This is a genomic window from Undibacterium umbellatum (assembly GCF_014284125.1).
Lineage (GTDB): Bacteria > Pseudomonadota > Gammaproteobacteria > Burkholderiales > Burkholderiaceae_D > Undibacterium > Undibacterium umbellatum.
Window position 1 is genome coordinate 1 of the sequence record NZ_JACOFX010000024.1, and the last position, 57,671, is coordinate 57,671.

Sequence of the window (57,671 nt, forward strand, 5' to 3'; positions counted from 1 at the left end):
TTGGGCGAAATCCAGCTTTATGTTTCGCTAGATCCACATGGGTGACTGGTGCGATTCACGCAACCACACGTTGAAGCAAAAGGCACGACGGCATTTTGAAACAAACATGTGGTGGCGCAGTAAATATTATCGCGGTGTGTTGCGAGTATCTTGTTCGACTACTTGACTACCGGGGGCTAATGGGTGACCCCGGCTTTCCAAGCTTTTCGGCAATCAACACAAGGTTGGAAAGTTGCTCAAATGCGCCGTCCTATCAGGCAGGATCGGCAAAGCATTTATTAGGCTTTTAAGTCTTTCTTCCATCTCTGATGTTTTCCTAGAGTTGACGTGGTGGCAAATCCCAACGTGCCAACTCGGCGGTATCGAGCGCTCGAACGAGCTGATTCAATTCATTCTGAACATTCGAATTAATATGTTCAGAAACATCCATGTCAAATGTCAACTCCGCCCACAATTCCATCACACCAGACGCTTTGTAGAATGCGGCATCTGCGTTCTCTATTGACCGCGAAGGCTGCGCATATAAGCGTTCCAACACAGTGCGCGTCGTGTCGGTGATCTGCCGGAGTGTCTTAGTTAGAATGTGCGGGTGGGGCATTTTTTCCTTCTTTTAACAATTTTGGCTTCCGGCCAGTGCGGGGCGCGAGCGCCAGTTTGCATCATGTTTTCCTATGTGAACAGGCGAACAATTTTTATTGTTCGCCTGATTAAAAAATAATCGGTTTAGTGTTCAACTGAACCAAAACCTCCGCCGATTTTTGCAAAAATTGCTGAGCTGGCGGAGGGATTTGGTTTAACTGAACACTGAACAGGGCACGGAGATGCTGGCAAGCTTTGCACGGCCTCGGGGTGAGACCGTGCAAGTTGACTGAAATTGTCTGGCTGGCGTCGTGCATCAAACATCTACAAGCACGGCGGTCGGGTCAGAAATGTCGTAATGTAAGACTTGACCCCGGCTTTGGGGAAGGGGGAACAAAAAGTGTAGGCTCGCAAATTTGCTTTCCACTACGGCTGCTTGATCGACTCACCCATCACTGTCATATAATCGAGACTGGGAATGACAGTTACCGATTTAAAAACAGTTCAACCCAAATAACAGTAAAGGAAAAAAAGACCAAACTAGCCTCAACCTAACCCTTAAAAGACATTAAAACGAGTGGGTCAGAATTTGATGCAAATGCCGGGTCATAATCCAGCGCAAACTAACAACCCCGGCTTTTCTTACCCCGGCTTTTCAAGGGATTTGGTTTAACTGAACACTGAACAGGGCACCTACCAGATTCTTTCTTTACAAATATCTAGTTGAAATCAGCTTGAACTGATTTAATTTCAGCAAGCGCTGTTTTTAATAATTGCTGTCTATCTTCGATTTTTTCTCGAATGTCAAAACTCTTCAAAGCCGGGCATTTTGCAAGAAGATGAATTCCAACATCCGTTATGGACGCATCCACAATGTAAATTTTTTCCGTATGTAAGAGCATTCCTAAGTCACACATTTTTCCGACAAATAGGTCATCAATATCTTCACCAACAAGCCAAATTTCTTCCGCACACTTCAGAGTAAAAAATTCTGATAAATCACGAACTGGAAACATCGGTGATTTACTAGCGATAATACTAAATGCATCGAAAAATCCTCGCCGACTACCAACTCCGCTCAGACGTCCATCATGTAAAAACTTCAAATAACCGTTAAAAGAATTACTCGTCGTGATGGTGCAGCAATTAATAACCCCTTCCCCATACCATTCATATATTTCGCAATAACCCGCCGAATGCTGTTCGTAACGCAACAAAACTCCATCGTTACTCCACAATGTATCTGAAATGACCTCTCCATCAATCAACAAAGCCTCACGCTCACAGTAATTCCCATCGAACGAGTAAGCAACTCCGCTGAAAGGTTTCTCGTCATAGCAAGGCATTTCATAATCCGACATACTAACTGTTAAATCAACATGAAGAAGGTCGCTTCGATCATCGAAATAGCGAGAGAGGTAGGGCATTTCTACCCTGCCATCTTGGACTATCCATGCGCAAATAGTGTCATCGTCATGTTTTTCATAAATCACGCCGGAGAATAGTTCTTCATCATGGTAAAACAAACCATTCTTATTAGTCATTGCATTTATAAGCATTCGTCTCATTGAAATAATTTCCTACCAGTAACAACATTAATTTTTGGCGGCAGAATTCCCCCGCAATTACTACACGCAAGAAATGGACCTCCTTGCATACCACTCCCGCTCGATTTCCCTAGTTTGTAAGTTACGACACTTATATCCCCATTCATCAAGGCGCCAGCCGGGTTCACTAGCTTGTTGTATAAATCATTTGCAGCTTGTACTTCTGCGTGTAGGCCCGGGACACCAGCTTGCTGTGCAAATACCTTTTCGCTGGACACATAATCTCGGATTTGTTGAGCAGTAAGACCATTTAGCTTTTGACCACTCCGTGCATAAGCATCACTCACACCGCTTATAAAGGCATCTGTATCCGAGATTGTATACTTTCCGTTCACACCAGCAACTCGCTGCACACCGGGGAATTCGCCCATAGCACTAGGAATATTTTGAAATCCTTCGCTCATGATACCTGCAGGTGCCGAACCAGCACGAGCATACGCAATCCCGCCTTTCCCGCCATTGGCTATAATGACACCCGCTTCACGAGAGACTTGCGACTCCATCCGAGCGACAAACACATTTGCCTGGCTAGCTTCCAAACCACCAATTCTCGGACCTATCTTCAGATCTGCACTTAACCCAGCCCTAATGGTGGCATCAAGCTCTGAACGCAATAAAGTAGTTTCACTATAAAGCGCTGTTTTAGCTGCAGTCCATGCTGGTGCAACAACACGCACACCAGCCCTTACTACCAAGCCACCAAATTCATTAACTATGCCATCTTGCAAACTTAATGCTTGTCGATAGTGCCAAGCCTCCGCATGAACGGGACTAAGAATTCCGCTTTTAGCAATTGGCGCCTGCCTCGCCCAAGCTTGGGGACCATTCGCAATAGCCACTCTTTGCTGCTCAAGGGCAATTAATTTTCTTTTCTCATTTATCCTTCGAGATGTCTCTTTGAAACTCCAATTCGGCATACTCATTTGCCAACTAACGTCGGTCGCATGCTCTTCATCCAGTGCTCTTATTTCATCAGGAGTCAATTTCTTGTGACTGATTTCAACAGTTTGCATTCCAGTTTGATACAACGTCGTCGTATCGCTACTTTTTATAAATGTGCCATTTACCTCTTTTGAAGTAGGCATGCCACTTTGTCCCGCTGCAGCGGGACCATCTACTATATATCTGAGCCATCGTTTTGAATTACCAAGATCAGAAGCCCACACTGCGCTCGCACTTCCTGTCGCACTTTGCACAGCAGGATTCAAAATATCATCTATAGATGGAACATTAACCTTTTCAAGCTCCCCAGGTTTAAAGAATGTTGTAGAAGGTTCTTTTATACGCGCCGCATAGATGCTGGTATTCTCATCCCGCAAGCTCTCCACAAGCGCATTGCCAAACGCATCCGTCAACACCCTCCCCGCATGCATCTTACCGCCGCTTACCAGGGTGGCCGTGATTCCTGTCGCAAAGCCTATTACTGTACGTTGGGTAATTTCTCGCCAGTCTTTGCTCATATTACCAAAGTCAGCAGTTTTGAACTCTTCTCCAACCCTCGCTCCAACGGCACTGCCAGCACCAGCAGCAGCCAGGCTAGTCCAGCTAAAGTCTTGTTGCAGGTTAATGGCAATTGCAACACCTTGGGTAATGACATTGCGCATCATGCCATTGAGTGCGGCATCAACGTAGGGATTCTTAACAAAGCTGATGTCGCCGGGCATGATGCCTGCGGTGATGGTACTTAAGGCGACGCTCTTCCAGTTGACTTTGTCTTGTTCGCCAGCGGCGACAGCCGCATATTGTCCGGCAGTGGCGGAGGCAGCAGCAATCGCCACCTTAAGATAAGGTGAAGTATATCCTTTTGTTGCTATTGCTAAAATAATCGCAACCGCAACAGTCACAATCGAGCCAACCATGCCACAACCATCCGGCCCCGCCGGCATCGGCATATTCGGCGTGGTATTACCAATGATCTCACCCGGGTTGTACGGCTTGAGGGTGTCGTTCCTGTTACCGCCTGCTACTTCGCGGGCGGGGATGAGGATTCTGCTGCCTTCCTGGAACTGGTCTGCAATGATGCCGTTGGCGTCAGCAATCAGGTACCACAGGGTAGCGTCACCCCAGACTGCTTTGGCGACGCTTTGCAGGGTGTCGCCCAGATGGGTGATGTAAATGCTGGGGCCGCTGCTGGAGAGGGCACTTTGATTGACATAGCTTTGGTTGATGGTGTCGCTGGCATAGTCTTTGCTGCTGGTGCCGATGATTTCACCATTGACCAGAAGGCTGTAGGTGTTGTTGCCTTTCAGCTCTTTGCGCAGGATGCGGCCTTCTGTGTCAACCAGCATGTTGCGGGCATTGACACCTGCTTTGGTTTCATCGTCACTGTCGGCGACACGGATGAGGTGGCCGTTGGCATCATATTTGTTGAAGGTGGACGCGTCTCCGCCTCCGCGGTTACCGGTGATGCTGCTGACCTGGTATTGGTCAAACTGGTCTTTGTTTTTGTAGTCGTATGTGACTGTGGTCGTGTTGTCCTGGGTGTATCTTTCAAGTCTGCCCGCAGCGTCATAATGGAAGGCGGTGCCGCTGTATCCCAGCCCGCCATCGGTGGTATGTACTTGCTGGAACTCGACCTGGTTGAGTTTGTCTTCGCGGTATTTGTAGATGGTGAAGTCGTCATTGACGCCTGCCTCCTGGAAGGCTTTTTTGAGGTTGTCGTCACCACGAATCTGGCCAATCAGGCTGTCACTGATGCCTGAACGGATGAGCTGGCTGTTGGCGTTGTAGTAGCGTTTGTCGATTTCAACGCCATCCCGTTTGACGGTATCAAGGCGACCTATGGCGTCGTAGCTATAAGTTTCGACCACATCGCCCATGGTAACGCCGGACATGACGACGGGGATGCCAAAGACGTTGGCTTTGGTACTGGTGATTTTTTTACCATAGCTGGTATCGCTGATACGACGGCCTTCAGCGTCGTAGCGGAACTCGTGACCCTGGCGGCCCAGGCCGCTGTCGGTACTGATGACCCCACCGACGTTGACACCATCAGCAACCAGTTGACGGTTCATGGCATCGTAGCTGTTCCAGGTGATTTTTTGGTGCTCTTCGCTCTTGACCACTTTGCCATCTGTTCCAATGATGTCGGTGACGTAGTAGCTGTCCACCATGGTGCGGTTGCCGTTGTTGTCATAGAGATATTTGAGTCCATAGCGGCCTGTCTCTACTTTGCTGAGCCTGCCCAGCTTGTCGTAGGACAGGTGGTTGTCTTGTAAGACTTCAAGATGCGTGTTGCGGATCTGGATGACGCTTTCTGTCAGGCGGTTGCCTGCAGCATCGTATTGATAGTAGGTGTTGGTGGTAGTGCCCACATCTTGTATGGTCAGTACCTGGCCTAACTGGTTGTAGCTGGTCCAGATGTCTTTTTTGTAGGCGCCTTCTCCGTATTCGTGCACTACCTGGTTGTAGTAGTTATAGGCATACAGGGTTTTGTGGCCACCCAGGTCTGTCCTGTCGACGAGACGGCCTGTGGCGATGTCGTAGAACCAGGTCTTTTGGCCGCCGATGGCATCGGTTTCGTTGACTTTGTGGTTGAGGGCATCGAAACGGCTGGTGGTCTGGGTGCCATTGCTGCTGGCGGTATGTGACTCGTTGTCGGCTTTGATGACGTTGCCGCGCAGGTCGTACCAGGTGCGCAGGATGCCGCCTGCTGCGTCTGTTGTCTGGATGCGACGGCCCAGTTCATCGTATTGATAGCTGATGCTGAGTTGTTGTGGAACAACGCTCTCTGGATTGAACACACCACCGTCTTTTGTCAAATCGGTAGATTGATAAACCTTGACTGCACCAGTCTGTGTCTGCGAGCTGACACGGCCCATGGCATCATATTTAAACGTGGTCTGGTAGCCAGTGGCATCGGTATAGGATGTTCTCTCACCAAAACCATTGTAGTCCTGGCGGGCGACATGGCCATCTGCGCGGTGCTCTTCGAGCACGTGGCCGCTGGCATCGAGGACATTGTAGCTGATGTAGCCGTTGGCATCCATGCCACCAATTCTTTGGCCGAGGCTGTTATAGGCTTCAGTAATTTTTGCGCCATCGACGCGGGTGGTTTCTATCAGGCGGTTGTCGCTGTCATAGTGGTAGCTGGTCTGCAGTTTGGGATCGCGTACATCGGTGGCGCTGAGGACATTGCCCCAGCGATCACTGGTCTGGATGATGCTGTTGTGACCAACTGGCGCGACTGGCGTGCCGTTACTGCCATTGTTGATGTTGAGGGTAGGCACCCAGCTGATATCGGCGGCTTTCTGTATTAACGTTTTTCGGCCAATATCGCCCATGGCCTGGAGTGCGGCCAGGTCAGCTTCGATCGCCAGGCCCGCTGCGACAGAAGCGGCGCTGCGCAGTTCATTGAGGATTTGTTGGTCTGCCGATCCTGTGCTTGCCAGTTTATTTTGCTCAAGCACAGCCAGGTGGTTCAAAGCCAGGGAGGTTTTTTCGGCAAAAGCTTTTTGATTGAGCCTGAATTGCAGCTGGGTAGCAGCATCGATACTGCTGCTGCCAGCACTGTTTTGTACATCATACAGAATGGCGGTAATTACTTCTGCTCTTGATTGTGTATCAAGCTGCTTCACCCAGTGCGCCAAACCTGCTGCGTCGGGCAATTGGCCAAATGCATTGCTGTAAATATATTTGACGAAGTCTCTATTGTCGACAAGCTTGTAGGGTTCAAGCCTGTGTTCAGTATCGCCACTGATGATGTTTTGTACAAACGCAACACGCTCAGCCAGTGGTGCAGTGACGGCTGGTACACGTTCAGACCAGTAATCAAATCCTTTGAGGTCAGCTTCGATACCAAACATCATGATGAACAGGCTGGCCACCTGGCTACGTGCATAAACAGCCGGGGACGTGCTGAGAGCAGCGTGAATGCCTGCTGCCGCGTTGTCGGCTGTGACTTGAGCAAAGAGTGTACGGGCAACGTCTGCCGAGTCGCCTTTCATGGTTAATGCATAGGTCAGGCCGACGGCAGTTTTGTTGGCAAGCAGGGTCTGGCGATTGGCTACCGCCAGGTCGCTGGAGGTGGCAGACAAGGTCTCGGAAAGAATTTCGACCGCGACCTGACCACGGGTTTTAAACTGCAAGTCATTTATATGGCCCTGAAGGCGAACATTATCGACACTACCGAGGTTGCGATAAAGGGTGTTGACGAAGCCTGCATTGTCAAGACCGGGTGGCATGTCGAGGGGAGCTGCGCCGAGCAACATCTGCTGCGCCATACGGTTCAGGTCGTTACTTGTTGCGTGACTACTCCAATATTCCAGTCCGGATGCTTCTGGTGCACGGTTAAACATCAAGGCAAACAACTGCGCGATGTTCTTTTGCAAGCCGCTTGCAGCCACGGTCGGTGCTGTACCCATGCCAAATACATAGCTTGCATTTTTCTGGGCGGCAGTCGCAGCACTGTTGGCCAACTCAAATGCCTTTTGTGCATCGGCCAGACTCAGGCCGACAGGTCCAACGACATGACTACGGATGTAGTCGATATTGACCTGGTCGACGATCTGGAAGCTGTTGATGAGTCCTATCAATTTTTGATCAAACACTCTGCGGCTGGCAAAGGCGACCGGTACAGTGCTGGTTGCCCCTACCAGGCCAGCAATAACCTGACGCAAGACATTTCCCTGTCCGGCTACGTTCCCGCTCTGTCTGGCGACGTCGAGCTGAGCAGCCCACATGGCTTCGCCTCCATACGGATCAGGCGAGCTACGTTCCAAAGCATTGCGATAGATGTTTTGCATCAGGGTCAGGCTGCTACTGGAATCAAGCCCAAGTGTTGCATCGTGATACATCTCACCAGCAATGCCGTCTAAAGTGATCTGACTTTTGTTGAGTTTGTCGCCCCAGGCGCATATTTTGAACACAATATCAGGCGAAGCATACTGGCTGTTTGTCAACAGCAAGTAGACCCTCAACACTTCAGCCAGGTTGTTGGCAGACAGGGTTGGTGTCGCGACATTACCCGTCCCCGCAGGACCGGCTTTTTCTACTAAATCCTTATAGACTTGCAATGCGATGCGAGCGTCCTCTGCAGTTTTGGGTACGGCGGCCAATGCTTTGTTGTATCGTTCCTGCACATTGCTCACCGCACGCGCCACACCCTGACTGACCTTGCCATTGAAGTTATCGCGCGTCGCCAGGAACAAGGCATCTGGTGCAGGATTGTTGAGCACACTGAACAGTAATGCGTTGAAGGCCATGCCTTGTGATTGCGCTGGCCACTTTGCCAGCTCATTAACCCAGAACTGAACGCCTGCCGTATCGTTGTCACTGCGATTAAGACTGTTGGTATAGATATTACTAAACAATACGCTTGGATTGAGTTTATCCAGACCACCATTTGAATAATATACATTGGAGTCGTGATACATGCTGGTAGCGATGTCAGTCAAAGACATGTTTTCTTCCAAACGCTTGATCCAGTAAGCAAGACCAGCCGAATCAGGATCGGTACGGTTGAACATCAACACATACAATTGCAGGATGCTGTTCAAATGTGCCGGGTTAGCGTTTCTAATTGTCGCCAGGTCTCTGGTCGCATCGGACAGGAGCGGCTCAGCCTGATCTGCCAGCCCTTTCTTGATGGAATAGTCTGTCCACGCATTGCCAAGATCGTTAATCACGTTGCCTGAAACTGGTGTGCTGTTTCCAGTTGGCTTCAGACTATTGAGATAGTCCTGGTTTTGCTGCACCAGACCCGTCGCCTTCGTATATGTTTTAACGGCAGTGTCGTAGGCTTCTTTCACTCCCGTTTTTGCTCGTGCGGCTGCTTCGTATTTATTAACCGCATCCTCATAGTCAGAGTTGGCTTGTGTTGCCTTTGGTGTATTGTTCAGCGTATAGGTTGCACTTTCCAAATTCGAGCGCGCTGTGACCAGGCTGGCGTTGGCCAGCCCCAACGCCGCAGTAGCCTTGCGCACATCGCTCAGTCTGTCTGCAAGGTACATCGTGCTGGCATACATGACTTCATTGACGTTGCTCTGCAAATAACCTAAACCTGAATACGGATTGTTACCTGATTCACCCATCAAGCCGACATAAAAAGCATAAATCTGGTCTGACTTGTCACGATCAGACGATGCCTTGCTGACTGCATCGGACCAGTAAGCGACGCTTTTCGCGCCAATACTCTCCGCGTCATACGTAGGATAAGACAGAGACCGCTGATAGATTCTTTCAAAAAAATTCTTGGGCGTATCCGCATAGGGACGGTATGTGGGATCGTAGTACATCGCATGAATGACATCCTTGACGGAACGCCCACGCAATTCAAGTTCTTCCTGCCAAAATTTTACGCGAGCCAAATCAGGTGAAGTGATCCCAAAGATGAGATTGAATAACTGGAAAATGACGACCCGATTGCTATTGATGGGTGCGTTGACCCTATCCAGGGCAGCGCTTGCATTAATTTGTGCTGTTTCGGCGAGCCCCGCCGCAGTTGATGCGTCATCACGGTCCTTGACTTTGGCATAGTAGTCGTTAGCCGCTGCCGTATAACTGGCATTGGCAACTCTTGCGATTTCATACAGTCTCGCACTTTCACCTTCCAGGCGATTGATGTTGTCGACTGCATCTTGTAAGTCTTTGCCTTTGCGTTCCTTATCCGATTGCGCTATGCCTGCAGCGATGGTGGCCTCGGTGAGCATTTGCTCCGCCTTGACAATCAGCGCCTGGTTTGCAATGGAATTATCGATTTTTACAGCGGCAATCGCAAACTCCATGGCGCTTTTTGCTGATTGAAGTTGCACCTGTGCCTGACTGAGCGTTATCTCGGCAGTCGTTACGCCTTCACTGAATGCTTTCAGGTCGGCTTTGGCTTTTTCCAGATCAGCATTGACTTTGCTGGAATCGGCCATGCTTGATTGTGCCTGAGCCCGGGCATAGGCAAGGCCTGCAGCACTTGCCTCTAGTGCGACGGTGGCCGCCGCCAATTGGGTGTTCGCAGCTGCTAGTTTCGCCGCCAGCATTACAGCATCACTGGCAGCAGCTCCAGCCTTTGCCTGATTCAATGCCAGGCTGGCACTCATGGATTTCAGGTCTTTTTCAACGGCAGACAATGCAAGTGCGGCTTCCTTCTCTTCACCACCACCCAATACGACAAAGTTCATGCCGGTAGCCGTCTTGAGGGTAAACACTTGTCTTGCATACGCACTGAAACTGGCAGAACCGGATGGATTGACCAGGTCATTGATCATGAGTTCCAGTACTTCACCTCGGCCCGCAGCGCCAGCCTGTCCCACTGCATTCAGTTTTTTTACCCATTCATTGCTGTCAGTGACTGAGGCAGCATCGCCACCAAGGGTCTCGACGTAGATTTTTCTGACCAGCTCCAGGTTGCTGACTGTAGAAAATTTATCAGTCCAGATTGCATTGGCAATGACACTAAAACTGATATTGCTATCAAGATTGCTTTGCTGCAGCCAGTATTTATAACCTTTGGGGTCTGGTGCGCGGTTGAACAGCATGACGTATAAACGTGTCAGGTTCAGTTGTTTGTTTTGCGTCGCATCGAGTTTGGCAAATACTGCATTGATCGCCGTCAACGTGTCTGTTGCCGTGACCAGGGCATTGATCGTGGCAGCCTCCTTGTCATCTGTGAGGCTAAAGGAGTTGGCATACAGCATGCCGACATTGACACGGTTGTTGAATAACTGCTGTGCCTGGCGCCAGCCGAAATCGCTTTTTGTATTGCCAACAATGTCATCGATAAGCTCAAGGATAGCTGTTGCTTTTTGTGCTGAAGTCGTTGCAGCATTCAATTTATCCAGGAAGCCTGATTTTGCGGATGACTCTTTCCAGTTCAAAACCGTGTCAAAGATCGTATCGGCAATGTCCTTATTTGACTTTCCGGCCAGGGGACTTTGATCCAGAATATTCGCAGCAGCTGCATTGATGTTATACAACTTGCCCATCAATCCGTCGGCGTAATATTTAAAACCACCATATTCTGGACTGCGGTTTTGCAGCAAGACGTATAGACGTGTCAATTGCAAGCGAGCCTGGGCATCGGTAACAAGCGTGCCCACGCTGGCAGAAGCCAGGGCTGCGGTCGTATCAGTTGCGGAAACCTGTGTCAGGATAGCAGCCGCTACAGCAATGTCGCGGCCTTTCAACTCGCCGCCATAGGTTAATGCTACCGACACCTTATTATTAAATAGCTTGGTTGACGTGACTATCTCTGCCACGTCACCTGCATAGGCTACCGTACCACGGATAATATCGGCCACGACACTGCCATGGGCATTGGTAGCTCCACTATTCCATTGCGCTAACCAGTAAGCCTTGCCAGCATCATCAATTTCACGCTTAAGCGCGTCTTTGTAGATGAGATTGAGTACCGCTTCGCCAGACAGTGTACTCAATTCAGGACGGCCCAATATGTATTGCGCCATCTGGTCTAGCGTGTTGTTGGCGAGCGATTTAGTTAAATCAACCAGTTCACTGTCAGTTGGTGCACGGCCCAGCAATGCAACATACAACTGGGCTATTTTGATACGTTCAGAGCCATATCCAACGGTCATGTTGCCGCTGCTATGAGAAACCACTACGCCATTTTGGTAGTAGTCAACTTCATATTCGTAGATACCTTCTGCGAGGGCAGTGGTGTTGCCAGGTATTGGGCCAACATTGGCATCCTTACCATCCAATGGATTGAAAATGTAATTGCTGCCGAAGTTGGTCACCTTACCAATAGACCAGTTGGCATTGCCACTCACGCGGTAACGGAAAACCGGCTTTGTATTGAGGTCTATCGGCGCAGCGATATTGATGACAGCATTGATGGAATTACTTTGCGTGGCACCGAGCTTGTTGACCTGGACCCAATGACCTGTCGCATCTTTTTTGCTGATAACAATTTCAGTGACATACTTTTGTGTAGGAATACCCCAGTCTTTGGCATTATTCCAGAAAAAATCTACTTCGCCCTTGGCTTGCAGCGCTTCGTAGACTTTCTCAACAGTACCCATGGTTGGCGGTACACCATTCACACCTAATTTGGTCTGGAACTTAACACTGATTTTGACATCGCCATATCCCCAGCTGGACATATCCGGCATGGTGATGCGCAAACTATTGTAGCCAGTAAATGTACTGCCAGTCGGTGAACTGCCACTCACGTTGCCAGTACCATTTTTGAGCTCGTTAGGATCATGTCTACCGTCGTTACCACTGCTGCCACTGGCACTACCGTTATCTATCGTTCCATTGACAAAAAAGCTGAGCGGAGAACTTTGTGCGCTGACTTCCAGTTTGTTGCTGTTACCGACATTGGGGAGCTGTTTTTCAATGACATGACCTAAATGGTCGTAACGTGTGACAGAAGAGGTGAAATTCCCGTCTGTTTGTATGTGACTTGCCACAGCTTTGGCATCAGCCAGACTTCTCAGATCAATAGTGCCACTGGTGACTTGTACTGTATTGCGTCCTTCCTGGTCGACCAGCATGACTTTGGTGATACCACCACTGGTAGTGCGCCACAAGTGACCTTCATTGTCGTATTCATTGAGCAATGTGGTGGCACCGTTGACGGTTTGTTTTTGCAACTCACCAAAGGCATTGTATTCATAGCGGGTTTCTGTGGTGTCACTGCTACCAGCAACACCAAGCTCTACGGTGCGTATCAATTTACCGGCAGCATCGTATTCCATGCTGAGCATGGCGCTACTGTCAGAATTGCCGACCACCTGGCCATTGATGTCAGTCACTTTGCGTTGCTGGGCGACCAGATTGCCACTGGCATCGTAAGACTGGTGGCTGCGCTTGTTTGCGGCATCGACACTGTCAGTCACTTTGCCAAAGGCATTGTATTGCGCATAGCTCTTGCGCTCGTCTTTGTCTGACGCGCCTGCAGTGACGACAGTCGCGGTTTGCCATACTATTTGCTGGCTGGCATTACTGAGAACCAAATTGCCGTCATCCTGCAAGCGCAGCACCACGCCACTGCCGCGAGTAGCCGATTGCCACAGCGTCGAACCTGCATGGTAGAGCGCCAGATTGCCATCTGTCTGTACCGCCAAACCTGTGCTGCCTGAAGGAGCACGTGTGCCACTTTGCCAGATGATGCCAGGCGCACTTTCGTTGCCTTGCTCGCGGTCATACATGACGAGATTGCCATCAGTTTGCATGACGAGCTGGAAACGACCATTGGCAGAGTACAGCGCCTGGTTTTCGAGCAAGTTTTGCCCGGCGTTCATGCTACCCATGTACACCATCAATGGATTGCCAGACTTGCTACCTTGCTTCATCTCGGTTTGCGTGGTCACGACTGCATTGCCATAGGCATCACGCTTGTAGACTGTGTAGATGGCGGTATTGCCGGTGCCGCTACCACTGGACGTGGTAGTGGCGACGCGGCCAAGCATGTCATAGGTGATGGCGCTGGTGCGCGTGATCAGGCCAATGTTGCTGATGCCTGAGCTTGCACGACCACTGTCAATTTCTTGCTCCGTCTTGGATACCAGGTTTCCTAGTTGATCATAGCCGAACTGTGTTTTGACGGACCCGCGTACATTGGAGTCTGTGCGATTAACGTGGCTGAGCTGGGCAAATTCAACATTGAGCCTGGTTTCGGTGGTTTTACGATTAATGAGGTCATATTCGTAACGGACTCCGCGATCACTTGCGCCACTGAGGAGGGAGATATCTGCCACTGGCAAGCCGGATTCGCTGCCTGTCCAATTGCTTGCGAGGTGGGCATAAGACGTCGCAAATTCGATATGGGAGACGACGTTGCCATAAGCATCGAACTGCTGGCGGGTCAGGTAGTTTTCTGCATCGAGTATGGCAACTTGCTGGCCGCGCTGGTTATAGGCATAACGGGTGGTAGCAATATCAACGCCCGCTTGCAAGAGCGCACCATTGGCATCATAGACATTGCGGCCAACTGCGGCGCTGCTGAGTTCACCAAAGGCATTGTAGGTATTGCTGGTGACCTTGGCCTGGTATTCATAATGCGTACCGTCCGATCCATAAAATACGGATTCAGTCACCACTGCTGCCTGGCCGAGCTGGTTGTACTGGGTCTTGATCTGGCGGTCTTTGGCACTGGTGAGTGGCACTATTTGTGCAAGTGTCGGCGCTGTTTCGCTGCTGGTGTCGCGCTTGTCGTTGGCGTAGCGTATGAGGGTTTCGACTTCACCAAAGGCATTGCGTTTGTATTCTGTCAGGTAACCATTGGCGTCGATGTCGAATCTGACACGTCCCAGTTGGTCATAGACTTTGTAGCTGCGCTTGCCTGCCACATCGAGGTTGCTGACAGCATTGCCCAATGCGTCATAGGTGACGCGGGTAGTCAGTTGTTTACCAGTGATGGTGATACCGGTGCTGCTGTCAGTAACATCAACCGGTGGGTAGGTAACAACAACCTGGCGTCCGAGTGCGTCATAGGTGTAGTCAGTTCGTCTTTGCTGGGCGCTGTTGCTTGCTTCTATACGGGCGGTGAGATTGCCGACCGCGTCATAAACAAAGCGGGTTTCCAGCGCAAACATGGCGCTGCTGGAGGACTTGGCACCGTTTCTAAGATCAATACTGGCAACTTCAACTGCCGGAGCTGTTTCTGTTTCCAGGCGACCAGCGGCATCGTAGGTATAAGTCCAGGTCGCGCCTTTTTTATTGGTGAAGCTTTCCTTTTGACCAAGGCTGTTGTAGGTAAAGCTTTCGGTAAAGCCCATTGCATCCGTGCTCTTGAGCAAATGACCGGCGTGGTCATACTCATAGGCGCTGGTGCGGTCTTTTGCAGAGGTATTGACTGCGGCCTGGATGGCAGCTAAGGCGCTGTCACTGACGCTGATTGCCTGGTCAAATTGGGTCGTTGACTTAAGGTGGGTGCCTTCATAGACGTTTTTGGTGACATAACCTTGTGCATCAACGCTATAAACCAGACGATTGGCTGCATCGTAGGCGCGGCGTTCCGTGCGGTCTTGCTGGGCATTGGCTTGCACCTGGCTCAGATAGGTTTGTGACGTGGCACCAACAGCCAAGCTGGCTGTGCTGATGCGGTTGGCATAGGCTGTGGTACTTGTGACGTTACCATTGCCGTCATAGACATGGGACATGACACTGCCATCTGCCGCAATGCTGACCGTCAAACGATTCATGCCGTCATAGGCGAACCATTGTGTGCGGTCATTGGCAGGGTTAATGCCGTCGCCACTGGTTTTCTTGACGACGTTGTTGTTGCCGTCATACACATAGCTGACGACACCACCGAGGGCGTCGACGGTACTGGTGACGCGACCATCTTTGTCGTAGTAATTGGTGTTGAATCTGTCTTGCGCTGTTTCTGCCGGGATCAGTGCTTCCAGCGCGGCGCGCGTTGGCTGCGCGCTCAGGCCTGTGAGGTTGACTGTAGTGGCGTAGCGGCGGACGGATTTGACACGGCCGTTTTCATCATAGACTGTGCGTTGCATGCCACCGGCAGCATCCAGCACCAGTACCTGGCGGTCTTCGCTGTCATAGGCGAAGCGGGTGACTTTGTTGAGGGCATCGGTTGTGCTGATGACATTGTTGTTGGCGTCGTACTGGTAGCTGCGGGTCAGTGTGGTGCCGGTATATTCTTCTATGCGACGGCCCAGTTTGTCGAAGACATAGCGTTGTACCAGGTCTTGCGTTTCGCCCTTTTGCGTGACTTTGAGGGTTTTGCCGCGTTTGTCGTAATCGTACTCGGTGACCAGTTTCAAGCCATCAGGATCAACGGTTTGTTTGATCAACTGGCCTTTGAGGTCGTATTCGAGTTTGGTTTTGACCTTGTTCGGGTCAGTGATCTCGATTTGCTGGCCTTTGGCATCGTAGGCGTACTTGGTCACCAGAGGTGCACTGCCTGCGATGGTCAGGGTTTTACTGGTCAGGCGGTTGGCGTCGTCGTAGGTGTAGGTGGTTTTGTTGCCGTTGGCGTCTGTGCTTTCTTTGAGTAAGCCGGCGTTATCGTAGACGTTTAACGTGGAGAAGTTATTTTTACCATCGGACGTACTTTTAAACTTTAGATTGCCATCTCTGTCATAGACAATGGAAGTTGTATTACCTTTGCCATCGGTCGATGCGATCACTTGACCATACGAATTGGTCGTCGTTAAGACGATACTTCCTTCAGCACTGGTCTGCTTCGTCTCAGAAAGGAGTGCAGTGTTTTTATAGGAATACGTAGAGACATTGCCTTTGGCATCAGTCAACGTCAATGTTTGATTGAAAGCGTTATAGCTCGTTTTATTGCTGTGGCCACTTGCCTGATCGGTGACTTCCACTGCGCGTCCCAGACGATCAAATATTTGAGTCGTTACATTTCCGTTGGCATCGACAGTGCGATAGGCCCGGCCAAAGGCATCATAGTCAGTATGAACTATTTGCTTGATGCCGTTGGCATCCTGAGTTGTTTCGGTAACCTGACCAAGCTTGTTGTAACTGGTTTTAGTGATCAGGTTTTCAGTATCAGTGATGGCACTGGTGATACTGGTGCGCTCACCAAATTGGTCATAACTGTAATAGGTGACGCTGCCGTTAGCATCTGTCATGCTCTCCACGCGGCCGTCCAGATCATAGTTCAGATGCTGGGCACTATCGAGCTGGTTATTCGCGATGGCGGCAAGACTTTGGATCAGCGATGAGGGAGCCAAACCGCCAGTCAAACTACTAACATTCGTCAGACGAGTACCATATGTAATGGTATCGGTCAGTTGCCCCAGATGATTATAACGACTTTCTTTAACTTCACCGAGAGCATTAATGGTATGTGTTAAATGACCCGCCTGATCGTAGTAAAACAGGCTGCGATGACCGTTCTGATCTGTGCTACTGGTGCGGCGGTTGGCGGAGTCGTAGGTGTGGCTGACACCATAATTTTGCCAGGCAGTCGCCTCAGAAATTGCTCCAGTATTGAGCTGCCAGCCACCGATACTGGACATCTCGCCAATTACCCGTCCATATTGATCATACTTCAGGTTTACGAATCTGCTTTGCGCAGTACCAAGATTAAGTTTTTGTCGAACGAGTAAGCCAGTGTTGTCGTCATAAAATGAAGTAGTTATTGAGCCATTGGCAGCAATGGTATTTTTGGTACGACCAAGAGCATCATAAGTTTGTTGCGTGATCAAGTCCGCTGTTGCATCTGCGATCGGTCTTATGGTTTCCCATGGAGCATTTGTGCTTACATTGCTTACCTTATTGCTGTAGCGTGTCGTCTGCGTCAGTTGTCCACTCAAATTGTAGTGGTATTCAGTTGCATAGCCTTCTGCATTGGCAGACCCGATCAACTGGTTCTCTGCATTGTAGAAGTTGTAGCTGACCGCATCCTGAGACGGATTTTGGGTGATGAGCCCGCTCAGCAAGCTGTTGACTTGTGCATTCTTGTTCTGCGTCGCATAAGCTATCGTCACTGTTTGACGACCTGCGCTGTCGTAGCGGTATTCAACTATCCCGCCTTCTGCATCCACCGTGCCAATTAACTTCTGGTCCTGGTCATAGTAGCGGTAGCTACTGCGGTCTTTGCTGTCTGCTGCGACTTGTACGTCTTGTGCTGTCGCATTGACGCCTACGCTGGACGGATTGAGGGTGTTGGCGCGCTGTATCGTGGCAACCAGTTTGCCTGCGGCGTTGTATTGCAGTTCGGTGACTTCACCCAGCGGGCTGATGGTCTTGGCGACTCTTCCCAGGTTGTCGTACAGGGTGCGGACGATCATGTCGCTGGCGCTGGCGGTGACAGGAATGACGCTGACGTTGGCGGGCGCTGATACATTGCCAGTCTGGACTACCTGGCCTTTGAGTTGCTGGAACTGGACATCTGTCAGTGCATTGGCACGGGCAATGGTCTGGACGCGTTGGCCCAGAACATTGTAGATGTATTGGGTAACTTCGCCTTTGCCATTGACATCGGCCTGGAGGTTGCCTGCGGCATCGTAGATGTGCAGTTGTTCTACCCCTGTCGGGTCTTTGGCGTAGACCAAGCGGCCCAGGGCATCATAACCGTAGCTGGTGGTGAGTTCTCCACCGAGGGTGCTGCTAAGCAAGTGACCCTGGTTGTCGTAGACTTGGGTGTCGATGCGGCCACTGGCATTGTGCTGGACGATTTTGTGGTTGGCGTCGTCGTATTCGGTAAAGCTGGTCTTTTGCAGTGCATCGGTGGTGCTGGTCTGGCGGCCCAGACCGTCGTAGGTGTAGCTGGTCTGGTTATTGAGCGCATCAACCGTCATCAACAGGTTGCCTGCGACATCATAGGTGAAACGGGTGATGCTTTCTTTGCCGTCAGCTACGCCTGTGCCATCAGCATTGATCTTGGCATAGGTGGTGGTGGTGCTGAGCTGGCCACGGGTGTTGTAGCTGTAGTCGCTGCGGGTGGTGTTGCTTTGGACCTGGGAGGTGCTCCAGCTTTGCAGTTGGCCCAGTGTCAGTGGGTCGTTCGTTTCTAGTCCGGCTACGGGGTAGCTGGCGTTGGTGTAGTGGATGTCGGCTGTCTTTTGGCCTGCGCTGTCATAGCGTTGTTCGCTGACTGTGCCAGTAGTACTGATCTGGAAGCGTAACTGGCCGGGCAGGCCGTAGACGAAGCGGGTGCTTTGTGAGCCTGTGGACTGGTTGGCACCTGCTGCCGGGGTCAGGGTGCTGAGGATGAGGTCGCCATTGGCGTCGTAGGTGTTGTCTGTGCGGTTACCGGCGGCATCTGTCTTGGTCAGCAGGTGACCGGCAGTGTCGTAGGTGTAGCTGGTTGCATTGCCTTGCGCATCTGTCAAACTGGCGATATTGCCGTAGGCATCATAGCCGTAGCGCAGGGTTTGGGTCTGGCCGTTGGCTGCGGGTGCGGTGATGCTGTCGAAGCGTTTGTCTGCGGTGAGGGTGTAGACGGTGACATTGCCAAAGGCGTCGGTGACTTTGGTTTGGCGGTTGACGGTGTCGTAGTCGAATTTGGTCACCTTGTTGTAGGCATCGGTGATGCTGGCAACGCGGGCTTCGCCATCTACGGTAACGTAGGTAAATTTCTGGTAGCTGCCATCGGTCTGGGTGATGCTGTCGATGAGATTGCCAGTTCCCACATAGGTGTAGCTGGTGATGTAGACTTTACCATCGGTAATACTGCTGTCTTCCGGGCTCAGGTCGAGCAGGACCTGGCTCAGGCGGTTCTGGGTATCGTAGGTGTAGCGGGTGTTGCTGGTGACTTTGCCATCGGCGGCGACAATGCGTTCCTGGCTCAGGTTGTTGCCTGTGTAGATAAATTCTACTGCTTCGCCATTGGCGTTGGTGATCTTGGACAGCAGGTCGCCGTTGTAGGTATAGCTGGTGACATTGCCGCTGGTGTCGCTGGCTGTGGCCAGCTTCCACGTGCCATTGTTGCCCTGGTAGGTTTCTGTCTGGTGGCTCACTGTGTCTGTCCACGTCCAGGTCGTACCATCACTGCTGAGAGTGTCGAAGCTGCCGCTGCCTTGCGTTGCGACATAGAGTTGGCGGGTGCTGTCATAAGTGTATTTGACAACGCTGGCATCCTGGCCAGCACGATAGACGGAACTACCGGCTTTGTTCAACTCTCCATTTAGTGCCGCTACACGGCGATAACCATTGAGCCACCACGCATCTCTATTGTCGTCACTCAGCTTGCCTTGGCTGTTGTACGTCCTCAATATCGATGTATCATTTCCAAGTCCAGACAGCAAAGCATCTGCATCTCGCAACACCAGATTACCTGTCGCCAGATTAACTGCTGCTATCTCACCATTCTTGCCTGCTGCTATATTTAGCAGGGACAGATTTTGCTGGCTGGCCGCATAAACACTGTCATCGAAAATGACGACAGTGCCATTTGCAGTTACAGCAGTAATGGTCTTGAGCGTACCAGCGCTATCGTAATTGTATGTAGAAACTTCGCCTTGCTTATTTGTGACATTGGCTATTTGACCAACTGCATTATAGGTATAAGTTTCAGTTTTACCTTGGGTGTCAACAATGGTTTGTAAACGACCTGCATTGTCGTAATTGCTCACATTGCCGGATTTATCCGTTGTACTTAATAACTGATTATTTTTGTCGTAGGTCTTACTTTCAATATTTCCCTGCGCATCAATTTTTCCAGTCGTTTGTGTTAATACATTACTCAACGTATCGTAAGTGTATGCTGAATAAACTGCTCCAACTTTTGTGGCGTAGCCAATCGTTTGACCCAGGTTATTGTATGTGTATGTTTCTGTCTTACCTTGAGCATCAGTATTACTTAAACTATGGGCAAGCAAATTACCTGCTTTATCATAGGCATAAGTAATGACAACGCCATTTTTATCGGTATAACTAATCTTTTGACCCAGGCTATTGTAAGTGTAACTTTCGGCTTTCCCTTGATAGTCAGTAACGCTTATTAGACGACCAGCTTTGTCGTAAACATAGCTGGTCAATTTGTCTTTGCTTCCATCCGCACTAATGCCATTTTTAATGGTCGAATAATTGCTGTCAGAAACGCTAATGGCGTTAGCATATAGCACTGTTTGCTTGAGATGCAGGCCATCATAGATATTTTGAGTAACCAAACCTTGCGCATCTACAGTGTAGACCAGACGATTAGCTTCATCATACGCACGACGTTCAGTGTGATCCAAAACGCTCTTTTTGCTATTCATCAAACTGAGAACAGCGTCAGCCCTCGCACCTAGAGCCACACTTTGGACATTGATGTGATTAGCATAGCTTGTGGTAGCTGTCAGATTACCGACTTTGTCGTATGCATACCCAGTTACGGCACCATCCGCAGCGATCTTAAAGCCCAGGCGGCCAGTTGGTTCATAAGCATAAGACTCGACTTTATCCTGAACCGCGATTGGCAATGTTGCGGTACTCAATGCCGCCATCGGTGGCACGGTGACTTTAGTCGCATACTGAATAGTGCGAACAACATGACCTTCCGTATCATAGGCATAGCTTGTTGCATCACCAAGCGCATTCACTTCAACCGCCAAATGCCCATCATTGTCATAATAACGATAGAAGATTTGATCATTCGCGCTGGCTGCTGGAATCAAGGCATTCAAGGCCGCTTTGTCAGCAGCAACACCGATACTAGTTGTATCAATAGCGACAGCATAACGATGCAACTGGCTGATACGACCATCAGGATCGTAGGCGGTGGTAGTCACACCACCGGCAGCATCAATACTGATTATCTGACGATTCTGGCTATCATATGCGTAGTGGGTAAGGTTGCCATTGGTGTCTGTCACGCTAATGACATTGTTGTTGGCATCATAAGCGTATTTGCGGCTTGTGGTGATGCCATCATCTGATGACTCGCTAATGCGGCGGCCCAAAGCATCATAGGTATAGCTTTGTACCAATGAAGCATCCTTGCCATTACCCCTCTGCGTAACTTTGAGAGTTTTGCCCGCCTCGTCGTAGCTGTATTCGGTTACAAGATGCAAACCATCTGGGTCAACAATGCTTTGCAGCAGTTGGCCTTTGTGGTCATAGACCAGTTTGGTGACTTTGTTATCGGCATCGGTGATTTCAACCTGGCGGCCGAAAGCATCATATTTGTAGCTGGTGACCAGGGTTTGACCGCCCGCCATGGCCAGGGTTTTGCTGGTCAGGCGATTAGCATCATCGTAAGCATATGTTGTGACGTTGCCGTTTTCGTCTGTGCTTTGCGTCAAACGATCAGACTTGTCGTAGGTGTTTGCAATTGTACTGATTCCATTGACTACCGTACGATTATAGGTAAGTAAATTACCGTCATAATCATAAGTCATGAAGTCACTATTCGCCTCCGAATAATCATGCCTTTGGATATCGCCGACACGATTTATATAGATTTGTCCACGAACTTGGAAAGCTACTGAAACGATAGCTGTCTTATCACCATTCCTTGAATCTAAATACCAATAGCTTGTAAGAACCCCGCGTGCATCCGTTTGTGTAAAAATTCTGCCAAATGCATCGTATTTTGAAGTGGTAGCACTACCAGTTGCCATATCCTTGACTTCAACAACACGGCCTAAACGGTCAAACTGCTGCTGCGTCACATTGCCCATGGCATCAACTGTACGCCAGGCGCGGGCAAAAGCATCATAGTCAGTGCGTACTGCCTGATGCAGGTTGGCCGTATCACGTATGGTGTCTGTTACGGCACCGCGTTTGTCGTAGCGCAATTCAGTATCGACGTGCTTGGCGTCGGTAATTTTGACTTGTTCACCAAATTGATTATAGGTATATGTCGTGATCTGACGATTCGCATCGGTCATGGTGATCACACGACCATCGAGGTCATAGCTATAACTGCTGCGAATGTCATTCGTCTGATCAGCGATCGCCTGGATTTTTTGCGTGAAGTCAGCTGTTTGCAATCCACCTGAGAGCCCACTCAAGCCTGTCAGACGTGTCGCATACTGGACATTATCAGTCAATTGTCCCAAATGGTTGTAACGCTGTTCCGTTACCTCACCCAATGCATTGACGGTGAAGGTCAGATGTCCTGCATTGTCATAATAATACAGCGTACGGCGACCATTTTGATCTTTGCTGCTGGTACGGCGATTACCGGCATCGTAGGTATAAGCAGTGCCATAATCTTTCCAAATCTGGCTGATCGTCACTGGATCAGTCGTATTGCGCAACAGCTCACTACCATTTCCTTTCACCGTCGCAACAACTCTTCCAAATTTGTCATAAGCGGTGTCTTGAGTACGGCGCAAAGCAGCGCGGCTATCAACGATGCCGCTTGAAATCAACAGACCTGTTTGACTATCAAAAATGTTTTTGGTTTTTGTGGTGAAATTATCATTCCTATATTCACCAACAAACGTCTCAGTAGTTTCCAGCCGTCCTAACTTATCAAAAGTTTGCTTAACGGTTTGTCTAGATGGGTCGATATACTGCGGACGTATTTGATCCCAGGTACCTGATAAATTATAGCCTCCCGAGAGATCGCCGTTATAGGTAGTCTTTTGCGTTATATTCCCTGCCAAGTCATATTTAAATTCTGTCGGTGTTCCTTGCGGGTCTATGTAAGCGATAACACGATCACTGGCATCATAAAAATAAAAATCTACTACGTCTTTACTACTATTCGTAGTGATCAGGCTCGAAAATTTACTGTCTACCTTGGCATTCTGGTTTTTTGCTGCATAAGCGACTACTACTCTAAGGCGATCAGCATTATCATAAAGGTATCCAACAATGCCACCTTCTGCATCAGCCTTTCCTATGAGTTTCTGATCCTGATCGTAGTAACAATAGCTGATACGGTCATTGACCGCGTCAGCAGCGACTGCTACATCCTGAGCTTTATCATCAATGCTTATCGTAGACGGATTAAGGGTGTTAGCTCGCTGGATGGTAGCAACTAGTTTGCCCGCAGCGTTATATTGGAAATCCGTCACTTCGCCGAGCGGACTGATAGATTTACCTATACGACCAAGACTGTCGTACAAGGTGCGGCTGATCATGTCGCTACCGCTGGCAGTGACTGGGATATTGTTGACGATGGCGGCTGCTGTACTCGCCACACCTTCTTGCACTAACTGCGCTTTGATCTGTTGGAACTGACTGGACGTCAGGGCATTGGCACGGGCAATGGTCTGGATTTTTTGACCCAGGTTGTTATAGACATATTGGGTGACTTCGCCTTGTCCGTTAATATCTGCCTGGATATTACCTGCGGGGTCATAGATGTGCAGTTGCTCTACGCCACTTGGGTCTCTGGAATATACCTGGCGACCAAGTGCATCATAGCGGTATTCTGTCGTCAGCTCCCCACCTAGACTGCTGCTCAGTAAATGCCCGCGGCTGTCAAACAACTGAGTGTCGATACGGCCGCTGGCGTTATGTAGAATAACTTTGTGATTGGCATCATCATATTCAGTATAGCTGGTCTTTTGCAGTGCATCAGTGGTGCTCAATACGCGCCCCAGACCATCGTAGGTAAAGCTCGTCTGGTTGTTCTTGCCATCTATGCTGAACAGGAGCTTACCGCTGACATCATAGCTGTATTGCGTAATACTTTCTGTACCATCTTTAATGCCTTGCCCATCGCTGCCGATTTTTCCATAGGTGGTAATACTGTTGACTTGCCCGCGGCTGTTGTAACCATAGTCCTTGCGAGTAGTAATATCTTGTGCTTGAGAGCTGCTCCAGTTTTGCATCTGATCAAGGCTGGGGCTGAGCAAGCCATTACCGTATTTGACATTGGTAAAGTGAACTTCGGTTATTTTTTGGCCATTGCTGTCAAAGCGCTGTTCAATAACGTTGCCGGTAGCGTTGATCTGGAAGCGCAGATTGTGTTGTGCGTCATAGACGTAGCGTGTTGTCTGCGGACCACTCAATTGTTTTCCATCTGCTGTCAGTGCGCTATACAGGGTGCTGGTGAGCAGGTCATTGTTACCGTTGTAGGTATTTTCTACACGATTACCCTGGGCGTCTGTTTTGGTCAGCAGATTGCCAGATGCATCATAGGTAAAACTCGTGACATTGTTTTGGGCATCTGTGATGCTGGCTAAGTTACCTGCAGCATCATAGGTGTAGCGGGTGGTCGCTGTCTGGCCATTGGCTGCGGGCGCAATAACGGTGTCAAAGCGCTTGTCAGCATTGGTGATATAGGTGCTGACATTGCCAAAGGCATCGGTGACTGTGGTCTGGCGATTGACTGTGTCGTAATCGAATTTAGTGACATTGTTATAGACATCGGTGATGCTGGCAATACGGGATTCGCCATTGACTGTGACGTAGCTGAATTTTTGGTAGCTGCCGTCGGTCTGGGTGATACTTTCGAGGAGATTACCTCCACCAACATAGGTATAGGTTGTCGCATAGACTTTACCATCTGCGATGCTGGCATCATCAGGACTCAAGTCGAGCAATACCTGATTCAGGCGATTCTGCGCATCGTAGCGGTAATTGGTGTTGCTGGTGACTTTGCCATCGGCAGCAACAATTCGTTCTTGCGTAAGGTTGTTGTCTGTATAAATAAACTCTACAGCTTCCCCATTGGCGTTGGTAATCCTGGACAATAAATCACCGCTGTAGGTATATGTGGTCTTCAGCCCATTCAAATCGCACGCTATCGCGAGTTTCCAAGTATAGCCATTATCGCCCTGATAGGTTTCAGTCCGTTGGCTCCCCGCCTGTTTCCAGGTCCAGCTACTACCGTCACTGCTCAGTGTATCGAAGCTGCCGCTGCCCTGAGCTGCCACATACAATTGACGGTTAAGGTCGTAATTATATTTGACGACAGTGCCATCCTGGCCGACTCTATACACAGAACTGCCGGCTTTATTCAGATCTCCAGTCAACGCTGCTACACAACGGTATCCATTGAGCCACCATGCATCTCCATTGTCGTCACTCAGGCGGCCTTGGCTGTTGTACGATCTCAATATCGACACATCATCACCAAGACCTGACAATAAGGCATCCGCATCTCGCAACACAAGGTTCCCTGTTGCCAGATCAACTGATGTTATCTCTCCATTCTTGCCTTTACCTGTATTGACCAAAGACAGGTTTTGGTGACCACTCCTGTAAGCACCATAATCAAAAGTATTACTTACTCCATTTGATAAAGTACTGATTACTTTCAGGAGCGCACCTGCTGCGTCGTAAATATAGCTCCAAGTATCTCCATTTTTATTGGTGTAACTGGTTTTTTGACCCTGGACGTTATATATGTAGCTTTCAGTTTTACCTTGTGTATCCGTAGACGAAAGCAAACGACCTTCAATGTCATAGTTATAAAGAGTAGTATTTCCTGAACTATCTTTGAAGCTTAAGAGAGTGCCATTTTTATCATACGTTTTAGCGTCTCCATTGCCAGAAGTTACAAGACTGCCAGACAAATTTCCTACTTGATCAAAAATATAACTGACCAGCTTATCTTTGACAACGTCGACTTTGATAGCATTTTTAATACTGGCAAGATCACTATTACTGATATTGATGACATTGGCATATTGCACTGTTTGCTTGAGGTGCAAGCCTTCGTAGATATTTTGTGTAACATTACCTTTTGCATCGACAATATAAATAAGACGATTAGCCTCGTCATAAGCACGGCGCTCAATACGATCTGTTGCACTTTTTTTGTTTTGCATAAAAAAAGTAACAACATCAGCCTTGGTACCAACAGTCACATCATTGACACTTATCTTGTTAGTAAAGATAGTCGTCGCAGTCAGATTTCCTGCTTTATCGTACGTATATCCAGTAACACTTCCATCTATACTAATTTTGAAACCAAGACGCCCGGTGACATCGTAGGAATAGGAATCGACAAGATCGAGTACATTGACAGGAACAAGGCTCAAACTAAAATCTACAGGCGGCGGAAGCGTAATTTTGGTCGCAAACTGTGTGTTACGTACAATACGGCCTGCTCCATCGTATGCATGAGAAATGACTTCTCCAAGTGCACTTACCTCGAAGGTCATGCGACCATCCTTATCATAATATCGATAAGATACTTGATCATTAGTGCTTGAAGGCGGAATCAAGGCAAGTAAAGTCGCGCTGTCAGCCGCACTACCAATAGTTGTTACGTCAATCGCCGTGGCATAGTGACGTATCTGGGAAATACGCCCATTTAAATCATATACTGTGCTGGTTACACTTCCTGAGACATCAATACCGAGTATTTGCCGATTCTGGCTGTCATACGCAAAGTGGGTAACATGAGCTTGTGCATCAGTAACGCTGATAACATTGTTGTTGGCATCATATTGATATTTGCGACTGACAGTCAGTCCACCATCCTGGGATTCGGTTATGCGGCGGCCTAGAGAATCATAAGCATAGGTTTGCATTGACTTGACGACATTGTCACGATCCTTTTGGGTGATCTTTAGAGTTTTGCCAGTTTCGTCGTAACTATATTCTGTGACTAAATTTAAGCCATTTGGATCAACGATAGTTTGCAATAATTGGCCGTTGTGGTCGTACACCAACCTGGTGGTTTTATTTTCTGGATCAGTAGTTTCAATCTGGCGACCAAGTGCATCATATTTATAGGTGGTAACCAACGGCTGACCATTCGCTATTTCCAAGGTTTTACTCAGCAAGCGGTTAACATCGTCGTATGTGTAAGTCGTTTTATTGCCGTTTTCATCGGTACTTAGAATTAGGCGATCAGACTTATCAAAAGTCTTATTTGTGAAATACGATCCATTGTATTTAGTGATTTCATTACCATCTTTATCGTATACGTAGCTCAAATATGGGCCGTCTGCTTTATTTTGAGATGATTTTTCACCAGTACGAAGAAAACCCTCTGATGATACAAGTCCCTCAGCAGACGTGGTGACTACGGGTGCTCCTTGCGGCCCCCACGAATACCAAAATTGAGTAACTGCGCCCTTTGCATCAATTTTCGTCAAAATCCGACTGAACGCATCATAGGTTGTTCTTGTAGAACTTCCACTCGCTACATCCTTCACTTCCACAACCTGACCCAGCTTATCCAATTTCTGGTGCGTGACATTGCCCATCGCATCTACGGTGCGCCAGGCTCGGCCAAACGCATCGTAGTCTGTATGCACAGTTTGATGCAGGTTTGCCGCATCATGAATGGTGTCTGTTACTAGACCACGTTTGTCGTAATGCAGTTCGGTATCAATTTGTTTGGCATCGGTGATTTTGATCTGTTGGCCGAACTGATCGTAGGTGTAACGGGTAAGCTGATTATTTGGATCTGTCACTGCAAGCAAACGGCCATCCAGATCGTAGGTGTTACTGGTTCTGATGTCGTCAGCAGGATTAGCGATTGCCTGGATTTTTTGATTGAATTCTGCTGTCTGCAAGCCACCATTCAGTGTACTCAAACCTGTCACACGGTTTGCATATTGAATCGTATCTGTCAGTTGTCCAAGATGGTTATAGCGCTGTTCTGTCACTTCGCCCATTGCATTGACGGTAAAGGTCAGATGTCCTGCCTGGTCATAGTAATACAGAGTCCGATGGCCGTTCTGATCGATACTGCTCGTGCGGCGATTGGCCCCATCGTAGGTATAGGCAATCCCATAGTCTTTCCAAGACTGGTCAATTATTGCAGGGTCGGAGTTAGTAAACAGTATTTCGCTACCATTGCCCGCCAGCGTGCCAATAACTCGACCGTACTGGTCGTAAGCAGTATTTGAAGCACGTCTTAAATTAGGTCTGTTAGCGTCCTGAACTGTATACGATAATAGTCCGGTCTTTGTGTCGTACACATTTTGTACAATCTTAGTTTGATTAATGCCGAAAGCATTCCCAATATTAAATTTGCTTGTACTCAGACGCCCCAAACTGTCAAAGAACTGCTGTAAGGTTTGCCTGTTGGGATCATTTTGAGGGCGAATACTTTCCCAGGTTTGTGATGAATTGACAGACGTCAACTTTACTGAGTAGTTCGTCTTTTGGATCACATGACTACTTGCGTCATACTGATAGTCGATCGCATACCCCTCTGAATTGACCGTGGCGGTTACACGGTTCTCAGCATCATAGAAGTTATAGCTGATTGCATCCTGGGACGGATTTTGGGTGATGAGCCCGCTCAGCAAGCTGCTGACCTGCGCATTCTTGTTCTGCGTCGCATAGGCGATGGTTGTGGTCTGACGCCCTGCGCTGTCATAGCGATACTCAACAATCCCACCTTCTGCATCCACCGTACCAATTAATTTCTGGTCCTGGTCGTAGTAGCGGTAGCTGCTGCGGTCTTTGATAGCGTCTGCTGTTACCTGTACCTCTTCTGCCGTCGCATTAACGCCTACGCTGGACGGATTAAGGGTGTTGGCGCGCTGTATCGTGGCAACGAGCTTGCCTGCAGCGTTGTATTGCAGTTCGGTGACTTCACCCAGCGGGCTGATGGTCTTGGCTACTCGTCCCAGTTTGTCGTACAGGGTACGGACGATCATGTCGCTGGCGCTGGCGGTCACAGGAATGACGCTGACGTTGGTCGGTGCGGAGGCATTGCCCGTCTGGACTACCTGGCCTTTGAGTTGCTGGAACTGGACATCTGTCAGTGCATTGGCACGGGCAATGGTCTGGACTTTTTGGCCCAGAACATTGTAGATGTATTGGGTAACTTCGCCTTTGCCATTGACATCGGCCTGGAGGTTGCCTGCGGCATCGTAGATGTGCAGTTGTTCTACCCCTGTCGGGTCTTTGGCGTAGACCAAGCGGCCCAGGGCATCATAACCGTAGCTGGTGGTGAGTTCTCCACCGAGGGTGCTGCTAAGCAAGTGACCCTGGTTGTCGTAGACTTGGGTGTCGATGCGGCCACTGGCATTGTGCTGGACGATTTTGTGGTTGGCGTCGTCGTATTCGGTAAAGCTGGTCTTTTGCAGTGCATCGGTGGTGCTGGTCTGGCGGCCCAGACCGTCGTAGGTGTAGCTGGTCTGGTTATTGAGCGCATCAACCGTCATCAACAGGTTGCCTGCGACATCATAGGTGAAACGGGTGATGCTTTCTTTGCCGTCAGCTACGCCTGTGCCATCAGCATTGATCTTGGCATAGGTGGTGGTGGTGCTGAGCTGGCCACGGGTGTTGTAGCTGTAGTCGCTGCGGGTGGTGTTGCTTTGGACCTGGGAGGTGCTCCAGCTTTGCAGTTGGCCCAGTGTCAGTGGGTCGTTCGTTTCTAGTCCGGCTACGGGGTAGCTGGCGTTGGTGTAGTGGATGTCGGCTGTCTTTTGGCCTGCGCTGTCATAGCGTTGTTCGCTGACTGTGCCAGTAGTACTGATCTGGAAGCGTAACTGGCCGGGCAGGCCGTAGACGAAGCGGGTGCTTTGTGAGCCTGTGGACTGGTTGGCACCTGCTGCCGGGGTCAGGGTGCTGAGGATGAGGTCGCCATTGGCGTCGTAGGTGTTGTCTGTGCGGTTACCGGCGGCATCTGTCTTGGTCAGCAGGTGACCGGCAGTGTCGTAGGTGTAGCTGGTTGCATTGCCTTGCGCATCTGTCAAACTGGCGATATTGCCGTAGGCATCATAGCCGTAGCGCAGGGTTTGGGTCTGGCCGTTGGCTGCGGGTGCGGTGATGCTGTCGAAGCGTTTGTCTGCGGTGAGGGTGTAGACGGTGACATTGCCAAAGGCGTCGGTGACTTTGGTTTGGCGGTTGACGGTGTCGTAGTCGAATTTGGTCACCTTGTTGTAGGCATCGGTGATGCTGGCAACGCGGGCTTCGCCATCTACGGTAACGTAGGTAAATTTCTGGTAGCTGCCATCGGTCTGGGTGATGCTGTCGATGAGATTGCCAGTTCCCACATAGGTGTAGCTGGTGATGTAGACTTTACCATCGGTAATACTGCTGTCTTCCGGGCTCAGGTCGAGCAGGACCTGGCTCAGGCGGTTCTGGGTATCGTAGGTGTAGCGGGTGTTGCTGGTGACTTTGCCATCGGCGGCGACAATGCGTTCCTGGCTCAGGTTGTTGCCTGTGTAGATAAATTCTACCGATTCGCCATTGGCGGTGGTGATCTTGGACAGCAGGTCGCCGTTGTAACTGTAGGTGGTGATATTGCCGCTGGTGTCGCTGGCTGTGGCCAACTTCCAGGTGCCATTGCCACCTTGGTAGGTTTCTGTTTGGTGGCTGACTGTGTCTGTCCACTTCCAGGTCGTACCATCACTGCTGAGAGTGTCGAACTCAGCGTTGCCAGGGGCGCCTACATACAGCTGCCTGGTCGCGTCGTAAACAAAGCTACTGACGCTGCCGTCTTGCCCTACGCGCTGGACCTCACTACCTACAGTATTTAATGTGCCGGTGAGGTTGGTAATGCGGCGATAGCCGTTGATCCACCAGGCGTCACCGTTGTCGTCGGACATTTTGCCCTGACTGTTATAGGTACGCAATAAAGAAACATCGTCGCCACGACCTACCAGAACGGCATCGTTGTCTTGTATCACCACGTTGCCGGTCGCAACGTTGACATATGTTTTTTCGCCTGTCTTGCCTGAAGACGATTGGTCTAAGTTGCCGCGACCTCCCAATTGCGCCAAAGAAGCTTGCACTAAACCAGTACCATTTCCGCTAACGATCGTGACCATGTGTTTTACCTTTTAAATTCGTGCCAATTATTCTTTGCGACAACAAGTGCCTCATTGCATGTCGCTTTCATACGCAATAGTCCAAACATTTCAGAATTTGTTTAGGTGAAATCGAAAATAATTTAAAGATCCGTATTTAATTCCATAATTAGACTAAATACATACCAATCATTAATTAAAAGCCAGAAATAGTGCTAATAATATTTGGCGTTAATTTTTATAGAAAATGCTTCCAATAATGCACAATTGACATTAAGTAGTAATTGGGAGGGCGTCGGGACAATGCATAAGATGGCAGGCATGATATGCTATTGATAACAAAAGAATACGTATATGCCGTAGTGGAGAGCAGCCAAAAGTGGAGGCAAGTGATTAGGTAAAATTGGCGGTAGAATTTGTTGCATGCGAACAAATATGGAGGTTGCCATGCGCATGATCATTGAAGCACGTATTGTGTCCAGCACAGGAAGCGAGAAGGTGGTTTCATTGGCCGATATTGAAAGGGGCGATGGTGATCTAAAGCAGCTCGGCCTGAATTTATCAGAAGGACGTGATTTGATGCATGACGTGCAACATGCTTTGGTCAATGCGCAAACACATACATTCATAGAGGCGTCTAGGCAATGCCCTTATTGTCACGCAGAGCTGTCCATCAAGACAATGCGCACCATTCAGTACAAAACAGTCTATGGAAAAGTGACGATCGACAGCCCGCAATTGCGGCGGTGCACATGCAAACAGTCAAAGGGAGCTGCATCGTATAGCCCGCTTGCGCAAGCCATACCGTTTCGCATGAGTCCTGAACTGGAATACCTCCAGGTAAAGTGGGCGGCGCATCTTCCCTATGCAGCCGCCACTAAATTACTGAAAGAAATACTTCCGCTCGATCAGGCGATTTCAACTTCAGGTGTAAAAAATCGTGTACGTGCTGTCGGACAGGAACTCGATGACAAAGTGGAAAGTGCCATTCGGGGTGAGCGCCAATACCCATCGTGCCGCACGAAGAAACTGAAGATAACTGCCATTGCTGTTGACTCTGCGTGGCTGCGGCAACGCCCATCGCGCCAACAACAAGACGACGCCAAGCTTGCAGAGTATTTCCCTTCAAAGCGCCCCCCGCCAACCGGACGACACGTCAACATCATCGCTGGTCGTGCGGTACGCGACGATGGTACATCACGCGTCTATGGATACGTCAATAAAGAGGTCACCTCGGCCGCCACCAGGCTGGACCATTTTCTATCCGAACAAATGGTTGGCAACGATGAGAAGATCACAATCGTCTCTGATGGTGCGGCGGAATTTGAGAAGGCAGTAGAAGGTTCCGTGAGACCACTAAAACGTCTCTTGGATTGGTTTCATATTGCAATGAAATTTCGGGCAATCGAGCAGTCAGCGCAGAAATTCCCGGAACTTTTAGCCCCCAACGGACGACCAATCAAAGACGAAATCGCCTCGGCGAAATGGCTTACGTGGCACGGTAAAGGATCCGAAGCGGTCGAACGAATCAAGAGCATACATGACATGTTTGAGCTCGCGCTGGAAAATCCAGCTTACAACGCTTTGTGGTGGAACCTTCGTGGAACATATTGGTACTTGGATTCGAATAGTAAATACCTGGTCAACTATGGATGGCGTTACCGACGAGGCATGCCCATCAGCAGCAGTATTGCCGAATCGGCAGTCAACGAAGTTGTTAGTTTGCGATGCGCGAAGAAGCGTCAAATGCGATGGACAGATGAAGGTGCGCACCTTCTAGTGCAGGTTCGTGTGGCCGCGTTGAACGGTGAACTTAAGATGAGAGACAACCCGATACCACGTCGATTTACAGGTAAGGGAACGTGCGATGAACAGTCGAAACGGGTGGCATAAAGCTGCCTCCGGTTTTGGCTGCTCTCCCGCAGTTGGAGACTTCGAACCGTCATTTTTCGGTATTCGTCGGTATGTTCTTGGAGGGGTAGCAAGACAATGCGAGTCATTCAAGATTTACGGTAGGTGAAATGCTGCGGAAGCCTATTTTTGAAAAATTATGATGGGGTTACCATAAGCTATGGGTTACCAGCGCCGTTGAGGCTCCATGGCAATAGGCCTCCTGCTTTGCCGGAGGTAATTAATTTTTGTAGCTTGTCGCTACAGATAACTTGACCTATAATCCTCGCGTAGTCTTAACCCTTTCTAATATTGGAGCTAAAAGTGCCCCGCCTCAACGTCATTTACTGCTAATACTGACGACTGTTTTCAGCAACCTCAAAGTGCACTTGCGCTAAAGAGGAAGCGGCACAAGCTCGTGGATTTGCGTTCTGCATAATCCGCTTTCCGCACACATTGCAGCTGCACCAGAATTGTCTGGTGTAACTGATATGTCTTAACTCGTCGTCGGTCTTTTTTGACCTATATGAACCTTTTGCGGTGAACGCAGAAGTGAACGACGATGTTTTTACAATCAATTCAACTATTTAAATACCCCCGTACCCCTCATTTGGAAGGTTCGCGTTTGCAGGACGGGGACGATGCATCTGGACAAGTGCCGCTGTCAGCTCTAAAGGGAATGCACGTCGTCATCGAAGAAAAAATCGATGGAGCAAATTCTGCAATTTCGTTTAGTGGCAGTGGCGATTTGTTATTGCAGAGCCGTGGTCACTACCTCGTCGGAGGCGGAAGTGAGAGACAGTTTAATCTGCTGAAACCCTGGGCAAGTGCTCATGAAACTCGTTTCATTGATTTGCTTGAGGACCGCTATGTGATGTTTGGCGAATGGGCTTACAGTAAGCACTCGGTTTTTTACGACAGGCTCCCACACTTTTTCAATGAGTTCGATATTTACGACCGACATGCTGGTTGCTTTTTATCCACCAGCCGTCGGCACGAAATGCTCACAGGATCTCCCATACTTCCGGTACCGGTGCTGTACGAAGGGCCAATGCCTACTAGTTCCTCTCTATTGTGGAAGTTGGTACGAGCGTCCTTGGCTAAATCTTCCTGCTGGGAGCAAGTTTTTGAAGATACTGTCCTGAGAGAAGGTTTGCCCATTGATTTGTGTTGGAAACAAACAGATAAATCAATACGTTCAGAAGGCCTCTATTTAAAGATAGAGGACGAAGAGAAAGTACTGGCAAGATATAAATTAGTGCGTCATGACTTCATTCAAACGATACTTGATTCAGGCTCACATCACTCCCGACGCCCTGTCCTTCCGAATCAACTTGCCGCTGGCGTTGACTTGTACGCTCCAGAACCTGCCGTGACATGGCAGTCGTTAGGACTTAAGACCCTGAGTTCGCATAAAGAAATTGCTGAACTAGCAGACTTTAATGACAAGCGAAAGGAGTCTTGACAATGAAGAGGAAAATAGGATCAGGCCTGGCTACGTTGCTCAGTCGCGAGGAGTTCAGCATCCAGGTGCTACGCCGTAGCAAAGGAGTTTGTGTTTTTTGTTCCGCCCAGGCCCAAGACCCGCATCACGTTCTGGAGCGAAAGTTGTTTGAGGATGGTGGCTATTACCTTGACAACGGAGCCGGCGTCTGTAACGCGCACCACTGGAAATGCGAGACAACAGAAATTTCGGTGGAGCAGGTGCGAGTCGCTGCAGGAATCGTATTGCCCGTTCTGCCCCCAGGTTTTTCGGGCGACATACGTTTTGACAAATGGGGTAATCGCGTATGGCCGTCTGGTTACAGGTCCTGGGGACCGCTTCAACAGGATGCAGGTGCGCGAAGAGCATTGGAAAAAGGTGGATTTCTTAAATTGATGTTGCCCCCTGAATATTCAGAGGACGATGAAAGATATGAATTTAACGGGGAAATCTTCGGACGTTACTATGGAGAGAATGATGAATAAATGGACTGACATACAAGCGCTTTGCCCTATTAATGGAAAGACTCCGGACTATCAGGCATGCCTTGATGCGTTTCCTGCGTTGGAATATGCTAAATTGACTCCGCAAGATGCCCGGTATCATGGAGAAGGTGACGTATTCACACATACGGTGATGGTAGTTGAGGAACTCCTGTCATTACCGCAATATCAGATGCTCGGCCGTGAAAATCAGATCACCGTCTTCCTGGCAGCTCTACTACACGATATTGCTAAATACAGTACGACCGTCATTGACCCTGACTCTGGGCGTATTAGTCAACCAGGCCATTCTCGGAGAGGTGCCGTAGACGCCAGAATTTCATTATGGGATCTGGGGGCGCCGTTTGAAATACGAGAAGCTATTTGTAGATTAATTGCCGTACATCAGGTGCCGTTTTTTGCCCTTGAGGGTTCGCGATCGGGGAAAACGCCAGAATTTCTTGTGCGTAAACTGTCTTGGGAGCTCGACGTGCGCCTACTCGCACTACTGGCGGAAGCAGACATGCGTGGAAGGATATGCCCGGATAAGCAAGGTGTGATTGATAATATCGAGCTATTTAGAGAGATTGCTCGCGACGAAAACTGCTTCGATCGTCCCTACTCGTTTGTAGATGCACACACTAGGCTTAGTTATTTTCGGGGGGCGGATGTTCATCCACACTACCCTCTTTTTCAGGAGCCAGGTTCTAAAGTTACTGTCATGTGTGGACTTCCTGCTTCAGGAAAAAACACATGGGTTGAACTCAATCGAAAGAACTTGCCCGTTGTTTCATTTGACGATAGTCGGGAAGAACTTGGACTAAGGCATGGCAAGGCTGAGGGAGTGGTAGCGCACCATGCAATAGATCGGGCAAAAGTATTGCTTCGAGATCATGCCCCTTTTGTTTGGAATGCGACACATTTATCACAACAGATGCGTGACAAAACGCTTAACTTGCTTTATGCATACGGTGCGGAAGTGAACCTAGTCTACCTTGAGCAATCCCGTACCGAATTGTTGAAGCGAAATAGCAAACGGGACTCTACTTTGACCAACAAGAGACTTGAAGCTATGGTTCTGAGGTGGGAGATCCCAACGCCAATTGAAGCTCACAATGTTATCTACGAAACTAGATCCTTCCAAAATTAGGATGGCAGGTTGTTTGCTACAGCTAAACGATCACAGGTCAAGAATGCAAACCGCGCTTCTACAGCTCATGCCTTACATCAAGCACACGTTGCCTGACATCCTCATGCAACGCATCTACCAGCTTGGCCCAGGCTACGAATTACAGTCAGATAGTATTGCCATTGATTCTGACCGTCGCCGGGTCTGTGTAACATTCGGGCTAGAGGGATCTCCAACTAAACAGCAGTGTTGTGGGTAAAAAACAGGGAGTGGTTCGCCCTCGTTTTAACATTTGTGACGAACATTGCTAGTTGCGAATTGAACATTGATAAATGCGACTGCCAGTGTAGATTGGTCAGGCCTTTCGGGAAAGCTGGCAACGGCGTGTGGAAGGTATCAGACCGCATGGGCAACGTCTCAGCCGGAATCGCCAGTGGTAATTCGAATGAATCTAGCACCAACGCTATACTTGCAACTTTCATGGTTGCACTTTTCTTTGAACTGGAACACGCTACCACTACGTTTTTTTCACTCGCCCAGATCCTTTTCTGCCAGGGTTTGGAACTGATCGCGTATAGATGCTTAAAAAGCCAGCGGATACCTGTTTAATGGTGGGTTGTCCATCGCCGCCACAACGCCCACAGTTACGTTCATAATCCGCCCCATACTCTCCTCCATCTACAGTTTTAATGCCACTACCCGCACAATCAGGGCATACGACAGTTTCACCGAACAAATTTGAAAATAATCCCATGATTTTCTTTCCAGTTCAGGCCAATATATTTGTCTAAAACAGATAAACATCCCTTCATTGCGTACCATCCATGCCCTTTTGATTCGGTTTTACTTCGCAAAGTGCGTCACATTGCAGAAATGTTGCGCTGGCTTAGATTTAAGGCCGGCGCAACAAGGGAGGCGCCATAGACAATCTGTAAGTGGATGTCAGCGTCCTAGAACAGATTCAAATTGTTTGCCTAGTCCTGGAATCGTTGATCCCGATCTTAGCGCTCCAGGATAGATAGCCAAATTATCAGGATTCGCAAGTGCATAACAACCGTCGGGACTTCCAGAGGCGTTAAAGGCGAACAAGTTAAATCCAGATGCCAGCGGAAAATTATTAACGAACGATTCCATTTCTGAAGATGTTGTCCTTTGTCCATACGTAAAATTATTGGGTGAACCCGCACAATAGGCAGCATATTCCGAAAGTTCGAATCGTCCGTTTTGTAACGAATCCTGCAATCTTCTCTCGGGAAGTACTGCCTTAATTCTTTCATAATCTGATTTGCAGTACATTTCATTGCGCCACGATTTCCAAGGGGAATAGCAATCGTAACCAAGCACTGCTTTATTTGGTTCAAGTACTTCGCGAAGCAAATAGGACAGTTGGTCTGATACGGTCCCACCTGCCGTAATAGGATTAAAGGCCGAAATTTTCTGTTGAGGTGTAAACCATGGCAGCTTTATACCAACGGGGACCTTTTGAGCTGCAGCCTTTGAGGCTATCTCTATGGCACGCCGTGTAGTGTAGGCGATAGCTTCGGCCCTACAGATTTCCTTATTGGATTGCCCACCACATCGAACGTTTGTCCAAGGACTTTGGTTGGGGCCAGCCTCAAGGTCATCCTTTTTCTGATAGTCAAATTCATTCAGAATATAGATAACGGCCAGGCGGTCTGCTATTTTTTCCTGGACCAAGCGTTCAATGACAGGTTTATGGAAGTTTTCAAAGATTTCGTCGTAGGTACAGACCTCGCCAGCGATGCTACGCGATTTACAGGGCATGTATGGAACAAAATCCGTGTGGTTCATCCATTGCCTGGCTGTCCAGTCTCTAATCAGCCATTGATCTTTTGGATCAGTCAAATGGTTGGAAGTGACGTCTATCTGGTCGGGCAGTTTATGGCTGCTGATCATCAGGTGGGTAACTATACCCTCCGAATAAAGTATGTTGACTGCTTGCGTCAATTTTTTCCAGAAGAGTTCAGATTTATCTTTGGCATAGGAATTGAGACTCACCTCCAGTTGGACCGAAAACTGCGCGATCTTTCCATCCCTTGCCTTAAACGTAGGAGCATTTGCATCGGAAAACATTCCTGCTTTTAGCGCTCTAATTGAGGTTCGGATTTGTTCCTCACTCTTGTTGTACAACCACATGTGTACCCCAACGTGCCTTGTTGTAGTTGACATGCGCACGCGTGAGTTGTCGATAATGGGTGCAAATAAGGCTTGTGTGGACTTATTGCCTTGTAATGACAGCGTGCAGGTATCTGAACTGCCAGAGCAGTCACCAGACCATTGCAAGAAAATGCTTCCTGGACTCGCAGCGGCCTTCAGTGTAATTGAGGTGCCTTTGGGCTGCGTACTACTGCAAGAGCTACCGCAGTTAATCCCAGTTCCGCTAACGGTGCCATTGCCCGTTTTGGTCACGCTTACTGAGTAATTGATGATTTTCTGGGTGAAGTTCGCAACAATTGATTTTGAGTCTGTCATTACAACAGTGCACGATGGCTTATCGCTACAGCCGGTAATTCCGGTCCAACCGGCAAACACAGAATCAGATGTTGGTTCAGCCAACAAAGTGACAGCCGTCCCTGACTTGATCGAAGTGCTGCAGACTGCACCGCAGTTGATACCACTTCCATTGACAGAACCGTTGCCGCTTTTGCTGACCGTCAGCTGGTAGACAGGCACTATCGCAGTGAAAGTTGCTGTAACTGCTTTTGCAGCTGACAGGGTTACGCTGCAGGCCTGGGTGCCAGAGCATCCAGCACTTCCACTCCAGCCAGCGAAAGCAAACCCAGCGTTAGGAGTCGCCGTTAAGACAACGACCGTGCCTGACTTAAAGCTGCCGCTGCATTTGGTACCGCAGCTGATGCCTGAGCCAGTTACAACGCCACTACCGGTCGTGGATACGGTAAGTGGATATTCCACGACCTGTTGCTGCACAAACTTCGCAGTGATTGCTTTGCTACCGTTTAATGAGAAATTGCAGGCCACACTTGTTGCGCAATCTGGAATTCCGCTCCAACCCGAGAATGTGTATCCTGTTCCAGCTACCGCATTGAGTACGATATTAGAGCCTGAATTAGCCGATGTGGTGCAGGTTGAGCCACAATTGATACCAGAACCCGTTATTGTTCCGGTTCCTACCTTTGTGACGGTGACCGAATAGGTTGGTGTCGGAGGGGCTGGTGTCTGAAAATACAACAGATTGGTATAGGCCGAGCAGCCGCTGGCATTGCATGCAGCCACATTCCAACGATATTGCCGTCCGGTTTGGAGATTTGCAGTGTAACTTGGAGACGTTGATGTCGTGCTCACCACCAACTGATTCGATGTGATATCGCGGACACCGACGTTGTAATAGGTGGTCGTTGGAATACTGTTCCACTTCAGGGTGACCGAATTTGATGAGAGAGACGGACCAGGCCCGCTCTGGGATCCAGGAGCGGGACCAGTAGGTGTTTTTGGGGCCGCGATTACCACCGACGGCAAAGCAATTACCCCTAAAAAAACAATATACCTGCACATGTTCTGTATCAAGTTACGCATATTCGCTTCTCCTTTTGCAGTAAGTGGGCAAGTCGCGTTGCCGCAGAAATAGATGGGACTGGGCAGTATTACCGATCGACAGCGCGCTGGCGCCGAGCTCGAATTTCATGGATTGGTCGTGCCGTACAGCGTGCGATCAGCGATCAGGAACCAGCGCCTCAAATATAAAGCACCGGAGCAGTGACTTTTGTATCACTTGTATCACTTATGTCAGATTGATCTGGAGATGAGCTATCCGCTTTATCGCAGCGCTACGGGAGGTGCGGGCCATACCCTTCGGAGATGAGTACCTCGCGTAGTCCTTCTGTGTTATCTAGGAGCACATTTAATGCTTTGGCTGCCGCAGCTAGCTTTGCAGGACTAAGATGATCACGCGCGAATCTGAGGTAATTAAGCCTGGCGATACCGACCTGACGCGCATCGGCACATTCGTCGAGTCGCTTAATGCAGTCCAGGTAAAAATCTTCTTCTGATGGCAAGGCATAGCCTATGAAGGCGTTCTTAGCCCCTTTCCTCGGCTTTTTAAGCACTTCTTGGTTGTCGAGCCAAAACTCACCAAGAAAAATTAATTCCCATGCGCTATCCTTGCCTACGTCCAGCTTGTTGGTATAGCTCATCACCAGTATATGCCAGGCATACACTTGTTCCACGTCCGCCAAATCCAGCGCTATGACGCTTTGCAGGTGCAAGGTTAGATTGGCTGCAATCGCTTGCAGCAGATCGAAGTCCTTGAGAGCAAGTGCGAAATACATAGCAGTTTCCAGGTGAAGCAAGGCACTTTGGTGCAGGCCCTCAATTTGTGTTCGATCTGTAGCTGCGTTCTTGCTAGCTTCTATTAGCGCGCGCCGTGCCAGAAGTCCCCTTAAATTGTGCCAATGAGGAGCTGTCCGTATGTCAACCGCGAACAATGGCGCCGGTTCTGGGCCAAACTGAGCCAATCTCCGAAACACGTCGGCTGGCGACTCATCGTAATCGATACGGTCTAGCAGGAATTTGGCAGAGGACAAAAGGCCTCCATCGCGAAGACCTATGTCCGCGCCGGCGATTGCCTGTTTTACCTTGGTGCGCGCATCGTCGAACTCCCCTATGCGTTTGTGGAATAGCGCTTCGCGCACCAAGAGCATAGTACGAGTATCGATGCTGAGTGGGTATTTGTAGGCTTCCTGCAGGAGTTCGATTGCGTCAATGAACCCACCATGCATAGCTTTTTCATCAGCGTCCCGGCAAATAACCAGTAATTGCCGAAGCATGTCAGTGTCACTGACTGTCAAGAGCAGTGGCCACGACCATTTCACTTTCTCGGTACCAGGTGAAGCCCTGTCATGGCTACCGGTAGATCCTTCAATAGAAAACTTTGCCTTGCGTAATATCTTCAGTCGCCATGGTCCTGCGGTGGGGCGCAATGATTCCAGACGAATGGGGCAATCTGGGGTTTTCTTGAACACATCGTTTAAGGTTTCTACGAGTCTGCTCAGTAGAGCTCGTGACAATGGTTTTGTCCACCCCCTTTTGAGAAGCTCGTATTTGAATGTTGCCGCATCCAACTCCTGGTTGGCCATCGCCTGTGTGGCGAGGAGAGCCAACATGGTCGCGGCCCATGCCCTGCGGAATTTGTGCACTTGCCCGCCGCCAAACGCCACGCTATTTTCGGCTGGATCAATATGAATAGGGATGGGTTTGATCATTTAGAAGCTGTTGCTTTGGTTGTGATCTTCGGGACCGGTTCGACACAGCTGGAAACATCGATAGCGTAGATTTCCGGTTGTGGTCCATCCGGAGCTGCTTCCCTGATGGCCAAAGCCATTGATTGGAGATGCGTAACAACTGCGGTGAAATCAATGAATGTCCCGTCTGGCAATTCCCATCCCTGTTTACGTTCTACTTGGTGCACAAGTAAAAGAATGCCGTAGCGGCCATTTTGTGCTCTCAAATATTGACCACATAGCTGAACTTTAAGTGCTTCCTCAAGTTTCTTCAGCGTCCAGCTCTCAGCGACTTTGATCTCGATAGACAGACAACCATCATCTACCTTTGTCCGCAAGCGTATGTCTGGTTCTTTTTCACCAGCAACATGTGCCTCCCGTTCAACCGAATAGGCTTTCCCCTGTGCTTGCCTGAACTGGGCAGCTAACCAGTTCTGTACCATTGGTTCGTTGGGAAGTATTTGCAACGTCTTGCCTTGCTGAAAGTCGCCGTGAAGCAGTTCGTGCTGCAGATCTGCAAGGCGACCAAGCGCAACATCGAGTAATTCTGGGCCAGTCTTTGGAGCGACCTCGAATTTTTGTTCTAATTGCAGTGCGTGGTTAGGTGTCCAGGCACTGGTTTCCGCATCTTGGGCAGCACGACTGCGTGCTAAGGCATCCAGGCGGGATGACTTGATAGGAAAATCAGGTATTTCAGCCAGGCGCATGATTGCAGCATATGCTTCAACGCCAGGTGTATCCACAAGGCTGTTGAACAGGATTCCCCTTGCCTCTTCAGCTTCATCACGTGCATCCGGCGAGTAAACTCCCTTATTGGCGCGGTCATGGTCATCCTCAATTCGAACGGTACCAAATGCCAGGCGCACAAGACGTTCTTTCGTGATCACATCTAGTGCTGCAGTAGGACGGGTAAATCGTGGCCACCGCGTCCGAAAAATCTGGGGCAAGACTTGTATCGCAAGTTGAGTTTTATCGGCGTCATTCAGGCCATCTAGCCGGGCAACCAGGGCATCGGTTGCTTTTTGAGCGTCGATAGCATACACCGCGCGGAGGTATTGAGCGCTGACTTTTGGATCGGCTGCCTTTTGAAATCTGTCGATGGCAAGCGCGACCAGGTCCGGCTTTTGTCCAGCAGCTAAACCAAGCACCAGTATCGGCAGTATCGGCCGAAGCGCTAGGTGGTTCAGAGTGCTCCTGGATTTCAACTCATTCAATAATGTCGGTGAAACCAGTTGCGAAAGGACCTCTGGCCCTCTGTAGATATATTCCAGTATTTGGTAATGGACGGTCGGCACCGGGCTATCGAGTTCGCCAATTATCTCCTTTGATAGTACTGGTTCAACCTCTAGGGGAAAAGCTGTTGCCAAAGCGGAAATCCACTCTGGGAGGCTACCAATATGAAGAGTTGAAAACTGGGCGGCGCGTATCGCCTCTTCACGCTTCAATGTGCTGGGCCAATCTGGATGCGTTGTGCTCTCTATGAATATACCCGAAATACACATTGTCTCGAGCTCGGAGACAAAATTCTTCTCGTCGGGCTGGCGAGCACTGCGTAGTGTTGGTATCCAATTCCTCCAGGTAGAGGAAAGGGCAAGAGCAAATTCCTCTGCCGCTTTTTCTCCAATAATGCCGATGATGGCATCCAAACTCTCTACCGTACCGGCGCCGCGGCCTGAAGTAGCTCTGTTTAGCAAATCCCAAAGATAGTAGATGCGGGAATCAACAGTTTTATCTATTATTGGTGCAAGCTGCTTTAGCTGCTCCGGGCTATTACGTATGCTGATGACAAATTCAATCCAGTGCTGCTCTTCGGCTAACTGTTTTTCTTTATGGGTATGCAGGTATTCTGCTTGCTCCTGTTCAAACCTGATGTCTTCGGCATTTTTTTGATGCGGAGTCGTCGATTCAACAAAGGCCGCGTGTAATTCGCCATCAGTAACAGCGATAGCTTCGATGCTGGCCAGGATTGCTTCGTCATTCTTTCCAGCAGTGGCCTGGACATACAGTGAGGTATTGATCGCCAATATGCGATCTGCGGTGGGACCATCTCCTGCGGCGTCCTTAAGCAGCCATTCTATGTCAGTCAATTGGAATTCTGGGCACCAACCTTGGTGCATGATTTGATATAGATAGTGCAGTGGTCGTACCGGGGCAGGATTGCGGTTTTTTATCTGGGTAACAATCTCCCAAAAGACTGCCCTCCTCCGTTCCTTTGTGCTCTGCAGCTGTGCGACTGCGTCCTTGCTTTTCTCTATGCGGTGACGTGATCGGTCAAAACGATAATCCCCAACCCGGATAATTGCATTCATGGCGGCAGCAGGCGCTTGATCTGGCGAGGACAAAGCGAGCAACCGGGCGGCTGCTGTTGACAGCATTGGAGCATATTGTGCATCTCTGGATGCATCGTCATCGAAAGGGTACTCGTTTGGTTCATTCCCCAACTGACCTAACAGGCCATTGATTAGCCTGGTTTGGTCCTGAGCGTTTAACAATCTGGCAGCCAGGTCTGCACCGTTCCAGCTTAAATTGAAACCACTGCTTTGTTTACCTTCAAGTTTAATTTCAGCAAGAATGGCAACAAAGTCATCGATACCAAGTGGATCTGGAAACAGTCTATCGATTGCGTCCCATACCAGCGTAGCTGGTAAGGACTGGACATTCATTTTGACATACGCCGCATAGTCCTTTTTCTGGTCTGGAGCAGCGGTCTCCAATAAAGCCCAACCAGCCATTATTGCCGTATATTCATCATTATATTTTCCAAATGACGCATCGAACGCAATGTCTGCGCAGTCCGTTAACTTACCAAGCGCTATCAGTCGAAGGATAAAGGGGCGGATTTCAGCATTGGATTTATCTGCTTCCCAGATGGTGCGTACCTTTTGCGCAATATCTGGCCGTGCGAATCTTTTAAGGCTGTCGAAGTCAAGGTGTGGAATTTCCTGGTTAAGTCGGATTCGCTCAATGACAGCAGTGAGCACCGCGCGCCTGATCGGCGCTGGCAGGCTGGCCGGGTCTCCCGCATTGACCAAGAGAAAAGGGTCTCTCTTTATTACCTCATTTGCGACGTTGACGTCCCATAAACTTAGCCATGCCGCTGTATGCTGCATGGATGGTTTAATCACTTGTATGCCATGGGTGTCGGAAAAGAGCAGGTCGTACAATTGTCTTTGTGGCAAATTGGCCTGGCGCAAGCGTAGGAGCCACTTCGCAGCAAGATATGCCCTGACTTCACCTTCATTGTCGTTATGCAACCTGGTGCGACCAAAGGTTGCTGGGTCAAATGCAGGGCGACTTAGTAAATGCTTCAGTTTCTGAGGTTCCCAGTCTGGCAGGATCTGTTCTATATGTGTTAACGAATGGTTGTCTGGTGCTGATTCTTCGTCTGGGATCGCGATGGTCGTTTGGCGCCCAAATACGAGTGCTGCGCCGACTCTTTGCAGGCCGTGTAGTGCGCTTACGGAATCTAGGGAGTCTTGATATGTGCGCACTGTATCTGTTTCCCGGACTCGCTCTGCCAGGCTGGTCTCGATCATTTCTGTGTAGCTGCCGAGGCGGCCATGGCTGAGCCAATACCGTACAATCCATTCCAGGTCGAGCGGGCGCCGGGCAAGACTCCAGATATTGGCGTTGTGTATAGCAGCAAGAAGTTCATCAAGCATGGCAACATTTCTGGCTGTGGCATAGGTCCGTATCTGTTCCGGGCCAAGGTGAGCCAGCATAACAACGATGGGGGTTTCAACCGGTACGGGATCTGGTTCCTTTTCGTGACGCAGAATTTTTCGAATCTGATTTTCTAGGGTAGGAGCAGGTGTAGTGGGTAAGTCTGCCGGCAGCGGAAGTTCCTCATTGAGGGTAGTGGCGTCCCGATTGAACTCCCAATCGGTATGCCTGCCTGAGAGAACTATGTGCGTGCGCCCTTCTGCGCCCAGAATGCCGTCTGCTATCTCACGTAGGGCGTGGTTAAGGCGAAAACGATTCAGCTTGGCTTCGTCAATAGAATCGATGAAAAACCATGCTGGGTCTTGGCTGCTTAGCCATGCCGTGTATCTGGCTCTATCTGGAGTACGAATCGCCTTTGCCAGGCCCCTTCCGGCGACATCCTGCACAGTCGCATAGAATGCGTATTTTCCCGCTATGGTCTGTTGGCGAGTCTGTTCAACCAGCTCTGTTGTTTTACCACTTCCCGCTTCGGCAAGAATAACGACTCTACGTTTCTTGATAAGGTCTGGCCACGTCAGTAGACCATCCGATAACCCAGCGGCTGTACGTAGTAGAGCTATGCTTTCAGGGTCTGTATCTCTTCTTAATTCGCAGAAGCGGCGGTCAAGGGAAATTGCAGTCACTCTTTTAGTCCTCCAGTACCCACGCTTCTCTTTCGAAAAACTTGGGATATTGCGCCATAAGCCAACATTGGCTGTTAGATAACACAATAACCCGATGGTTAACACTACTGCAAGTGACAAATTCATAAATGTTAATAATTTGTAATTTTCTTTGGATTATCCAGAACTCGTTTTACCAGGATGACTTAGCGAGTTACGCGACGCGCTGCACTTACTCAATGTCGTTACAACGTAAGGTTACCCTGCCGACTGACCGAGATTTCTCCAGGTTGAATAGGGCGCTTGTCTGTTTTTCCCTTGATTTCATTAAACGCGTCGCTTTGCGCCACGGCTATCGCGGCTGATTGCATGCATATCGCTAGTTCATGTTCTGGGTGTACCCAGGCGGCACCGTTACGCATGCTGTATTGAACCCAGAGGTAATGTGTCTGGCGCAAGGTAATTTCCAGCCCGCATTCTTCCAGAGTACCGCGTACCTTATGGCAGTCGTCTTTGAGGTGTTCTGGTACTTCTGGCAGGTTGACTTTGGCAAGGAGGACAAGAGCCTTATCGATGATGGTGAGTGCGATCGTGGCGTCGTCGACGGAGACGCGCTTGCCAAAGCTGCAGTAGTACGCGGACATGACGTTTGGTCGGTTGTGTCCCATGTTTTCACTCGGGCGTAAGAGTATTGTACGTAGCCTGTCCTTGGACATCTGCCCTTTTGCGCCTCCCATGGACGGGGGAATAATTCCGTGTACCAGGGCGTTATTTTCTGCAAACTGCGCGCGCAACGAGTGGCCGGTTATACCCAGGTCCTTTTTGGTGAGGCCAATCTGGCGCATGTAATTGTTGTAGCGGGTAATGTTTTGTTTCAGGTTTGCAGCAGATTTTCCATCGCGTGTAAGTGGCCAGCCCAGGGCCTCACCTTTTGGTATTTCCGCTTTGACGGTGGCAAGGATTTCTCGTTGCGCCGACGTCAGTGTATTGACATGGCGCTCGCGGCCTCCTTTGCCATGGCCTTTATCAATACGCAGGAACTGGGTGAAGTCTTGCGCATGGGGCCTGCATTTCAGCGCTTCTTCTCTGCGCAGGCCGAATGCCACTTCTATGCGCAGTATAAGACCCAGGCGGCGATTGACGGCGTCTGCGCGTGCAAATACCTGTGGAAGGTCCACGCGGTTGCCGGTGGCGCTTTTGGGCGCGCGCGCCGCGGCTTCCACGCGCAGTAAATGAGCATCTTCTTTACTCACGTAGGTGAGCTTGCTTTTGACCATACTGGCTTTGCCTATCCAGGTGGCAAATATGCGGAGGTTGGATAAGCTTGCTTCTATTGTTTTTGGCTTTGCCTGCTTCTTGTAAATCCAATAATGCATTAATGCTTTTATATGTTTTTCCTGGAGGTTAGCTGGCTCTTGTAGCTTGAACCCCAGTTCCGCAAGTTGCTTGAAGCTGGCTTGCAACGATTCTTTGCGCGCGGTGAAAGTTCTTTCGGACGCAACGCGGCCATTTTGGCGGGTTCCAGCGTTTGCGTGAATTATTTCGAGCAATTTATCTTTTATCAATTTTTCCTCAATCTCTCGAAATGTGGTTCTTATTGCTTACGCGCCCGGGTAGTTGTCCAGGTGCTGAGTTTTCACTTCTGTGGCGGCCATGGCGGGCATCCTTAAATACGCTGAATTGGTTCCGAGCTGCCAAATGCCTGAACTTCGAAACCCCGTAGGAATCACTACCTACGGTCGCTTCCCCAATACTCTGAGAAGACCGGGAACTTATCGTGTTCCATGCGTCACGTCTCTACCCTTGATCTTGCTGGCGGGTAGCCATGGTCACGTGAGGACCAGTATTCTTTTTTTCCGGCCTATAGCTGGACGCTGTTACACACTGGTAGGTGAGCTCAGCGCTCATTCTGTCCAGCATCCGGGGGCAATCCCATAGCAGCAATTATTTAAATACCTGAGTGTTTTCTGTTTGGAGTCTGGCAGAAAGTACCAGCGACTTTTTGTGATTTGCAGCGTACGATTTTGATGCAGATAATTTCGTGTTTCTGTGGTGTTTCAGTGTTTGATAATCGGCGGAGAGCCGCTTCAGCGTTGTACTCTAGATGTACTCTGTGTTTGGTCGAATTTTAATTTCTGTGGCAAAAAAAAGCGCGAATTGTTTCACCAATTCAGCTCGGAAAAATCTATTTTGAGGTTGGGAAAGAAAGATCCCAGGAGTTAATGCCTGCTAATCAGGCGAGGTAAACTTTTGAGTCGATGGACTCTCCATTGCGTTGCATTGGGGAGTCATTTTGAATAGTTGTTGGCTAATTTTTGCAGTGCCGATTGCCGACCACACTATTTGACCGCTTTTCGCATACTTTTGCAAGTACTTCCAGCAGAAAATCCTGATGATTTCTACCCATGTCCGATTCGCGAAAAAACAGCAAGTTTTATTGGGTATTGCAATATAGCCTGATTAAACATCGCTACGACATTCCACGACAAAATACGACGTTTTACGACATTCCACGACACTTTACGACATTCCACGACACTTTACGACACTTTACGACACTTTACGACACTTTACGACATTCCACGACATTCCACGACATTCCACGACACTTTACGACATTCCACGACACTTTACGACACTTTACGACACTTTACGACACTTTACGACATTCCACGACATTCCACGACATTCCACGACATTCCACGACACTTTACGACATTCCACGACACTTTACGACTTTTCACGACGTTTTACGACAAATTACGACATTCCACGACATAGAATTTGTGAAGGCGAAGTAGTACTACTCGCGACAATTTAGTAGGCAAGCCAAATCGATTTTTAGAAAACGCCAAAAAGGAATTAATCCTGATGAAAATTCCAGACCTCACATCTTTCCCAGAAAGCAGTCGGACCAAAGTATCTCGCATTGAAGAATTGTTCGACCGCATCACATGTTTGAAGAAGGAGGGCATTAGCTACCAAGATATCGCTACAAAGCTCACAAACGAAGGGATGCAGATTACGTCTCAGGAACTGACCTCTATGCTTGGTCGCATTCGGAGGAAGAGAAAGGCGGTCTCAAGCATGAACGGAATTTCCGGTAAAGCCTCACCGGTAAACAACTTGCCGGTCGCGTCGTCGATTTCTTTGCCAAATTCGGAAGTAATCGATGCGCAACACGAAGAGACCAGACCTTATGCTCATCAGAAGGACGGCAAGTTAATTGCCGATGAGGTTTGGTGAAAATTAAAGAGGAAGTAAAGGCATGAATCAAATTCATATGGTGCTGCAAGGTAAAGGTGGAGTTGGCAAATCGTTGATAGCGGCGCTCATCGCTCAGAAACTGATTGATGACGCCGAGGTTCGTCTACCTGGTGATGTACTTTGTATTGATACCGATCCGGTGAACGCAACATTCGCCGGATACAAATTTTTTGACGTGGTCCAGGCAGAGATTCTTGATGGTAATGCCGATATAAACAAAAGGATGTTCGATCGTCTTATCGAAGCGGTAGCCTGCTCGGATAAAGTCTCTGTAGTCGACAACGGTTCCACTTCATTTCTGCCACTGTCCTCCTACATGGCGGAGAATGCAGTAATTCCCATGCTAGAAGAAATGGGAAAGGAAGTAATTATTCATTCGGTTCTCACTGGTGGCCAAGCCATGGAAGACACCATCTCTGGGCTCACCTCGGTTCTAAGGAAACAACCGGCAAAAGTGGTGGTTTGGCAAAATGAGTATTTTGGCCAGGTCGTTAGAGACGGCCGCCCCTTTGTCGAATCGAAGCTGTACGACCAGTTTCATCAGAAAATTTTGGGTGTTGTGACACTCCGCAAACTCAACCAGGATACGGCAGCTCGCGATATGGAGATCATGATCTCTCATCGCCTTACATTCAAGGAGGCGATGGAGTCCCCCCTCTTCACTTTGATGCCACGACATAGGCTTCTATCCATTAAAAAGGAAATATTTAACCAGCTCGAAGCTATCGGCATTTAATGACGATGTCGGCTTCAAAAATAGAAATGGAAGCGCTAGCGACCGAAATATTTGAATTAACGGGGCAGAAAGTCGAATTCGACGATCCCGTGGTTGTTGCTGCACTCATCCAATCCAGGATGATTCGGCAAGGTTACCTTGACGGGGTCGCAGCACTAAAGGTTACAGCCACGGAGATATTGGGAGATGCAAAGAAAATATCCGAGTTTGAAAAGGACAAACTCAAAATATTCCGCGATTCCCAGAATTTAGCTGTACGACAATCTGGCGATATGGTCCGAGCTTTAGTAAAGGCCGAGCTTCCGAAAATTCGCAAAGAATTTTACGAGGTTGCAACGGAAGTCATTCTTGAAGTCGACCGTAATCAAAATACTAAGAAGCTAAAGGTGTATTTAGCCGTAGCAGCTTTTTTCTCTATTTTTACGTTCCTCGCTGGTTTCTTTTTGGGTGCCGAATTGCGAACTATCCCTCCTGCTCATCCCAATCACCCAGAAAGCAAGCTGCCTCGTTCTTTCTGATATCACAAGTTTTCCAGTTAAATAGAAACTATAGTATCTCTAGACATCAAAAGAGATACAATAGTTTCTATTATTGTCATTCGGCTCTTGCATTTTAATGAAACTAAACTATCATTAGATACCAAATAGATAGTTTAATTTCACTCATATGAAAACGCTTGCCGATATTGCAATATTCCTAAAAAATAGCCAGGAACTCCATAAGGTTTCCCAAAAAACAATTATGGAGAATACTGGCCTAACGTCACCTACAATCCGAGGCCTGTTGTCAGCCAAGAAAGACTCCAAACTTACGACCTTGATGGCCGTGGCAGATGAACTTGACCTCGAATTGATTCTAGTCCCTAAGGCACTGGCCAGCTCTCTTCTAGGAGGACTGTCTCCAGACGTTTCGAAAATGCCTCATCCTGTTAGGACACTTGTAAGTTCTGCCCTCAACCGAAAAGAGAACAAGCAATGAATTTCAGCGCACTGGATATATTTATTGGTGACACGAAGGCAGGTGTCCTCTTCCGGTATGGTGACATAGTCCGTTTTAGCGTGGACTATGAATATGCCAACGACCCCGATCGCCCACAAATATCATTGTCCCTTAGAGCCGAAGATCCGGCCCAGGATGCGGCCCTTCTATTGAATCCAACTAGTCCTGAACTGAATTCGAGTGGTGGCGGGAGACTCCCGAATTTCTTCCAAAACTTGCTACCTGAGGGTGTTCTCAGAAAGCATATTGCAGAATTACGCAAATGTTCTGAAGACGACTACTTCGAGTTACTTGCAGCTTGCGGAGGAGACTTGCCAGGCAATGTATATGCGCGTCCTTCGTCGTTGGATAGGAGGTTTACGGCGAGATTCGTCACCCAACAGCAAGATGCGCTAGAAGAAAGCGTCGTCGAAGATCCTTTGGAAGATGGAGTTTCAATCTCCGGGATGCAACCAAAACTTGCCCTGGTACTAGAAGGAGGACGATACGTTGCGAGGCAGCGCCATGAAGGTGCACACATCATAGGTAAGCTTCCAACCACACAGTATGACCTCCTTCCTGAAGTAGAACATTTGTCCCTTCGGCTTGCTGCAGCAGCTGGAGTAACAGTATGTGAAACTGACCTGGTTAGTCTTGATCTGATACTTGCAGAACACAACTATGTAATCGGAAAATCAAATAATTTTTTGGCTGTGAAACGATTTGATCGGGATCAGCCTGGCCGCCTACATGCCGAAGACTTCGCTCAAATCTTAAACGTCGATCCTTCAAATAAATACAGTGGGGGAAGCTATGCCGATATTGCGAATGTAATGCTAAGGGTAGAGGGACTCGGCGAGCAGGCAGTTTTGGAATTAGTCAGGAGAATTGCGGTTAGTGAGCTTCTAGGTAATTACGATTTTCATCTCAAGAACATTGGCGTTCTACATATGCCGGATGGGAAAGTACTCCTATCGCCTGCCTACGATATCGTGGCATACAGTGTCTACATAAACGGGAGCGGCCACGCCCTGCCATTTGCCCATGGCCAGAAGAAAAAGCAAATTCTGGAGCCAACGGCAATACGAGCATTTGCGAACGCTGTCAGCATGCCGGAAGTCAAACTGAGAAATGAGATAAAGAAAGTTTGCGTGGCTGCTGCAAAAGACTGGAATGCACTGATCGATACGAGTGAAATCCAAGAGAATCAAAAAGTTACTCTTAAAACGTTCTTTGCTGGCAGGCCCGTGATGAAAAATTACTTGCGTCGAAAAACAAAAGCGGTAGGTGGATAGCAACACATGGGCATACCCCGCCGAGCTATTTATACAAGCCTTAAAGAACCCAGGTCCAGCATTTCTGCTTTGGGGCACACACTCAAAAGCCATTGAAACACCAACTTATCAAAAAGTGGCAAATCCATTGGTATTGTGAATTGTTTAGTGACACCACTAAGGCAGCAAAACCTTTGCTCCAAGTTCGATACTGACTGCCCGCTTCAGAAAGGTTTTGCTGGCATTCCCTTCCATGCATATATTGATCCATCGTTCTGAATCAGAAATTTGCGAAATCAAAAGCGTGGGATATGCTAATTCCATGGTCCAGCTATTTCTTCTGAGCCAAAGCCGGGAATGCAGAAATGTATGTCAAACAACTCGTACTAAGCAGAGATGAAAAAATCCCTACTTTACCGCGGCTTCCGCTACCCGGCAGAAATCATCAGTCATGTCGTGTGGCTCTACTTCCGGTTCGCGAGGCGAGTGGCAATACAAAGGCCGTGGAGCTGATCACCAAGATATCGTCGGCGGCCTGGCAGCACATCCTGCTGAATGGGCACTACACATTCAACAGCGGCGGCAAAATGATCGACCTGGACGTGCTTCTAGCCGGACTGGATTTGGGGTGACGGAATTTTCGGCGGTTCCGGCGTGGAACCCCTGAAAGTAGGTTTTTACACGTTCCGGTTTGCTCGCAATGTCGCTCATATGACTCTCAGTGGCTGCGCGTAATTTGTAAGCGTCCAGCCGCCCCACCTAGCATTGAACGATGACCTCATCCAGACTCACGCTCCCATCACAAGTAAAGAGGAGCGACATGAAACGAGATCAAACCAAGCGGCAGCAGTGGCAGCTACACATCGCCCAATGGCAGCAGAGTGCACTGAGCCAGCGCGCCTTTTGCGTAAGTGCAGGCCTCAAGTTCGCCACCTTCGACTATTGGCGGCGCGCACTCATCGCCGAACAGTCCGTTGAGAATAAGCCATCCCAATCGCAGCAGCCCGGCATTCAGCTATTACCCTTGCAAGTGACGCCTGCTGGGTCTGGTTCCATGGGACTGGTGTTGCGCAGCCCGCAAGGCTGGGAACTGCGTCTGCCACCCGAGGTCAAGGCGGACTGGCTGTCCGACCTGCTGCGTGGCCTGTGATGCAATGGCAGGCAGATGCCATCTGGCTGGCTGTGCAGCAGGTCGACATCCGCGCCGGGATCGACCGCCTGTCAACCTACGTCCAGCAAGCCCTGGGGCGTGCGCCTTGCGACGGTACTGCCTACGTATTCAGCAACCGGCGCCACACACGCCTCAAAGTGGTGTGCTGGGATGGCAACGGCGTGTGGATGTGCGTGCGCCGCCTGCACCGTGGTCAATTCGTCTGGCCCAAGCCTGGCGAGCTCAGTTGGCAATTGACCGCCGAGCAATGGCAGTGGCTGGTGGCCGGCGTCGATTGGCAGCGCTTGTCGGCACCGGCTCCGGCAGCCTGGGCACTGTAGCAAGTCCCTGTTAACTTCGACGCGATTCTGTTAACATGGCGCCATGGATCTGCTCGAACAACTCGCCCATACCAACGCCGACCCTGCGCTCCTTGCGCAGTTGCAGGCCATGCTGGCCCAGAAGGACGAGCTGATCGCTGCGAAGGATGCCCAACTACACGTCCTGCAGAGACAGCAGGATGCGTTGAGTGCCGCTGGGCACGCCAAGGACATCAAGATCAAGGCACTGACGCTGGAACTGGCGCATCACAAGCGCATCCGTTTCGGCAAGGCCGGCGAAGCCTACAGCGGCGAGCAACTGGATATGTTCAACGAAACCATCGATACGGACCTGGCGGCGATGGAGGCCGAACTGGAGGCGCTACAAGCGCCACGTCCGGCCAAGCCGCGCAGCCGTGCCGGTCGCCAGCCGCTGCCCAGCGAACTGCCGCGCATTGAGTACCGCCATGAACCAAGCTCTTGCCAATGTGCAGCCTGCGGGCGCGACCTGGTCAAGATCGGCGAAGACGTCAGCGAACAACTCGATGTCGAACCAGCACGCTTCTTTGTGCATCGCCATATTCGTCCTCAATATGCCTGCCGTGGCTGCGACACGGTCACCGCTGCGGCGATCCCGCCAGCGGTGATCGATGGTGGCCTCGCCGCTCCCGGTTTGTTGGCCTGGGTTGCGGTCAGCAAGTTTGCCGATCATTTGCCCCTGTACCGGCCGGAACAGATCGCTGCCCGCCAAGGGGTGCCGCTGGCGCGTTCTACGTTGGCAGAATGGATAGGTAAGCTCGGCGTGGCTTTGCAGCCCTTAAGCGAGCGCTTGGCCAAACTGCTGCGGCAACGGCCTTGCCTGCACGCCGACGAGACCCCGGTACGCCAGCTTGATCCCGGCCAGGGCAAGACCAAACACGCCTATTTGTGGGCCTATCGCTCCAACCATCTGGACCAGGGGCCACCCATTATCGTGTTTGACTACCAGAGCGGCCGTGCCGGTGCTCACGCACGCGCCTTCCTCGGTACTTGGCGCGGCCATCTTATGGTGGATGACTATGCCGGCTACAAGGCACTGTTCGCCGATGGCGTGACCGAACTGGCTTGCCTGGCCCATGTGCGGCGCAGGTTCTTCGAGCTACATGCGGCCAACGGCAGCCCGGTGGCGGCCGAGGCACTATGCCGCATCGCAACACTGTACGCCATTGAGCAACAGGCTGCGAGCGAGACGGCCGAAGCGCGCCTGCAACTACGGCAAGCGCAAGCCAGGCCGGTACTGGTTGAACTGCATGCCTGGCTGCTGACGATGCAACAAGCTGTCGCACCAGGCAGCGGCACGGGCAAGGCCATTGAGCACGCACTCAAACGCTGGCCGGCGCTGGTGCGCTATATCGATTCGGGCACGCTGCCGATCGATAACAATGCGGTCGAAAACGCGATACGTCCGATTGCCATAGGCAAGAAGAACTGGCTGTTCGCCGGCTCAGAACGCGCCGGCCGCCGTGCTGCCGCCATCCAGACCTTGCTGGGCACCGCCAGGCTCAATGGCCTTGATCCGATGCAATGGCTGACCAGCGTCCTAGAACGTCTCCCGACGTGCCCTAACAACCAGATCGATTCGCTGCTGCCATTTCCGAACTCTACACAGCTATAACTTCTTTTTATAGGTGGGGCGGCTGGACGCTTACCGTAATTTTTCTTTTGTGCTCACCGGAACCTTGCTTCGAATAACCTGCTTAAGGTCTGCGTTAAGACGTTCTTCTGGATTGAGTTCAGGGAGAGTTCACTTAAATCCGCATGCAAGCTTACTTTTTGGCTAGAATGGCACCGCGTTTGCGTATTCGCAGCAAAATTACCAGGACTTTACTCGATGAACACCACCACTACCGCCAACTTTGATGAGACCTTGCAAGAGGCTTTGCGTGTCAGTCAGACCAATGATGGCCCAGCAGCTATTGCACTGTTTCAGCAGGCATTGGCTATCAATCCGCAATCAGCGACTACTTATAGCTTGTTAGCGGCGGAATACATTACGCTCGGTTACGTAGCAGAAAGCGAAGCCGCTTATGCAAATGCCTTGATGCTCGCACCGGAGTTTCATTTGGCGCGCTTTCAGATGGGTTTGTTGCAGTTTACATCAGCCAGAGTGGCAATCGCTCTCCTGACCTGGCAGCCCTTACTAGCGTTGTCGGATGATCATGCTCTGAAGTTGTTTGTAATGGGCTTTGCCCATATGGCGCAGGACGATTTTGAGGTGGCGCTGGGGTATTTTGAGCGTGGCATACAAAGCAACATCGATATCCCGCCCTTAAATACGGATATTCAGCGGGTGATTAGGGAAATCAAGAGCTTGCAGGAAAAACTTGCGCTGGATGCGACAAATTCAACTGAGCCGACGCCAACAATCACGCCAGCAGAAGAGGAAAATAAGCACGAGTCTGAGGTAGAAACCAGTGCGCATTTCTTGTTGAATAATTATCAGCAGCAAGGGCCTTTGCATTAACCCTACATCCATGTCCAGATCGATTACTTCTGGAACTTGCACTACATTGCCGATGAATTTTGTGTAGAAGAAGCCAATAGCAAGTCTATGGCTTGTTCAACGACAGGTGCAAGTTCCGTGTCAGCTTGCATCTGGTTCTGGATGTCTTCCACCATGCGAAAGAACTGGGGGTCGGCAATCAGTCTGTCTCCCAGTTCATCCAACAGCACAGATTCTAAAAAAGCACGAAAAGCCTTCCTGCGCCTGTGTGGATCTTCCAGCGAAATTCCTGCCACCCTTTGAACAATCAAACTCCCCAAGTCTTTTTTTCCTTTGTGAGATTTATTATTCGCGGCATTTTTTTTTGAGTTGACGTTGCTCACATGCGTTGCTTTGCCAGCTTTACGCATGGAGTCGATTTGACTGCGGATAATACTTGCCAACTGGCTAGTGCTTTCAATTTTCATTGTATTCGCAATTAGATTTATCCGATTGAATTCAATTGCTTGGATTCCTTCAATATGTGGGTAAGAAAAGAACCCGAATTAATTGCTGCCAAAGCGGTTTTTCATCAAACGTTGTGCCAAGCGTTTTACCGCTTCTACATCATGCGCTTCGCCGGATAAAATTGCACGTGCATATGGAGCAGAAAAATTGGTTCTATCAAGCCTCAATGCCAATTCTATGTGTAACTCTGCTTTTTCTACTTGGTTTTGCATTGCTGCTATCACTGCTACAGCCCCGTGACTCTCGCTGAAGTTGCGATCAAGGCCCAACGCAGTTTCAAACTCTGCATTAGCAGCAGCCAAATCTCTTTGTATAAAATAAAGCCAGCCCAAACCTAAATGTGTGCCTATGTGCTCAGGCATGTACACAACTGCTTTCTGCAAGTAGGGTAATGCCTGGTCAATTTTCATGTCGTACATTTCAGTAAAGCCGAGCAACGACAAGATTCGTCCATCAGTAGAATTTTTTACCAGCGCCCGCATTAAACACTGTCGTGAAAGATCTGTATTTTTTTGTGCCAACGCCACTGTGGCATTTGCCACCAGTGCTTCGATCTGATCAGGGGCGGCAATGAGTGCTTGCCTTGCCCAACTGGCAGCCAATTCCATTTGTCCCATATCAACAGCAACCAGGCTGGCAATGCCTGCAGCCTGATCTTCGAGACGATTTAACCCTTGTTGTTGCAAGGCATAATTAAATGCATCCTCCAACCTGAGCGATCTATGCATGCACCTGAGCCACAATACCTGAAGCTGTCCAATATTTTCTATAACACTTCCAGCTTCCTGGAAAAGCACCTTGTCCAGTATTGCTAAAGCTCCTGCGAAGTCATTTTGCTGAAAACATATATAAGCAAGATTATGGACAATTGCCGGATGCGCGCCCTGCCGCTCTTCCAAACTTAGCAGTATCGCCTGAGCGTCCTGTAAGCGCCCTTGAGCAAGATATAGATTACTGGCACGGAATTGCCATGCAGCCAGGTCTGCTTGTCGGGATTGTGCGATGGTGAGGAATTGTTCGGCTTTTGAAAACAAGCCAGCCTGCAAAGCAGTCTCAAAGGCGTCTATCAACAAGACATTATTGTCAGGATCACTATTCAAATAGGACTCCAGGCGTGCGACTCTGGCACTCAATTCTTGTTGCCGTGCTGTTTGTACAACAGAAGGCGCGTTAGGAGCAATCAAGGTTTCCTCTTGCCCAGCCACTTTATTGGTCATCATATATCTCTTTCTCTTTCTACTTTGGAGGAAGCTTGTTTATCTCA

The 57,671-nt window shown here is 49.5% G+C and carries 23 protein-coding genes and 1 pseudogene; 14 read left to right on the plus strand and 10 right to left on the minus strand.

The features are described from left to right. Nucleotides 1-316 precede the first annotated feature (316 nt). Nucleotides 317-538, minus strand: a complete 222-nt coding sequence (locus H8L47_RS26310) for a hypothetical protein (RefSeq protein WP_222616695.1) — start codon at nt 536-538, stop codon at nt 317-319. Nucleotides 539-1,011: 473 nt separating this feature from the next. Between H8L47_RS26310 and H8L47_RS26315 the strand changes: the two are divergent. Next, nucleotides 1,012-1,134 (plus strand): annotated as a pseudogene (locus H8L47_RS26315) (ATP-binding protein); the annotation flags it as partial. Nucleotides 1,135-1,298: 164 nt separating this feature from the next. Here H8L47_RS26315 and H8L47_RS26320 read toward each other — a convergent pair. Both H8L47_RS26320 and H8L47_RS26325 read right to left on the minus strand, forming a co-directional pair. Further along, a complete protein-coding gene (locus H8L47_RS26320) occupies nt 1,299-2,147 on the minus strand; it encodes a hypothetical protein (protein WP_186956805.1) in 849 nt (282 codons plus the stop codon). After that, nucleotides 2,144-31,147: a DUF4214 domain-containing protein gene (locus H8L47_RS26325; RefSeq protein ID WP_186956806.1), complete on the minus strand. Its 29,004-nt coding sequence runs from the start codon at nt 31,145-31,147 to the stop codon at nt 2,144-2,146. The genes H8L47_RS26320 and H8L47_RS26325 overlap by 4 nt, the downstream gene beginning before the upstream one ends. Nucleotides 31,148-31,573: 426 nt before the next feature. Here H8L47_RS26325 and H8L47_RS26330 point away from each other — a divergent pair, with 426 nt between their 5' ends. The 4 genes from H8L47_RS26330 (at nt 31,574) to H8L47_RS26345 (ending at nt 36,131) form a co-directional block, all read left to right on the plus strand. Continuing rightward, nucleotides 31,574-33,019, plus strand: a complete 1,446-nt coding sequence (locus H8L47_RS26330; RefSeq protein WP_186956807.1) for an ISKra4 family transposase — start codon at nt 31,574-31,576, stop codon at nt 33,017-33,019. A 559-nt stretch (nt 33,020-33,578) separates the two neighbouring features. Next, nucleotides 33,579-34,481: an RNA ligase family protein gene (locus H8L47_RS26335; RefSeq protein ID WP_186956808.1), complete on the plus strand. Its 903-nt coding sequence runs from the start codon at nt 33,579-33,581 to the stop codon at nt 34,479-34,481. 2 nt (nt 34,482-34,483) lie between these two features. Then, a complete protein-coding gene (locus H8L47_RS26340) occupies nt 34,484-34,984 on the plus strand; it encodes a hypothetical protein (RefSeq protein ID WP_186956809.1) in 501 nt (166 codons plus the stop codon). Further along, complete coding sequence (locus tag H8L47_RS26345; protein WP_186956810.1) at nt 34,977-36,131, plus strand: AAA family ATPase; 1,155 nt, start codon at nt 34,977-34,979, stop codon at nt 36,129-36,131. The genes H8L47_RS26340 and H8L47_RS26345 overlap by 8 nt, the downstream gene beginning before the upstream one ends. A gap of 215 nt (nt 36,132-36,346) precedes the next feature. Here the strand turns inward: H8L47_RS26345 and H8L47_RS26350 are convergent, their stop codons facing one another. The 5 genes from H8L47_RS26350 to H8L47_RS26370 all read right to left on the minus strand — a co-directional run bounded on the left by H8L47_RS26350 (nt 36,347) and on the right by H8L47_RS26370 (nt 47,258). Next, complete coding sequence (locus H8L47_RS26350; RefSeq protein ID WP_186956811.1) at nt 36,347-36,592, minus strand: hypothetical protein; 246 nt, start codon at nt 36,590-36,592, stop codon at nt 36,347-36,349. Nucleotides 36,593-37,052: 460 nt separating this feature from the next. Then, nucleotides 37,053-39,665, minus strand: a complete 2,613-nt coding sequence (locus H8L47_RS26355) for an InlB B-repeat-containing protein (RefSeq protein ID WP_186956812.1) — start codon at nt 39,663-39,665, stop codon at nt 37,053-37,055. 251 nt (nt 39,666-39,916) lie between these two features. Then, the gene (locus H8L47_RS26360) at nt 39,917-41,350 is read right to left on the minus strand and encodes a hypothetical protein (protein WP_186956813.1); all 1,434 of its coding nucleotides are present in this window, start codon (nt 41,348-41,350) and stop codon (nt 39,917-39,919) included. Continuing rightward, a complete protein-coding gene (locus H8L47_RS26365; RefSeq protein ID WP_186956814.1) occupies nt 41,347-45,840 on the minus strand; it encodes an NACHT domain-containing protein in 4,494 nt (1,497 codons plus the stop codon). The genes H8L47_RS26360 and H8L47_RS26365 overlap by 4 nt, the downstream gene beginning before the upstream one ends. A 98-nt stretch (nt 45,841-45,938) precedes the next feature. Next, entirely contained in the window at nt 45,939-47,258 is a 1,320-nt protein-coding gene (locus tag H8L47_RS26370) for an integrase domain-containing protein (protein WP_186956815.1), read from the minus strand. Between the two features lie 1,306 nt (nt 47,259-48,564). On the opposite strand from H8L47_RS26370, the gene H8L47_RS26375 reads away from it, so the two are divergent. From H8L47_RS26375 to H8L47_RS26415, 9 genes are all read left to right on the plus strand, one after another. After that, complete coding sequence (locus H8L47_RS26375; protein WP_186956816.1) at nt 48,565-48,939, plus strand: hypothetical protein; 375 nt, start codon at nt 48,565-48,567, stop codon at nt 48,937-48,939. A 22-nt stretch (nt 48,940-48,961) separates the two neighbouring features. Further along, nucleotides 48,962-49,696, plus strand: coding sequence for a P-loop NTPase family protein (locus H8L47_RS26380; protein WP_186956817.1), 735 nt, complete (start codon nt 48,962-48,964; stop codon nt 49,694-49,696). Nucleotides 49,697-49,701: 5 nt separating this feature from the next. Further along, nucleotides 49,702-50,214, plus strand: a complete 513-nt coding sequence (locus H8L47_RS26385; RefSeq protein ID WP_186956818.1) for a hypothetical protein — start codon at nt 49,702-49,704, stop codon at nt 50,212-50,214. A 456-nt stretch (nt 50,215-50,670) separates the two neighbouring features. After that, a complete protein-coding gene (locus H8L47_RS26390; protein ID WP_186956819.1) occupies nt 50,671-51,969 on the plus strand; it encodes a type II toxin-antitoxin system HipA family toxin in 1,299 nt (432 codons plus the stop codon). A 344-nt stretch (nt 51,970-52,313) separates the two neighbouring features. Next, nucleotides 52,314-52,580: a hypothetical protein gene (locus H8L47_RS26395; RefSeq protein WP_186956852.1), complete on the plus strand. Its 267-nt coding sequence runs from the start codon at nt 52,314-52,316 to the stop codon at nt 52,578-52,580. 188 nt (nt 52,581-52,768) lie between these two features. Next, nucleotides 52,769-53,098: an IS66 family insertion sequence element accessory protein TnpA gene (gene tnpA / locus H8L47_RS26400; RefSeq protein WP_186956820.1), complete on the plus strand. Its 330-nt coding sequence runs from the start codon at nt 52,769-52,771 to the stop codon at nt 53,096-53,098. After that, the gene (gene tnpB, locus H8L47_RS26405; RefSeq protein WP_186956821.1) at nt 53,098-53,439 is read left to right on the plus strand and encodes an IS66 family insertion sequence element accessory protein TnpB; all 342 of its coding nucleotides are present in this window, start codon (nt 53,098-53,100) and stop codon (nt 53,437-53,439) included. The genes tnpA and tnpB overlap by 1 nt, the downstream gene beginning before the upstream one ends. 43 nt (nt 53,440-53,482) lie before the next feature. Next, complete coding sequence (tnpC, locus tag H8L47_RS26410) at nt 53,483-55,072, plus strand: IS66 family transposase (RefSeq protein ID WP_186956822.1); 1,590 nt, start codon at nt 53,483-53,485, stop codon at nt 55,070-55,072. Nucleotides 55,073-55,288: 216 nt separating this feature from the next. Continuing rightward, nucleotides 55,289-55,921, plus strand: a complete 633-nt coding sequence (locus tag H8L47_RS26415) for a tetratricopeptide repeat protein (RefSeq protein ID WP_186956823.1) — start codon at nt 55,289-55,291, stop codon at nt 55,919-55,921. Between the two features lie 41 nt (nt 55,922-55,962). Here H8L47_RS26415 and H8L47_RS26420 read toward each other — a convergent pair whose 3' ends face one another. Next, nucleotides 55,963-56,367, minus strand: coding sequence for a hypothetical protein (locus H8L47_RS26420; protein ID WP_186956824.1), 405 nt, complete (start codon nt 56,365-56,367; stop codon nt 55,963-55,965). Nucleotides 56,368-56,445: 78 nt separating this feature from the next. Next, nucleotides 56,446-57,507, minus strand: coding sequence for a tetratricopeptide repeat protein (locus tag H8L47_RS26425; protein ID WP_186956825.1), 1,062 nt, complete (start codon nt 57,505-57,507; stop codon nt 56,446-56,448). Nucleotides 57,508-57,671: the final 164 nt, after the last annotated feature.

What these genes read in the sequence shown, in the direction of transcription:
- H8L47_RS26320 (WP_186956805.1), bottom strand. Translation starts at nt 2,147, where the DNA reads ATGAGACGAATGCTTATAAATGCAATGACTAATAAGAATGGTTTGTTT.
- H8L47_RS26325 (WP_186956806.1), bottom strand. Translation starts at nt 31,147, where the DNA reads ATGGTCACGATCGTTAGCGGAAATGGTACTGGTTTAGTGCAAGCTTCT.
- H8L47_RS26330 (WP_186956807.1), top strand. Translation starts at nt 31,574, where the DNA reads ATGCGCATGATCATTGAAGCACGTATTGTGTCCAGCACAGGAAGCGAG.
- H8L47_RS26335 (WP_186956808.1), top strand. Translation starts at nt 33,579, where the DNA reads ATGTTTTTACAATCAATTCAACTATTTAAATACCCCCGTACCCCTCAT.
- H8L47_RS26340 (WP_186956809.1), top strand. Translation starts at nt 34,484, where the DNA reads ATGAAGAGGAAAATAGGATCAGGCCTGGCTACGTTGCTCAGTCGCGAG.
- H8L47_RS26345 (WP_186956810.1), top strand. Translation starts at nt 34,977, where the DNA reads ATGAATAAATGGACTGACATACAAGCGCTTTGCCCTATTAATGGAAAG.
- H8L47_RS26350 (WP_186956811.1), bottom strand. Translation starts at nt 36,592, where the DNA reads ATGAAAGTTGCAAGTATAGCGTTGGTGCTAGATTCATTCGAATTACCA.
- H8L47_RS26355 (WP_186956812.1), bottom strand. Translation starts at nt 39,665, where the DNA reads ATGCGTAACTTGATACAGAACATGTGCAGGTATATTGTTTTTTTAGGG.
- H8L47_RS26360 (WP_186956813.1), bottom strand. Translation starts at nt 41,350, where the DNA reads ATGATCAAACCCATCCCTATTCATATTGATCCAGCCGAAAATAGCGTG.
- H8L47_RS26365 (WP_186956814.1), bottom strand. Translation starts at nt 45,840, where the DNA reads ATGAATTTGTCACTTGCAGTAGTGTTAACCATCGGGTTATTGTGTTAT.
- H8L47_RS26375 (WP_186956816.1), top strand. Translation starts at nt 48,565, where the DNA reads ATGAAAATTCCAGACCTCACATCTTTCCCAGAAAGCAGTCGGACCAAA.
- H8L47_RS26380 (WP_186956817.1), top strand. Translation starts at nt 48,962, where the DNA reads ATGAATCAAATTCATATGGTGCTGCAAGGTAAAGGTGGAGTTGGCAAA.
- H8L47_RS26385 (WP_186956818.1), top strand. Translation starts at nt 49,702, where the DNA reads ATGTCGGCTTCAAAAATAGAAATGGAAGCGCTAGCGACCGAAATATTT.
- H8L47_RS26390 (WP_186956819.1), top strand. Translation starts at nt 50,671, where the DNA reads ATGAATTTCAGCGCACTGGATATATTTATTGGTGACACGAAGGCAGGT.
- H8L47_RS26395 (WP_186956852.1), top strand. Translation starts at nt 52,314, where the DNA reads ATGTATGTCAAACAACTCGTACTAAGCAGAGATGAAAAAATCCCTACT.
- tnpA (WP_186956820.1), top strand. Translation starts at nt 52,769, where the DNA reads ATGAAACGAGATCAAACCAAGCGGCAGCAGTGGCAGCTACACATCGCC.
- tnpB (WP_186956821.1), top strand. Translation starts at nt 53,098, where the DNA reads ATGCAATGGCAGGCAGATGCCATCTGGCTGGCTGTGCAGCAGGTCGAC.
- tnpC (WP_186956822.1), top strand. Translation starts at nt 53,483, where the DNA reads ATGGATCTGCTCGAACAACTCGCCCATACCAACGCCGACCCTGCGCTC.
- H8L47_RS26415 (WP_186956823.1), top strand. Translation starts at nt 55,289, where the DNA reads ATGAACACCACCACTACCGCCAACTTTGATGAGACCTTGCAAGAGGCT.
- H8L47_RS26420 (WP_186956824.1), bottom strand. Translation starts at nt 56,367, where the DNA reads ATGAAAATTGAAAGCACTAGCCAGTTGGCAAGTATTATCCGCAGTCAA.